Source organism: Cyanobium sp. Tous-M-B4 (assembly GCF_024345395.1).
Taxonomy (GTDB): Bacteria; Cyanobacteriota; Cyanobacteriia; order PCC-6307; family Cyanobiaceae; genus Cyanobium_A.
Genome location: NZ_JAGQBA010000006.1, coordinates 111,534 through 164,091 on the forward strand (window position 1 = coordinate 111,534; position 52,558 = coordinate 164,091).

Annotated in this window: 62 protein-coding genes and 1 tRNA gene (2 of these 63 only partly in view); 34 read left to right on the forward strand and 29 right to left on the reverse strand. The window is 63.9% G+C overall.

Translation table 11 applies throughout. From position 1 onward, the window contains the following. The 14 genes from KBY73_RS12490 to KBY73_RS12555 all read left to right on the forward strand — a co-directional run. On the forward strand, positions 1–785 hold the 3' portion of the coding sequence (locus tag KBY73_RS12490) for a bifunctional 2-polyprenyl-6-hydroxyphenol methylase/3-demethylubiquinol 3-O-methyltransferase UbiG (RefSeq protein WP_254937523.1). It extends 388 nt beyond the left edge of the window; the window shows 785 of its 1,173 coding nt (coding positions 389–1,173); the start codon falls outside the window, past its left edge; it ends in the stop codon at positions 783–785. A 59-nt stretch (positions 786–844) separates the two neighbouring features. After that, positions 845–1,327 (forward strand): ATP synthase subunit I, encoded by a 483-nt coding sequence (locus KBY73_RS12495; RefSeq protein WP_254937413.1) that lies wholly within the window; start codon positions 845–847, stop codon positions 1,325–1,327. 54 nt (positions 1,328–1,381) lie between these two features. Next, on the forward strand, positions 1,382–2,101 hold the full coding sequence (atpB, locus tag KBY73_RS12500) for a F0F1 ATP synthase subunit A (RefSeq protein WP_396093617.1): 720 nt from the start codon (positions 1,382–1,384) through the stop codon (positions 2,099–2,101). 159 nt (positions 2,102–2,260) lie between these two features. Continuing rightward, a complete protein-coding gene (gene atpE / locus KBY73_RS12505; RefSeq protein WP_106502337.1) occupies positions 2,261–2,509 on the forward strand; it encodes an ATP synthase F0 subunit C in 249 nt (82 codons plus the stop codon). Positions 2,510–2,608: 99 nt separating this feature from the next. Next, on the forward strand, positions 2,609–3,079 hold the full coding sequence (locus KBY73_RS12510) for a F0F1 ATP synthase subunit B' (RefSeq protein WP_254937414.1): 471 nt from the start codon (positions 2,609–2,611) through the stop codon (positions 3,077–3,079). Beyond that, positions 3,076–3,600, forward strand: coding sequence for a F0F1 ATP synthase subunit B (locus KBY73_RS12515; RefSeq protein ID WP_254937415.1), 525 nt, complete (start codon positions 3,076–3,078; stop codon positions 3,598–3,600). Before KBY73_RS12510 ends, KBY73_RS12515 begins: the two co-directional genes overlap by 4 nt. Further along, complete coding sequence (gene atpH / locus KBY73_RS12520; protein WP_254937416.1) at positions 3,600–4,148, forward strand: ATP synthase F1 subunit delta; 549 nt, start codon at positions 3,600–3,602, stop codon at positions 4,146–4,148. The genes KBY73_RS12515 and atpH overlap by 1 nt, the downstream gene beginning before the upstream one ends. Before the next feature lie 102 nt (positions 4,149–4,250). Then, positions 4,251–5,768 carry a F0F1 ATP synthase subunit alpha gene (gene atpA, locus KBY73_RS12525; RefSeq protein WP_254937417.1) on the forward strand — a complete coding sequence of 506 codons (1,518 nt, stop codon included), beginning with the start codon at positions 4,251–4,253 and terminating at the stop codon, positions 5,766–5,768. Between the two features lie 15 nt (positions 5,769–5,783). Then, complete coding sequence (locus KBY73_RS12530) at positions 5,784–6,737, forward strand: F0F1 ATP synthase subunit gamma (protein ID WP_254937418.1); 954 nt, start codon at positions 5,784–5,786, stop codon at positions 6,735–6,737. Positions 6,738–6,751: 14 nt separating this feature from the next. Then, a complete protein-coding gene (locus KBY73_RS12535; RefSeq protein ID WP_254937419.1) occupies positions 6,752–7,444 on the forward strand; it encodes a TIGR02466 family protein in 693 nt (230 codons plus the stop codon). Between the two features lie 31 nt (positions 7,445–7,475). After that, entirely contained in the window at positions 7,476–7,838 is a 363-nt protein-coding gene (locus tag KBY73_RS12540) for a 2Fe-2S iron-sulfur cluster-binding protein (protein WP_261349842.1), read from the forward strand. Beyond that, positions 7,835–8,026 carry a hypothetical protein gene (locus tag KBY73_RS12545; protein WP_254937421.1) on the forward strand — a complete coding sequence of 64 codons (192 nt, stop codon included), beginning with the start codon at positions 7,835–7,837 and terminating at the stop codon, positions 8,024–8,026. Before KBY73_RS12540 ends, KBY73_RS12545 begins: the two co-directional genes overlap by 4 nt. Next, positions 8,023–9,078: a DUF3326 domain-containing protein gene (locus KBY73_RS12550; RefSeq protein ID WP_254937422.1), complete on the forward strand. Its 1,056-nt coding sequence runs from the start codon at positions 8,023–8,025 to the stop codon at positions 9,076–9,078. The genes KBY73_RS12545 and KBY73_RS12550 overlap by 4 nt, the downstream gene beginning before the upstream one ends. Positions 9,079–9,082: 4 nt before the next feature. After that, the gene (locus KBY73_RS12555) at positions 9,083–9,490 is read left to right on the forward strand and encodes a YchJ family protein (protein WP_254937423.1); all 408 of its coding nucleotides are present in this window, start codon (positions 9,083–9,085) and stop codon (positions 9,488–9,490) included. Between the two features lie 41 nt (positions 9,491–9,531). Here the strand turns inward: KBY73_RS12555 and ald are convergent, their stop codons facing one another. From ald to KBY73_RS12580, 5 genes are all read right to left on the reverse strand, one after another. After that, the gene (gene ald, locus KBY73_RS12560) at positions 9,532–10,644 is read right to left on the reverse strand and encodes an alanine dehydrogenase (protein WP_254937525.1); all 1,113 of its coding nucleotides are present in this window, start codon (positions 10,642–10,644) and stop codon (positions 9,532–9,534) included. A gap of 115 nt (positions 10,645–10,759) precedes the next feature. Next, positions 10,760–12,481 carry an NAD+ synthase gene (locus tag KBY73_RS12565; protein ID WP_254937424.1) on the reverse strand — a complete coding sequence of 574 codons (1,722 nt, stop codon included), beginning with the start codon at positions 12,479–12,481 and terminating at the stop codon, positions 10,760–10,762. Further along, positions 12,481–13,119, reverse strand: coding sequence for a nicotinate-nucleotide adenylyltransferase (locus KBY73_RS12570; protein WP_254937425.1), 639 nt, complete (start codon positions 13,117–13,119; stop codon positions 12,481–12,483). Before KBY73_RS12570 ends, KBY73_RS12565 begins: the two co-directional genes overlap by 1 nt. Then, complete coding sequence (locus KBY73_RS12575) at positions 13,116–14,453, reverse strand: GTP-binding protein (RefSeq protein WP_254937426.1); 1,338 nt, start codon at positions 14,451–14,453, stop codon at positions 13,116–13,118. The genes KBY73_RS12570 and KBY73_RS12575 overlap by 4 nt, the downstream gene beginning before the upstream one ends. Further along, positions 14,450–15,466 (reverse strand): CNNM domain-containing protein, encoded by a 1,017-nt coding sequence (locus KBY73_RS12580; protein WP_254937427.1) that lies wholly within the window; start codon positions 15,464–15,466, stop codon positions 14,450–14,452. The genes KBY73_RS12575 and KBY73_RS12580 overlap by 4 nt, the downstream gene beginning before the upstream one ends. A 107-nt stretch (positions 15,467–15,573) precedes the next feature. On the opposite strand from KBY73_RS12580, the gene KBY73_RS12585 reads away from it, so the two are divergent. Further along, a complete protein-coding gene (locus KBY73_RS12585; RefSeq protein ID WP_254937428.1) occupies positions 15,574–16,893 on the forward strand; it encodes an aminopeptidase P N-terminal domain-containing protein in 1,320 nt (439 codons plus the stop codon). Positions 16,894–16,919: 26 nt separating this feature from the next. Here the strand turns inward: KBY73_RS12585 and KBY73_RS12590 are convergent, their stop codons facing one another. Next, positions 16,920–17,705, reverse strand: coding sequence for a TIGR01548 family HAD-type hydrolase (locus KBY73_RS12590; RefSeq protein ID WP_254937429.1), 786 nt, complete (start codon positions 17,703–17,705; stop codon positions 16,920–16,922). 12 nt (positions 17,706–17,717) lie between these two features. After that, positions 17,718–18,377, reverse strand: coding sequence for a transaldolase family protein (locus KBY73_RS12595; protein ID WP_254937430.1), 660 nt, complete (start codon positions 18,375–18,377; stop codon positions 17,718–17,720). A gap of 77 nt (positions 18,378–18,454) precedes the next feature. Here KBY73_RS12595 and KBY73_RS12600 point away from each other — a divergent pair, with 77 nt between their 5' ends. Beyond that, a complete protein-coding gene (locus KBY73_RS12600; protein WP_396097129.1) occupies positions 18,455–18,931 on the forward strand; it encodes a 30S ribosomal protein PSRP-3 in 477 nt (158 codons plus the stop codon). A gap of 221 nt (positions 18,932–19,152) precedes the next feature. Here KBY73_RS12600 and atpC read toward each other — a convergent pair whose 3' ends face one another. Further along, positions 19,153–19,560: an ATP synthase F1 subunit epsilon gene (atpC, locus tag KBY73_RS12605; protein ID WP_254937432.1), complete on the reverse strand. Its 408-nt coding sequence runs from the start codon at positions 19,558–19,560 to the stop codon at positions 19,153–19,155. Positions 19,561–19,589: 29 nt separating this feature from the next. Then, complete coding sequence (gene atpD, locus KBY73_RS12610) at positions 19,590–21,050, reverse strand: F0F1 ATP synthase subunit beta (protein ID WP_254937433.1); 1,461 nt, start codon at positions 21,048–21,050, stop codon at positions 19,590–19,592. Between the two features lie 266 nt (positions 21,051–21,316). Here atpD and groES point away from each other — a divergent pair, with 266 nt between their 5' ends. The 3 genes from groES to KBY73_RS12625 all read left to right on the forward strand — a co-directional run bounded on the left by groES (position 21,317) and on the right by KBY73_RS12625 (position 24,794). Then, positions 21,317–21,628 (forward strand): co-chaperone GroES, encoded by a 312-nt coding sequence (gene groES, locus KBY73_RS12615; RefSeq protein ID WP_094561335.1) that lies wholly within the window; start codon positions 21,317–21,319, stop codon positions 21,626–21,628. A 51-nt stretch (positions 21,629–21,679) separates the two neighbouring features. Continuing rightward, a complete protein-coding gene (gene groL, locus KBY73_RS12620) occupies positions 21,680–23,314 on the forward strand; it encodes a chaperonin GroEL (RefSeq protein ID WP_106502318.1) in 1,635 nt (544 codons plus the stop codon). A 208-nt stretch (positions 23,315–23,522) separates the two neighbouring features. Beyond that, positions 23,523–24,794 carry an ammonium transporter gene (locus KBY73_RS12625; protein ID WP_254937434.1) on the forward strand — a complete coding sequence of 424 codons (1,272 nt, stop codon included), beginning with the start codon at positions 23,523–23,525 and terminating at the stop codon, positions 24,792–24,794. Here KBY73_RS12625 and msrB read toward each other — a convergent pair. The 3 genes from msrB to gpmI are packed head-to-tail and all read right to left on the reverse strand — an operon-like array spanning position 24,791 to position 27,166. Continuing rightward, positions 24,791–25,273 carry a peptide-methionine (R)-S-oxide reductase MsrB gene (gene msrB / locus KBY73_RS12630; RefSeq protein ID WP_254937526.1) on the reverse strand — a complete coding sequence of 161 codons (483 nt, stop codon included), beginning with the start codon at positions 25,271–25,273 and terminating at the stop codon, positions 24,791–24,793. The genes KBY73_RS12625 and msrB overlap by 4 nt on opposite strands. Before the next feature lie 13 nt (positions 25,274–25,286). Continuing rightward, the gene (gene secG, locus KBY73_RS12635; protein WP_254937435.1) at positions 25,287–25,517 is read right to left on the reverse strand and encodes a preprotein translocase subunit SecG; all 231 of its coding nucleotides are present in this window, start codon (positions 25,515–25,517) and stop codon (positions 25,287–25,289) included. Positions 25,518–25,540: 23 nt separating this feature from the next. Next, entirely contained in the window at positions 25,541–27,166 is a 1,626-nt protein-coding gene (gene gpmI / locus KBY73_RS12640) for a 2,3-bisphosphoglycerate-independent phosphoglycerate mutase (protein ID WP_254937527.1), read from the reverse strand. Between the two features lie 174 nt (positions 27,167–27,340). On the opposite strand from gpmI, the gene pyrR reads away from it, so the two are divergent. After that, on the forward strand, positions 27,341–27,877 hold the full coding sequence (gene pyrR, locus KBY73_RS12645) for a bifunctional pyr operon transcriptional regulator/uracil phosphoribosyltransferase PyrR (RefSeq protein ID WP_254937436.1): 537 nt from the start codon (positions 27,341–27,343) through the stop codon (positions 27,875–27,877). Between the two features lie 18 nt (positions 27,878–27,895). Here pyrR and KBY73_RS12650 read toward each other — a convergent pair whose 3' ends face one another. The 3 genes from KBY73_RS12650 to KBY73_RS12660 all read right to left on the reverse strand — a co-directional run bounded on the left by KBY73_RS12650 (position 27,896) and on the right by KBY73_RS12660 (position 30,666). Next, positions 27,896–28,114 carry a ferredoxin-thioredoxin reductase variable chain gene (locus KBY73_RS12650; RefSeq protein WP_254937437.1) on the reverse strand — a complete coding sequence of 73 codons (219 nt, stop codon included), beginning with the start codon at positions 28,112–28,114 and terminating at the stop codon, positions 27,896–27,898. 43 nt (positions 28,115–28,157) lie between these two features. Beyond that, a complete protein-coding gene (locus tag KBY73_RS12655) occupies positions 28,158–29,000 on the reverse strand; it encodes a hypothetical protein (RefSeq protein WP_254937438.1) in 843 nt (280 codons plus the stop codon). A 106-nt stretch (positions 29,001–29,106) separates the two neighbouring features. Next, on the reverse strand, positions 29,107–30,666 hold the full coding sequence (locus KBY73_RS12660) for an Hsp70 family protein (protein ID WP_254937439.1): 1,560 nt from the start codon (positions 30,664–30,666) through the stop codon (positions 29,107–29,109). A gap of 62 nt (positions 30,667–30,728) precedes the next feature. Between KBY73_RS12660 and KBY73_RS12665 the strand changes: the two genes are divergently transcribed. The 3 genes from KBY73_RS12665 (at position 30,729) to KBY73_RS12675 (ending at position 31,947) form a co-directional block, all read left to right on the forward strand. Further along, positions 30,729–30,959 carry a DNA-directed RNA polymerase subunit omega gene (locus tag KBY73_RS12665; RefSeq protein WP_254937440.1) on the forward strand — a complete coding sequence of 77 codons (231 nt, stop codon included), beginning with the start codon at positions 30,729–30,731 and terminating at the stop codon, positions 30,957–30,959. 8 nt (positions 30,960–30,967) lie between these two features. Further along, positions 30,968–31,348 (forward strand): DUF1818 family protein, encoded by a 381-nt coding sequence (locus tag KBY73_RS12670; protein WP_254937441.1) that lies wholly within the window; start codon positions 30,968–30,970, stop codon positions 31,346–31,348. Between the two features lie 338 nt (positions 31,349–31,686). Then, positions 31,687–31,947: a DUF2811 domain-containing protein gene (locus tag KBY73_RS12675; protein WP_254937442.1), complete on the forward strand. Its 261-nt coding sequence runs from the start codon at positions 31,687–31,689 to the stop codon at positions 31,945–31,947. Here KBY73_RS12675 and KBY73_RS12680 read toward each other — a convergent pair. The 6 genes from KBY73_RS12680 to KBY73_RS12705 form a co-directional block, all read right to left on the reverse strand. Then, a complete protein-coding gene (locus KBY73_RS12680) occupies positions 31,934–32,701 on the reverse strand; it encodes a hypothetical protein (protein WP_254937443.1) in 768 nt (255 codons plus the stop codon). The genes KBY73_RS12675 and KBY73_RS12680 overlap by 14 nt on opposite strands. Beyond that, entirely contained in the window at positions 32,698–33,156 is a 459-nt protein-coding gene (locus tag KBY73_RS12685) for an EVE domain-containing protein (RefSeq protein ID WP_254937444.1), read from the reverse strand. The genes KBY73_RS12680 and KBY73_RS12685 overlap by 4 nt, the downstream gene beginning before the upstream one ends. Positions 33,157–33,211: 55 nt before the next feature. Further along, on the reverse strand, positions 33,212–34,639 hold the full coding sequence (gene murD / locus KBY73_RS12690) for a UDP-N-acetylmuramoyl-L-alanine--D-glutamate ligase (protein ID WP_254937445.1): 1,428 nt from the start codon (positions 34,637–34,639) through the stop codon (positions 33,212–33,214). A gap of 34 nt (positions 34,640–34,673) precedes the next feature. Beyond that, positions 34,674–34,745, reverse strand: a tRNA-Val gene (locus KBY73_RS12695). A gap of 45 nt (positions 34,746–34,790) precedes the next feature. Beyond that, entirely contained in the window at positions 34,791–35,540 is a 750-nt protein-coding gene (locus tag KBY73_RS12700; protein ID WP_254937446.1) for a photosystem II S4 domain protein, read from the reverse strand. Next, a complete protein-coding gene (locus KBY73_RS12705) occupies positions 35,533–36,024 on the reverse strand; it encodes a hypothetical protein (RefSeq protein ID WP_254937447.1) in 492 nt (163 codons plus the stop codon). Before KBY73_RS12705 ends, KBY73_RS12700 begins: the two co-directional genes overlap by 8 nt. A 95-nt stretch (positions 36,025–36,119) precedes the next feature. Between KBY73_RS12705 and serA the strand changes: the two genes are divergently transcribed. The 4 genes from serA to KBY73_RS12725 all read left to right on the forward strand — a co-directional run bounded on the left by serA (position 36,120) and on the right by KBY73_RS12725 (position 39,583). Continuing rightward, positions 36,120–37,706 (forward strand): phosphoglycerate dehydrogenase, encoded by a 1,587-nt coding sequence (serA, locus tag KBY73_RS12710; protein WP_254937448.1) that lies wholly within the window; start codon positions 36,120–36,122, stop codon positions 37,704–37,706. Then, the gene (gene prmA, locus KBY73_RS12715; protein ID WP_254937449.1) at positions 37,706–38,626 is read left to right on the forward strand and encodes a 50S ribosomal protein L11 methyltransferase; all 921 of its coding nucleotides are present in this window, start codon (positions 37,706–37,708) and stop codon (positions 38,624–38,626) included. The genes serA and prmA overlap by 1 nt, the downstream gene beginning before the upstream one ends. 141 nt (positions 38,627–38,767) lie before the next feature. After that, a complete protein-coding gene (locus KBY73_RS12720; RefSeq protein WP_106502300.1) occupies positions 38,768–39,067 on the forward strand; it encodes a ferredoxin in 300 nt (99 codons plus the stop codon). Between the two features lie 114 nt (positions 39,068–39,181). Continuing rightward, on the forward strand, positions 39,182–39,583 hold the full coding sequence (locus KBY73_RS12725; RefSeq protein WP_254937528.1) for a hypothetical protein: 402 nt from the start codon (positions 39,182–39,184) through the stop codon (positions 39,581–39,583). A 69-nt stretch (positions 39,584–39,652) separates the two neighbouring features. Here the strand turns inward: KBY73_RS12725 and psbV are convergent, their stop codons facing one another. Both psbV and rnz read right to left on the reverse strand, forming a co-directional pair. After that, positions 39,653–40,174, reverse strand: a complete 522-nt coding sequence (psbV, locus tag KBY73_RS12730; protein WP_254937450.1) for a photosystem II cytochrome c-550 — start codon at positions 40,172–40,174, stop codon at positions 39,653–39,655. 98 nt (positions 40,175–40,272) lie between these two features. Next, a complete protein-coding gene (gene rnz, locus KBY73_RS12735) occupies positions 40,273–41,232 on the reverse strand; it encodes a ribonuclease Z (protein ID WP_254937529.1) in 960 nt (319 codons plus the stop codon). Between the two features lie 72 nt (positions 41,233–41,304). Here rnz and KBY73_RS12740 point away from each other — a divergent pair, with 72 nt between their 5' ends. Continuing rightward, positions 41,305–42,609, forward strand: coding sequence for a SpoIID/LytB domain-containing protein (locus tag KBY73_RS12740; RefSeq protein WP_254937451.1), 1,305 nt, complete (start codon positions 41,305–41,307; stop codon positions 42,607–42,609). Between the two features lie 35 nt (positions 42,610–42,644). After that, entirely contained in the window at positions 42,645–43,367 is a 723-nt protein-coding gene (locus tag KBY73_RS12745) for a glucosamine-6-phosphate deaminase (RefSeq protein ID WP_254937452.1), read from the forward strand. Here the strand turns inward: KBY73_RS12745 and KBY73_RS12750 are convergent. Then, complete coding sequence (locus KBY73_RS12750; protein WP_254937453.1) at positions 43,341–44,756, reverse strand: DUF1254 domain-containing protein; 1,416 nt, start codon at positions 44,754–44,756, stop codon at positions 43,341–43,343. The two genes, KBY73_RS12745 and KBY73_RS12750, sit on opposite strands and share 27 nt — an antisense overlap. Further along, entirely contained in the window at positions 44,753–46,246 is a 1,494-nt protein-coding gene (locus KBY73_RS12755; RefSeq protein WP_254937454.1) for a DUF1254 domain-containing protein, read from the reverse strand. The genes KBY73_RS12750 and KBY73_RS12755 overlap by 4 nt, the downstream gene beginning before the upstream one ends. 141 nt (positions 46,247–46,387) lie before the next feature. On the opposite strand from KBY73_RS12755, the gene KBY73_RS12760 reads away from it, so the two are divergent. Beyond that, entirely contained in the window at positions 46,388–47,335 is a 948-nt protein-coding gene (locus KBY73_RS12760; protein WP_254937455.1) for a proline iminopeptidase-family hydrolase, read from the forward strand. 51 nt (positions 47,336–47,386) lie between these two features. Here KBY73_RS12760 and KBY73_RS12765 read toward each other — a convergent pair whose 3' ends face one another. Both KBY73_RS12765 and truB read right to left on the reverse strand, forming a co-directional pair. Beyond that, on the reverse strand, positions 47,387–48,172 hold the full coding sequence (locus tag KBY73_RS12765) for a YebC/PmpR family DNA-binding transcriptional regulator (protein ID WP_254937456.1): 786 nt from the start codon (positions 48,170–48,172) through the stop codon (positions 47,387–47,389). 28 nt (positions 48,173–48,200) lie between these two features. After that, positions 48,201–49,088: a tRNA pseudouridine(55) synthase TruB gene (gene truB / locus KBY73_RS12770; RefSeq protein ID WP_254937457.1), complete on the reverse strand. Its 888-nt coding sequence runs from the start codon at positions 49,086–49,088 to the stop codon at positions 48,201–48,203. A 42-nt stretch (positions 49,089–49,130) separates the two neighbouring features. Between truB and KBY73_RS12775 the strand changes: the two genes are divergently transcribed. Both KBY73_RS12775 and KBY73_RS12780 read left to right on the forward strand, forming a co-directional pair. Beyond that, on the forward strand, positions 49,131–49,859 hold the full coding sequence (locus KBY73_RS12775; RefSeq protein WP_254937458.1) for a queuosine precursor transporter: 729 nt from the start codon (positions 49,131–49,133) through the stop codon (positions 49,857–49,859). 31 nt (positions 49,860–49,890) lie between these two features. After that, the gene (locus tag KBY73_RS12780) at positions 49,891–50,643 is read left to right on the forward strand and encodes a bifunctional 2-polyprenyl-6-hydroxyphenol methylase/3-demethylubiquinol 3-O-methyltransferase UbiG (RefSeq protein WP_254937459.1); all 753 of its coding nucleotides are present in this window, start codon (positions 49,891–49,893) and stop codon (positions 50,641–50,643) included. Between the two features lie 81 nt (positions 50,644–50,724). Here KBY73_RS12780 and rpmA read toward each other — a convergent pair whose 3' ends face one another. After that, positions 50,725–50,988, reverse strand: a complete 264-nt coding sequence (rpmA, locus tag KBY73_RS12785) for a 50S ribosomal protein L27 (protein ID WP_254933859.1) — start codon at positions 50,986–50,988, stop codon at positions 50,725–50,727. Positions 50,989–51,042: 54 nt separating this feature from the next. Further along, positions 51,043–51,447, reverse strand: coding sequence for a 50S ribosomal protein L21 (rplU, locus tag KBY73_RS12790; protein ID WP_254937460.1), 405 nt, complete (start codon positions 51,445–51,447; stop codon positions 51,043–51,045). 197 nt (positions 51,448–51,644) lie between these two features. Between rplU and KBY73_RS12795 the strand changes: the two genes are divergently transcribed. Further along, the gene (locus KBY73_RS12795; RefSeq protein ID WP_254937461.1) at positions 51,645–52,505 is read left to right on the forward strand and encodes a circadian clock protein KaiA; all 861 of its coding nucleotides are present in this window, start codon (positions 51,645–51,647) and stop codon (positions 52,503–52,505) included. Positions 52,506–52,524: 19 nt separating this feature from the next. Then, positions 52,525–52,558: the 5' portion of a circadian clock protein KaiB gene (gene kaiB, locus KBY73_RS12800; protein WP_254937462.1), read on the forward strand. The gene runs 359 nt beyond the window's last position; 34 of the gene's 393 nt are visible here — the first part of the coding sequence; the start codon lies at positions 52,525–52,527; its stop codon lies beyond the right edge, outside the window.

The following is a 52,558-nucleotide window of genomic DNA, read 5'->3' on the forward strand; positions in this document are numbered from 1 at the left end:
TTCTGCACCACTTGCGCGAGCCAGAGGCTGGTTTGCAGGCATTGGCTGGATTGCTGCGGCCGGGCGGGCTACTGCATCTTTTTTTGTATGCGGATGGCGGCCGCTGGGAAATTCACCGCACCCAGCGGGCCTTGGCACGGCTGGCCGTCGGCTCAGGAGAGGAGGGACTACGGCTGGGTCGCCAGCTGCTGGCTGAGTTGCCTGAGGGGAACCGACTGCGACAGCATCACGAGCGGCGCTGGATCGTCGACACGGCAGCCGACGCCAATTTTGCGGACATGTATCTGCACCCCCAAGAGACCAGCTACAACCTCGAACGTCTGCTGGCTTTTGTCGCCTCAGCGGGTTTGGAGTTTGCCGGGTTTTCCAATCCGGAGGTGTGGTCGCCCGCACGCTTGCTTAGTGGTGAGCTGCTGGAGCGGGCCCAAGGCCTCAGTCAGCTTGAGCAGTGGAGCCTGGTGGAAGAGCTTGATCCAGATATCAGCCACTTCGAATTTTTTCTCAGCCGTGGTGCGGTGAAGACACCCGATTGGGGCGACGACGAAGTTCTGCTGGCAGCGCGGGGTGAAATCAACCGCTGCCTTTGGGGTTGGCCAGCCACCCGCTTGATGGGGCCAGACCTAATGCCCCTTGACGTCAGCGAGGAGGGGCTCAATTTGATGGCTGCCATTGAGAGCGCGCCGGGTGTGGCGATCGGCCAGCTGCCTTTGGATTGGCCTGCGGCGCAACGGATTGCCGTGGCTCGCCAACTGCTGAAGCAGAGGGTTTTGCTGCCGGTGCTCTGAAGGGGCGGGGATCAGCACCGTGATAGATTCCGCGCGCCTTTTCAGGGATTTGAGCGCGCTTGTCGGTATCTCTCCCCTGCCCCCTACTTCCCGACCCTGAACCCACCGTTTCAACGGCAGTTCAGGCTGGTGAAGCGGTCGAGCAGTTGGATGATGCCACCGGTGCATCAACCCTGCCAGCGCTAACCGCCGATGTCAGCAATGGCATGGATGGTTATTTCCGGCTCCAACGCCGGCTTTTGCTAGCAACCTTGCTGCTTTCGGCAGTGGCGGTGGCAGGAACAGCCGTTTTTGGCTCCATCTCCACGGCTTCCAGCCTGTTGGTGGGTGCTTTAGCTGGCCTTCTTTATCTGTGGCTGCTCAGCCGCAGTGTCACCAAGCTGGGAGAAAATGCCCGGCGGGTTAGCAAGGTTCAGCTGCTGGTGCCGGTCGTCCTAGTGCTGATCGCAGCCCGGACCCCCCAACTTTCGATCCTGCCGGCTCTTTTGGGCTTTCTGCTCTACAAGCCGGCCGTGATCCTTCAGGCAGTCTTCGACACCTGATCCCCTTTCCGTTCCGTCGCCTTGGCGACCCCGAACTCCCCTTCGCTGGCTCCGATGCCTCTCCTTCTCCCCTTTGCTGAACTGGAGGTTGGTAAACACCTCTACTGGCAACTTGGCAACCTCAAGATTCACGGACAGGTCTTCCTGAGCTCCTGGGTGGTTATCGGTGCCTTGCTTGCCCTTGTAGTGGTTGGCACCCGCAAGCTGGAGCGTGATCCCCGAGGCACCCAGAACCTGCTCGAGTTCCTCTGGGATTACATCCGCGATCTCTCCCGTGAACAGATTGGTGAGAAGGCTTACCGCGATTGGATGCCCTTCATCGGCACCCTGTTCCTGTTCATCTTTGTCAGTAACTGGGGCGGAGCTCTGGTGCCCTGGAAGCTGATCCACCTGCCTAGTGGCGAGCTTGGTGCACCAACGGCTGATATCAACACAACCATTGCTTTGGCTTTGTTGGTATCCCTTGCCTACTTCTATGCCGGCTTGAGCCGTAAGGGTCTGAGGTACTTCGAGTACTACGTGGAGCCGACACCGATCATGCTTCCATTCAAGATCGTTGAAGATTTCACTAAGCCCCTTTCCCTTTCCTTCCGTCTTTTTGGCAACATCTTGGCGGATGAACTGGTGGTCGCAGTTCTGGCATTTTTGGTGCCATTGATTGTGCCCCTGCCTGCAATGTTCCTGGGTCTTTTCACCAGTGCTATTCAGGCTCTGATTTTTGCCACCCTCGCTGCCTACTACATCGGCGAGGCAGTTCACGAAGAGCACCACTAGTAGCTCTTCACCAGCAGCTCCGCTCCGGCGGTCTGCTAAATCTCCCTCGCGCAGGTCCGGCAGCATCCCGGGCCCATCCTTGAAAGGATGTCCTCAGCGCAGGGTTTTATTCCCGGTCCATAACGCGCCACAACCGCGACCCCAATCCCCCACTCCACCATGGATTCCATCACCTCCGCTGCGTCTGTTCTGGCCGCTGGTCTGGCTGTAGGCCTCGGTGCCATCGGCCCCGGCATCGGTCAGGGCACCGCAGCTGGCGGCGCCGTTGAAGGCATTGCACGTCAGCCTGAAGCCGAAGGCAAGATTCGCGGCACCTTGCTGCTCTCCCTTGCCTTCATGGAAGCGCTCACCATCTACGGCCTTGTGGTCGCACTGGTGCTGTTGTTTGCCAACCCCTTCGCTGGTTGAGCGTTGTTGTGAGTGGAAGGAGGGCGGGGGCTTGTTGCTCCTGCCCTCCCAGGCTCACAAACCTCAATCCCGACCGATCGTTCCAGCGCCCTCGCCCAAATGACCAGCTGGCTTCTGCTCGCCGAAGCAGGTGTCCCTGAGGGAGGTCTTTTTGACCTCGATGCCACCCTGCCGCTGATGGCGGTTCAGGTTGTTCTCCTCACTTTCATTCTGAATTCGCTGTTCTTCCGCCCCGTAGGACGGGCCGTGGAGGAGCGTGAGAGCTTTATCTCCACTAGCCGCGCCGACGCCAAGCAGAAGCTGGCTCAAGCCGAGCGGCTGGAAGCAGATCTCAAGGAACAGCTCAAGGACGCGCGTCAGCAGTCCCAAAAGCTGATTCTCGAGGCCGAGCAGGAGATGGATCGTCTCTACCGCGACGCCCTTGCCGCGGCTACTGCCGATGCCAATGCTTCCCGGGAGCAGGCCCGCCGTGAGATTGATTCTCAGCGAGATCAGGCGATGGACCGGCTTAATAAAGACGCCGACAAGCTCGGTGATCTGATCGTGACCCGCTTGCTGGCTGCCTCATGACTTTCCTGCTACCCACCTTGCTAGCAAGTCACGGCGGATTTGGTTTCAACCTCAATCCGTTTGAGACCAACATCATCAACTTGGCGATTGTGATCGCCGGCCTTTGGAAGTTTTTGCCAGGTTTTCTCGGCAGCATCTTGGAGCGCCGTCGTGCAGCCATCCTCAACGATCTGCAAGATGCTGAGCAGCGTCTTCTCGCAGCAACTTCTTCGTTAGCTCAAGCCCAGCAGGATTTGGCTGCTGCCCAACAAAAGGCTGAGCAGATTCGCGCTGATGGTTTGGCTCGTGCCCAATCTTTGCGTCTGGAAAGCGAAAAGCGCACGATCGATGAAATGGCTCGCCTTAAGCAGGGAGCCATGGCCGACTTGAATGCCGAAGCAGCCCGCGTCACCGACCAGTTGCGCCGCGAAGCCGCCAATCGGGCTATTGCCCAAGCACTTGCCACCCTTCCCGGCAAGCTCAATGCAGATGCCCAGGCCCGACTGATCGATCAGTCCATTTCAACCCTGGGTAAAGCCTGATGCCACTCCTCAACTCGATTGCTACTCCCTACGCCGAAGCGTTGCTGCAGGTAGCTGAATCTCGTAATGAGACTGACGCTGTTGCCGAACAGGCAAAATCCCTTCTGGCCGTATTGACTTCAAGTCCCGAGCTCAGAGCTGCTCTGGCGTCGCCCGTGCTTGAAGCCGAAGCCAAGAAGGCTGCTTTGGCAAAGCTTTTCGACGATCAGGTCACCCCTGCGGTGCAAAACCTGCTCAAGCTCTTGGCCGATCGCCAGCGCCTTCCCATGATGGAGGCTGTTTTGATGCGTTTCTTGGAGCTTTATCGGGAGCTGCGCAACATCACTTTGGCCAAGGTGACTTCTGCTTCTGCCCTCAGCGAGGAGCAGCAGGCTGAGCTCAACAGCAAGGTTCAAGCGATTGCAGGTTCTAAATCGGTGGAGTTCGATCTCGTGGTTGACCCCTCCTTGATAGGAGGCTTCATCGTCAGCATGGGCTCCCAAGTCATTGACGCCAGCCTGTCTGGTCAGGTGCGCCGCCTCGGACTGGCGCTGGCCCAGGTGAGCTAGCTCACCTGTCCGCCCAATCTTCCGGAACCTTCTTGGTCCGGTAGCCCTCTCCCCGCTTCCCCGTCTTCCCCTCCATTAGCCCCCCTGTGGGGACTTCCTCCCATGGTTTCCATCCGCCCCGACGAGATCAGCGCCATCCTCAAGCAGCAGATTGAGGACTACGACAAGTCGGTTTCGGTCAGCAACGTTGGCACCGTGCTGCAGATCGGCGATGGCATCGCCCGCGTGTATGGCCTGCAGCAGGTGATGGCCGGTGAACTGGTGCAGTTCGAGGACGGCACCGAAGGCATTGCCCTCAACCTTGAAGACGACAACGTCGGCGTGGTGTTGATGGGCGAAGGTCGCGGCATCCAGGAGGGCAGCACCGTCAAGGCAACCGGCAAGATCGCCGCCGTGCCCGTCGGCGACGCCATGCTTGGCCGGGTTGTCAATTCGCTGGGCCAGCCCATCGACGGCAAGGGTGACATCGCCACTACCGAAACTCGCCTAATCGAATCGATGGCGCCTGGCATCATCCAGCGCAAGTCGGTGCACGAGCCCATGCAAACGGGCATCACCGCCATCGACGCCATGATTCCGATCGGCCGGGGCCAGCGCGAGCTGATTATTGGCGACCGTCAGACGGGCAAAACCGCTATCGCCATCGACACGATCATTAACCAGAAGGGCGAAGACGTCGTCTGCGTTTATGTGGCCATTGGTCAGAAGGCCGCATCCGTAGCCAACGTGGTTGAAGTGCTGCGGGAGAAGGGAGCCCTCGATTACACCATCGTGGTAGCTGCGAGTGCCTCCGAGGCTGCAGCCCTTCAATACCTGGCTCCCTACACCGGTGCGGCGCTGGCCGAATCGTTCATGTACAAGGGCAAGGCCACCTTGGTGATTTACGACGACCTCACCAAGCAGGCCCAGGCCTATCGCCAGATGTCCCTGCTGCTGCGTCGCCCCCCCGGTCGTGAGGCGTATCCCGGCGACGTCTTCTATTGCCACAGCCGTTTGCTTGAGCGTGCCGCCAAGCTCAGCGATGCCATGGGCAAGGGCTCGATGACCGCACTGCCGATCATCGAAACTCAAGCCGGTGACGTATCTGCCTACATCCCCACCAACGTGATCTCGATCACCGATGGCCAGGTGTTCCTGAGCTCCGACCTGTTCAACTCTGGTCTACGCCCCGCCATCAACGTTGGTATTTCCGTGAGTCGGGTGGGCGGTGCTGCCCAGACCAAGGCGATCAAGAAGATTGCCGGTACCTTGAAGCTCGAGCTGGCTCAGTTCGACGAACTAGCTGCCTTCTCCCAGTTCGCCTCCGACCTCGATGCCGCAACCCAGCAGCAGCTCGGCAGGGGTAAGCGTCTGCGCGAGATTCTCAAGCAGCCCCAGTTCAGCCCCCTAATCCTTGCGGAGCAGGTGGCTGTCGTTTATGCCGGCGTCAAGGGCCTGATCGACGAAGTTCCTGTGGAGTCTGTGGTGCAGTTCTGCCGCGAGCTGCGCGAATACCTCAAGAGCAATAAGGCCGAGTTCATCTCCAAGGTGCAGACCGAGAAGCAGCTCAGCGACGAAGCTGAAGCCATGCTCAAGGATGCCATCAACGAGGTGAAGTCGACCATGCTCGCCTCCGTTTGAGGAGGGGCATAACTAATGGCAAACCTCAAAGATATCCGCGACCGGATTGGTTCGGTCAAGAACACTCGCAAGATCACTGAGGCCATGCGCCTAGTGGCAGCCGCCAAGGTTCGCCGCGCTCAGGAGCAGGTGCTGCGCAGCCGTCCTTTTGCTGACAGGCTCGCCCGCGTGCTGGAAAATCTTCAGTCACGCATGCGCTTTGAAGATGCCGACGCTCCTCTGCTCGAGCAGCGCGAGGTTGCCACCATCACTCTGCTTGCCGTTACCGGTGATCGGGGATTGTGCGGTGGCTACAACGCCAACATCATCAAGCGCACCGAACTGCGCACTGCTGAATTGGTTGGCCAGGGCTACAAGGTGGATCTGGTCTTGATCGGTCGTAAGGCGATCACCTACTTCCAGAATCGTGCTAACCAGTACACGATTCGCGCCACCTTTACCGGTCTTGACCAGGTGCCCAAGGCCAGTGAAGCGATGGGTATCGCCAACGAAGTGCTGGCGGAGTTTCTCTCCGGCAGCACCGACCGTGTCGAGATCATCTTCACCAAGTTCATCAACTTGGTGAGCTCCAAGCCCGTAATCCAGACCCTGCTGCCCCTGGATCCCCAGGGCATTGCTATCCCTGAGGACGAGATCTTCCGTCTCACTACCCGGGAAGGTCGGCTGGGAGTTGAAGTGGGCACGGCTGCCAACTTGCAGCCCAAGCTGCCCTCCGACATTGTCTTTGATCAGAGCCCTGATCAGTTGCTCAATGCCCTGCTGCCCCTTTATTTGGAAAACCAGCTTCTGCGTTCTCTGCAGGAGGCCGCAGCTTCTGAGTTGGCCAGTCGGATGACGGCAATGAACAACGCCAGTGATAACGCCAAGGCTCTCGCTAAGAGCCTCACGCTCGACTACAACAAGGCTCGCCAGGCCGCCATTACCCAGGAAATTCTGGAAGTGGTCGGCGGTTCAGCCGGCATGTCCTGAGTCTGGGGGCTGGTTTGCAGATCGAGCCTCTGTTTCCGGTGGCTCTTGGCAGGGTGCAGCTCTCGCCTGATCCTCTGGATACGGCACTGCAACTTCAGGCCCTGCACGAGCTGCGGGGCCATGCCAGCTCCAACCCAGATCCTGGCTGTGCCTGGACCGGCGACCTCAATGGTGTCTGGCAGTTGCAGCGTCAGCCGGCCTTTGCACCACTGATCGCTGTCTTGACAGGCCATGCAGAAACTTATTTGCAGCAATTGGGTTTCGATCTCAGCCGAGTGGCCTTGCACCTGCAGCGCTGCTGGCCCGTGCTTAGTGAGGAGGGGCAGGTGGTAGGCCGCCACCATCACCCCAACGCTCACCTCAGTGCCATCTACTACTTCAACGGTGATGGCAGCGGCCGCAGTGGCTGTCTGCGCCTGTGGCCGCAGCGGCAGGTGAATGAGCTGGTGCCTGGGATGGCCGTTGGCCACGAAGGTCCGTTGGCTGCATCGCCTTGGAGCGCACCTTGGCTGGATGTGGCTCCCCAGGCAGGACTGCTGCTGCTGTTTCCCAGCTGCCTCGATCACGCGGTGCTGCCCAACGAGGACCCAGATGATTTGCGCTGCTCCCTCAGCATCGATTTCGCCCTAACAGCCCCCGTGGCTAGGGATAGCTCCTCGCCACCGGAATACCTGGCTCCCCACCCAAGCCAGTGGCAGGAGCTTTGATCGCCGCGGCTGGCGCGGGCGGACTGGAACAATGGCTTTTAGCTGCCCACTCCGGCACCATCCTGTGACCGAAACCCAGACCTTCACAATCACCGCCGAGTTTCAAGGCACCCAACACACCTTCCCTTGCCGCAGCGACCAAACCGTGCTGTCTGCAGCCGAGGCCGCTGGGGTCCCCTTGCCCAGTTCCTGCTGTTCAGGGGTCTGCACCACTTGCGCGGCTCTGATCAGTGAGGGCAGCGTTCAGCAGCCCGATGCCATGGGAGTCAAGACAGACCTGCAACTAAAGGGCTATGCCCTGCTCTGCGTTTCCTTCCCCCAGTCTGACCTGCGGCTTCAGGCGGGTATGGAGGATGCCCTTTATGAAGCCCAGTTCGGTAAGTACCAGAAATGAGTGCTGCGGTGCTGCGCCTGCAGCCCGTAACGCTGCAGTTCCGCCGCACTCCAGGGCCATTGTTGGCCCAGATCGAGGCCGCGTTGGCTCCGCACGGCCAACCGCTGCGCTGGGCGATCACCGCGGTGGAGCCAGGTCTGGGTGGATCTTGCCCATTGCTGACGCTTGAAGCGGTGGTGCTGGCATGACGGCGAGCCTGCCTCTGCCCACCTTGCTGGTGATTCCCACCGGGATTGGATGTGAACTGGGTGGTTATGCGGGCGATGGCCTGCCCGCCGCCCGCTTGCTGGCGGCCGCCAGTGGCTGCCTGATCACCCATCCCAACGTGATGAATGGGGCCTCCTTGTACTGGAGCGATTCCCGCATCCACTACGTGGAGGGCTGGGCCCTGGATCGCTTCGCAGCCGGCGAGCTGGCCCTGGCGCCGCGGGCGTCTCAGCGGGTAGGCGTTTTGCTCGATGCCGGCATCGAGCCGGAGCTGGCCCTACGCCACCGCCAGGTGATCGACGCCTGCCGGGCCAGCCTCGGCCTGCCGATCGGGCCGGTCCTGAGCAGCGAGCTGCCCCTGGGGGTGATTCTGCAGCAGGGGGCCAGCGGCAGCAGCTGGGGCACGATCGAACGCCCCGATGTCCTGCTCCGCGCTGGCGAGCAGCTGGTGGCGGCCGGTGCGACGGCCATCGCCGTGGTGGCCCGCTTCCCTGAGGATCCCGAAAGCGAAGCCCTGGCGGCCTACCGGGCCGGCTCCGGCGTCGATGCCCTGGCGGGCGCCGAAGCGGTGATCAGCCACCTGCTGGTGCGCCATCTGGAGATTCCCTGTGCCCATGCCCCGGCGCTGCTGCCCCTGCCTCTCGATCCAGCGCTAGATCCCCGCGCCGCGGCCGAAGAGCTGGGTCACACCTTTCTGCCCTGCGTGCTGGTGGGACTGAGCCGGGCGCCGGATCTGGTGCCCCTGGTGGACTCAGCAATGCGCGGAACGGCTCCGCTGCTGCACGCCGCGCAGCTGGGCGCGGTGGTGGCCCCCGCCGGTGCCCTGGGCGGAGCGGCGGTGCTGGCCTGTGCCGAGCGGGGCATCCCCCTGATCAGCGTCGCCAATCCCTGCCTGCTGGAGGTGACCGCCGAGGCGCTGGGGCTGGCGGCGATCCCGGCCAGCTCCTATGCCGAAGCCGCCGGGCTGGTGCTGGCCCTGCGCGAGGGGATCGATCCGGCGGCCCTGACCCGCCCGCTGGCTGGGTCAGCCTGAATCCATGCAGAACCCCTGCCCCTGTGGTGGCTTTCTCTACTCCAGCTGCTGCGCGCCGCTGCACCGCGGCGAACGCCAGGCGGCCACGGCCGAGCAGCTGATGCGCTCGCGCTACAGCGCCTATGCCCTGGGGGAGGTGGAGTACCTGCTGCAGACCCAGCCCTCCCCGGTGCCCCTGGCGCGCCGGCGCCGGGAGCTGGCGGCCAGCATCGGCCAGCTCCACTGGCAGCGGCTACAGATCCTGGCCGTTACGGCCGGCGGCCCGCACGACCTCAGCGGCACGGTGACTTTTGAGGCCCACTACGACGCTGCCGGCCAGAGGGGTGTGATGCGGGAATGCTCGCTGTTCGGGCGGGCGGGCAACAGCCTCGAAGGTGGCTGGCTCTACCTGGAGGCGCTGGAACTGGACTGACCCTTGTTTCATCGGCTCAAGCCGGCTCAGTGCAAGCCGTGTCAGCGCAGACAGGCCATCGGGTGGCGGGGTGTCACATCCAGGGCCCGGGCAACGCCGGGATGGCATACCGCCCCATGCACTGTGTTGAGACCGGAGAGTAGTTCGGGTCGGTCGGTGACTGCTTCGACCAGGCCCCGCCCCGCCATCACCAGGATGTACGGCAGGGTGACACTCACCAGCGCTTCGGTGGAGGTGAAGGGCACGGCCCCTGGCATGTTGCCGACGGCATAGTGCTGCACGCCGTGGAGCGTGTGCACCGGATCGGTGTGGCTGGTTTCGCGGCTGGTGGCAATGCAGCCCCCCTGGTCGATCGCCACATCCACCACCACGGATCCGGGTTGCATCTGCCGCACCAGCTCCTCCTCCACCAGAGTGGGTGCCCGGCCACCGGCGGTGAGCACGGCACCAATGAGCAGATCGGCACCCGGGACTAGGCGCTCGATCAGGCTGCTGCTGCTAACCAGGCTCACCAGCCGGCCGCGGCGGTGGGCCTCGAGGCTGCGCAGCCGCTCGGGCGAGCGATCCAGCAGGAATACCTCCGCATCCATGGCGGCGGCGATCCGGGCCGCATTCCAGCCCACACTGCCTGCTCCCAGCACGACCACCCGCGCCGGCCGCACCCCGGTGCAGCCGCCCATCAGGATGCCGCGACCGCCGTGGGGGCGCTCCAGCAGGTGGGCCCCCACCTGGGCTGCCAGCCGGCCGGCGATTTCGCTCATCGGCGCCAGCAAAGGCAGGCTGCCGTCTTCGAGCTGCACGGTTTCATAGGCCACGGCAGTGGTGCCAGCCTCCAGCAGGGCCCTGCCCACCTCCGGGTAGGCGGCCAGGTGCAGGTAGGTGAACAGCACCAGATCGGAGCGCAGGAAGCCGAATTCCTCGGGCTGGGGCTCCTTGACCTTCACCACCAAATGGGCGCCCCAGGCTTCTGCGGCGCCCACCAGCCGGGCCCCGGCGGCGGCGAAGGCGGCATCGCTGAAGCCAGCCCCTAAACCTGCTCCCGCCTGGATGCGCACCTCCATGCCCTGGTTCACCAGATCGGCTACCCCGTCAGGGGTGAGGGCCACGCGCTGTTCATCGCGCTTGATCTCTGCGGGCACGCCGATGCTTGCCATCGGTGCCGTCAGGCTGGCGCCGCTGGAGCTGGGGGGTGCCATGGTCGTGCTGCTGTTTGTGGTTCCAGGTTGGCTGCGGCTGGCGATTGGCGCCATGCACGATTCAGCGGCTGGTTTAGCGGGCTGCGATCGGCATGCGCCAGCCGCTGCCGAAGGCCCGGCCGCCGATCTTGAGCAGCGGTGGGGCCTGGCGCCGCTTGAACTCGGCCCGGCGCAGCAGCTGCATCACCCGTTCGGCCAGCTCCGCTGGGATGCCCCTGGCGATCAGCTGCTCCGGACTGGCCAACTCCTCGATGTAGGCCTTCAAGATCGGGTCGAGCACGGCGTAGTCGGGCAGGGAATCGCTATCGAGCTGGTCGGGGCGCAGCTCGGCGCTGGGGGGTTTATCGCGGATCGCCCGCCCCACCAGCTCGCCGTCGCCTGGCAGCCCCAGCTCACTACGGCAGGGGCCGGCGGCGGCCGAATCGAGCCAGGCGCAGAGCTCGAACACGCTGGTTTTGTAGAGGTCGCCGATCACGGCCAGGCCGCCGTTCATGTCGCCGTAGAGGGTGCAATAGCCCACGGCCAGCTCGCTTTTGTTGCCGGTGGAGAGCAGCAGCTGGCCCTGCTGGTTGGCCACCGCCATCAGCAGGGTGCCGCGGATGCGCGACTGCAGATTTTCGGCGCTCAGACCGCCGGGCGGTCCCGCCAGCACAGGTGTCAGGGTGGTGTCGAAACTGGCCATCAGCGCTGCGATCTCAGCGGTGTGGCTGCCCAGGCCCAGACGAGCGGCCAGGGCCTGGGCATCGTTTAGGGAGCCTGCCGAGCTCCAGGGGGAGGGCATCATCAGTGCCTGCACCCGCTCACCCCCCAGGGCAGCGGCGGCGATCACGGCCACCAGGGCCGAATCGATGCCGCCGCTCAGGCCGAGCACGGCGCTGCTGAAGCCGCATTTGCGGGCGTAGTCGGCCACCCCCAGCACCAGGGCCCGAAACAACTGCTCGTTTTCAGTAGGCAAAGGTGCCACTGGCAAAGATGTCGCTGGCGCCGCGCCGTTGACTTCCCAGCAGCTCACTTGCTCCTTGCAACTGGCCAGCTGGCTCACCACTGCGCTGCCTGCCTCGACCCCACCTCTGGCATCCACCACGAAGCTGGCGCCGTCGAAGACCAGCTCGTCGTTGCCGCCCACCTGATTGACGTAGACCACCGGGCAAGCGAGCCGGCTGGCGGCGCGGCGGGCCAGGCTCTGACGCAGGGCCACTTTGGCCTGGCCAAACGGTGATGCCGAGAGGTTGAGCAGCAGGTCGATGCGGCTTGAGAGCAGTTCGGCGACGGGATCGGCACCAGCCAGGCGGTGGCCCTGCAGTTCCTCCTCAACCCAGAGGTCTTCGCAGATCGTTAGCCCCAGACGCCAGCTCCGGCCGCCCCGCTCAAGCTCCAGCACGCTGGGCCCGGTGGCGGCGCAGAAGTAGCGCTGCTCGTCGAAGACGTCGTAGGTGGGTAGCAGCCGCTTACGGGCCACCACCCGCCAGCCGCCCGCCTCCACTAAGGCCACCGCGTTGAACAGGTTGGGCAACGGCGCGGCACCTGATGGTTCGGCCATGCCCACCAGCACGGCCAGCTGGGGTAGCTCTTGGGCCAGGGACGCTGCCAGCTGGTTGAGCACGGCGCCCTGCTCCCTTATCAGGCTGGGGCGCAGCAGCAGGTCGCGCGGGGGGTAGCCCCAAAGGGAAAGCTCGGGGGTGAGCACCAGATCGGCCCCATGGGCGGCGGCCTGACGGCTGGCCGCCAGGATCAGCTCGCCGTTGCCCGCCAGGTCGCCAACTAGCGGATTTAGTTGGGCCAGGGCGAGGCGCATCAGGGGCTTTTGAGGTGGCTTTTGAGGCGGTGTTTGAGGCTCGGATCGCCAACTAGGCCGTAGAGATTGTGCTCGAGCAGCAGCGGCAAAAGGGCCGCAGGCAGCTGGGTGGGGTCGGGGGTTTGGCGCACCGCCGAGCTGGCGGTGGCGGGAACCTGCAGGGGCAGGATCACCACCCGGCCCCCCAGCTGGGTGAGCTGCTCCAGTTGTTTGGGCTGCAGGGGCCAGCCGGCCCGGGGGGCAATTGCCAGCACGCAGGCCTTGAGCAGGGCTTCGGCTTGCTTCCAGCTGGGAATCTGGGCAGCCAGATCACTGCCCACCACAAACACCAGCTCGCTGCCAGGCCACTGGGCCGCTGCCCGCTCCAGGGTGGTTATCGCCCAGGGGCTGCTGAGCTCCTGCCGGTGGCTCAGCCTCGGATCGCCGATCGCTGCCACCAGCTCGCCCAGCAGGGTGGCCCGTTGCTCCAGGGGGGCGCCGTGGTGTTTTTGCGGGTTGTCGCTGGCCCAGGTGGCTACCTGGGGATAGAGCTGCACCAGGCCCTCCAGCAGGGCCTGGTGGCCCCGGGTCGGTGGGTCGGCGCTGGTGCCAAACAGGGCGATCGGCCCCTCTGCGGCTTTGACGACCCCGTTGCTCATGGCAGCAGGGCCTGCAGGTTGGGGGCCGGCTCGCTGCGCTCGCCCAGCCAGAGGCGCACCTGGGGATCGCTGATAGCCAGGCGCCGCAGCAGGGCGCCGGGTTGGCCGCCTCGCTGGGCGCTCCGCAGCAGTTCGGCGGCGGCGAGCCGGCCGGTGAGCCTGGTGGTGTGCACGGCTAGGGCCGCCTGGGCCAGGGCTACCGGGGCGGCTGGAGCGAGGCTGAGGCCGCCGGTGAGCGGTGCTGCCAGCAGCAGCAGTTGGCGTAGGGCGCCCAGGGCCAGCTGGATGCCGATCTGGGCGCCGCCCAGCAGGGCGTTGTGGCCGGAGAGCCGCCGCAGCAGCTGGCGGGCGCCGGCGCCATGCATCGGCAGGCCGTAGAGCTGGCAGAGCTGCAGCACCAGGGCGGTGTCGCAGGCCAGGCCGCCGGCCAGATCCAGCAGCACCAGGGGGTTGGCGGCCACGCCGGTGGCCTTGAGGGCGGCAAAGCGGCCGATCAGGCTTTGGGCGGCCTGGCGGCTGGTCCCCAGGCGCCAGCGTTGCAGGGACTGGTGAAAGCGCTCCGCGCTGCCCAGGGCATTGAGGGCGAGCAATAGGCAGCCGTGTTGCTCCAGCAGTTGCAGCAGGGACTGCCGCAGCGGCTCCACCTGAGGAGCTTGAACAACGCTGCGCACCCGGCCATCGGCCAGCAGCTGGGGTTGGCGTGGCGCGGCGGCCACCGGGATCAACTCCAGCTGCCGGGCAGCTGCCGGCAGCCGCCGCTTGATGCTGGCGATCAGCTCGGCCTGCTCGGCCTCGCTCCAGCAGTCGCAGCGGTTGAGCACCAGCAGTACCGGCTTGCCGCTGGCCAGCAGTGGCGCCAGGGCGTCGTGCTCGACGCTGGTGAGGTCGCCGTCGAGCACCAGCAGCACCAGATCTGAGCCGAGGGCTACTCGGGCCGCCAGTCGGGCCCTGGCGGCGGCGGCGATCTCATCGATGCCAGGGGTGTCCACCAGCTCCACCCGACTGAGCCCCGCCATGGGTTGCGCCCAGGCCTGGGCCTGCTGGTGGCGCGTGCAGCCGTGGGCCACGTCGGTGGCGAAAGCCGCCTCCCCCAGCAAGGCGTTGAGCAGGCTCGACTTGCCCACCCCCACTCGGCCGAACACGGCCACCCGCAGACTGCGCTGCTGCAGGCGCCCTAGCTGGCGATCCAGGGCCAGCAGCTGGCCGGCTAGCTGGCTTTGCTCGCGGCCGCTGAGCTGGAGTTGGCGGCGCCACTGGTCGAGCAGGGATTGGCAGCGCTCCGGGATGGCGGGCGCGTGATGGGGGCACGGTTCGGTGCACGGTTCGGGCCTCATGGCCGCATCCCTTCGCCCGCAGGTTGGGGACGGCGCCACCAGCCCGCCAGCACCGCCAGCACCGCCTCAGCGCCAATCACGCCCACGAAGCCGCCGAATTCATCCACCACGACGCGAACGCCGCTGCTGTTGCGGCGGAAGCCCGTGAGCAACCGGTCGGCCCGGATCATTTCCGGCACGTAATCGACCGTCTCGCTTAGGGAAGCGGCAGTGCGATTGCCTTCGCCTTGGAGCAGGGCTGTCAGGAGCCGCTCCCGGCCGGCCACGCCCAGCACCTCATCCACCTCTTCACCCAGCACCACCCACCACTCGGCGTTGTTTGCCAGCAGGTCTTCGCGCAACTGCTCCAGGCTGGTCGCCCCATCGAGGGTGGGAGCCGCCACCCGGGGTGTCATCAGATCCCGGGCGGTGAGATCGTTTAGCTGGAACACCTTGGCGATCATGGCCGCTTCATCGGCCTCGATTTGGCCCTTCTGGGAGCCCAGCCGGGCCAGTAGACGGATCTCTTCTTCGTCGGTGCTGATTTCGTTTTCGGCTGTGATCGCCGGCAGCAGGCGCTCCAGCAGCAGCACTAGGGGCAGCATCAGGCTGGTCAGGATTGCTAGGGCCGGGGCGCTGGCCAGGGCCACCGGCAGGGCCAGGCGGCTGCCGAGGGCCTTGGGCAGGATTTCTCCAAGCAGGATCACCAGCACGGTGAGACCCACGGAAAACAGGGGCATGGCGATCCCCTCGATGCCCTCTCGTTTGAAAACGATGGCGGCGTAGCCGCCCAGCATCAGGCTGCCAAAAATATTGAAGCCGTTGTTGGCGATCACCAGCACCGACAGGGTGCGGCCCAGCCGCTGGCGCAGCTTCTCGAGGCGCTGCGCTCCGCGCACGGGCTTGCTGCGGGCGGCAAGTTCGTGTACCCGCACCGGGTTCACGGTGAGCAGGGCAGCCTCAACTCCAGAGCACAGGGCCGAACCTGCGATCACCAGCACCACAAGCAGCGCCAGGGTGAGCAGGTCGTTCATTCCGCCATTTCGCCGCTCGCCATCTACCTATTAAATCGGCTCCGCCAGCGTCTGTCCCGCTGCCTGCTCCAAACTGGACTTATGCAGGGCCCGCCGGCCGCTTTTTTATGTTCGATCCGTCGACCTTCGCCCAGCGGCGTCAGCGCTTCTTCGCTCAGCTCGGGGAAGCTGCTGCCGTGATTCCGGCGGCAACGCTGGTGACCCATCATGCCGATTGCGAGTGGCCCTTCCGCCAAAACAGCGACTTTTGGTATCTCACTGGTTTTGATGAACCCGAGGCGGTGGCCCTGTTTTTGCCCCACCGGCCCGAGGGTGAGCGCTACGTGCTGTTTGTGCAGCCCCGCGAGGCCAGTGCCGAGGTTTGGAATGGTTTCCGTTGGGGTACTGAAGGCGCCGTGGCCGAGTTCGGCGCCGACCTAGCCCACCCGCGCAGCGAGCTAGAGCAGCGCCTGCCCGACTACCTCAGGGGCGCTGAGGGCATCGCCTTTCGCGTTGGCAAGCATCCGAAGGTGGAGCCGCTGGTGCTGGCGGCTTGGGCCGCTCAGCTCGACCGAGCCCCCCGCAGCGGCCGGGCCGCCCTGGGGCTGGTGGCCCCCTGTCCGCTGCTGCACGAGCTGCGGCTGCGCAAGGGCTCCGAGGAGTTGGAGCGCATGCGCGAGGCGGCGCGAATCTCGGCCGAGGCCCACGAGCTGGCTCGTCAGGTGGTGCGGCCTGGCCTCAATGAGCGGCAGGTACAGGCCGTGATTGAGCAGCACTTCCTGGAGCAGGGTGCCCGTGGCCCGGCCTACGGCACGATCGTGGCCGGCGGCGACAACGCCTGCGTGTTGCACTACATCGCTAACAACGCCCCACTGAACGACGGCGATCTGTTGTTGATCGATGCCGGTTGCTCCTTAGCCGATTACTACAACGGCGACATCACCCGCAGCTTCCCGATCAACGGTCGCTTCAGTGGTGAGCAGCGCGCCCTCTACGAGCTGGTGCTTGCGGCCCAGGAGGCGGCGGTGGACTCGGTGGCCCCGGGCTTCAGCGCTGAAGGGGTGCATGAGACCGCCCTGCGGGTGCTGGTGGCGGGCCTGCTGGACCTAGGGCTGCTGGTGGGATCCCTCGATGGGGTGATCGAGCAAGGGGCCTACCGCCACCTCTACATGCACCGCACCGGCCACTGGTTGGGCCTTGATGTACATGATGTGGGGGCCTATCGCCTCGGTGAGCACCACGTGGAGCTGGAGCCGGGCATGGTGCTCACCGTGGAGCCGGGCCTCTACGTGAGCGATCGGCTGCCGGTGCCAGAGGGCCAGCCGGAGATCGAAGCGCGCTGGAAGGGTATCGGCATTCGCATCGAAGACGATGTGGCCGTGACCAGCCACGGCCATGAAAATCTGACCGCCGCAGCCTTGAAGTCGCCGGCGGCGCTGGAGCGCTGAGGCTCAGGGCAGGGCAGAGCAGACCATCAGCCCAGCTGCGGCAGGAGCAGTTCCAGCAGGTTGGCCGCGGAGGGAATCACCGCGTCGGCGCCGGCCTCCAGCAGCTTGGCTTCGTAGGCAGCCCGTCGCTCAGGCTGCGCGTGCAGATGGGGTGGCGCTACCGCAAAGCTCAAGAAGCGCTGAGCGGGGCACTGGGCGCGGGCGCGCTGCACGGTGAGCACATCGGCCACCGTGTCGCCCAGGTAAACCACCGGCGTTGCGCCAGCCCCCAGGCTCTCGCCAGCCAACCGGCTGGCTAGCTGCAGCAAGCCGGTGGGATCGGGCTTGTCGGGCGCATCGCCCATGGCGATCAGGGGCGGATTGGCGAGCCCCAGGCGGGTTTCCAGCACGTAACGGCAGGAGGGGGGCTCAGCGCCACTCACGAAGCCGTAGGCCAGACCTGCAGCCTCCAGAGCGGCAAAAAAGGCTTGCTGCACCAGTAGGGGCTCGTCGCGTATGAAGCCCCGCCACTGGCCCGGATCGCCGGCGGGATCGCCGCCGAAATAGAAGCCTTCGAACACCGCCACCAGCTCCTCAAACGCCGGCAGGGGGGTATGGCCGGTGCGGCGCAGCAGCTCCATCGAGGCCTGCCAGTCGTTGTTCCAGCTTCCTTCGCTTTTAAGGCCGTCTATGGCGGCGGGCTCGGGACGGTGGCCATGGAAGTGGTGCACCGTTTCGACGATTGCCCGGCGGTAGCTAGCGCTCACATCGCGGATCACGCCATCGATGTCGAACAGCACGACGGCCCGGGGCGGAGAGGCAGAAAGGGGCATCAGGATTGGCTTTCAGGAACGGGCATCGCTTTCAAATTGGACGCTGGCTGCAGCGGTGGCCTCACTGCCGAACAGTTCTGCTGCCAGTGCCGGGCTGATCGTGAAGGTGTTCAGCCCTTCAGCGGCCAAGCGGCTGAGTTCGCTGGGCTGGCGCAAGCTGGCCACCAGCAGCCGCACGCTGGAGCCGAGCCCCTCAATACATCTCTGCATGGTGACCACTTCGGCTACCCCATCGCGCCCCTGGTCCTGGATGCGGCCCAGGTAGGGGGCGATGTATTCGACTCCCAGGGCCGCGGCGATCAGCACCTGGTGGGGCTCGTAGCAGGCGGTGAAGGTGACGGCAACGCCGGCGCCAACCAGCTCCCGGGCAACCGCTGCTCCCTGCTGGGTCACCGGCAGCTTGACGGCGATGCGGCCGGGGGCCAGGGCCGCCAGTGCCTGGCCGCAGCGCAGCATCTCTGCCTCGGTGGCGCCCCATGCCTGCAGCTGGAGTGCGGCGATGCCATGGGCCAGAGCCGTGCGGCTGAGGGCTGCCAGGTTGTCGAGGCTGCAGGGCTGGGCGGCCCGGCGCAGCAGGGTGGGGTTAGTGGTTACGCCGTGAAATAGGCCGCTGGGCAGCCACTGCTGCCAGGCTTTGGGATCGGCCGAATCGAGGAACAGGCGCAGGGCCATAGCCGCAGGCAGGGGCCGAGGGCGGCCAGGCGGCTGGTAGGTTAGTTCTTTGCTCTGTTGCCTTGAGCACTGACCCCATGACAGCCATCGAGAGCGCTCCTGACGCAGCAGTAACCGATGTGGCCGAAGTGGCCGCGGCTGCCGAAGACACCACCACCCAGGGGCGTCCGGTGATGCGTGGCGGCAGTGCGGCCCTGGCGACCGCCACCATTGATGAGGATGGCGTTCCCTCTGGCTATACCCCCAAGGCTGACGAAGGTCGTTTCCTGCTCAAGATCCTGTGGCTGCCTGACAACGTCGCCCTAGCGGTGGATCAGATTGTTGGCGGTGGTCCGAGCCCCCTTACTTCTTACTTCTTTTGGCCCCGGGAAGATGCCTGGGAAACCCTCAAGACCGAACTCGAAGGCAAGAGCTGGATCACCGACAACGAGCGCGTTGAGGTGCTCAACAAGGCCACAGAGGTGATCAACTACTGGCAGGAAGAGGGCAAAGGCAAGAGCCTGGACGATGCCAAGCTTAAATTCCCCGATGTTACTTTCTGCGGTACCGCCTGATTGGTGCTGAATTCTAAAGCTTAGTTATTTGCCCAGGCATAAGTTGAATTTACTAGCACTCCGCGAGGAGTGCTTTTTTATGCATCATTTTGCCCATTAAGAGCAAGGTCTTAAAAAATCCGGAAGCCAGCCCCGAGCTTAAGGGTTGACTTCCGGAATGAAATTATATAAAAATCTAGACTGTTCAAATCTAGGATTTTAAAAATCTAGGTTTAAAAAAATTAGATTGCCTTGCTGGCTTGGAAGCGGGCGCGCGATGAAGCCAGTGCTTGCTGGGCTTTCAGCTTCTCTGGGCTGGCTGGCTTGCCCTCAAAAGCAGCTGTTGCCGATTGGGCGGCCTCAAAGGCAGCCTCGGCGGATGCGGCATTAATTGAGCTGCCTAGCTCAGCGGCATTCACCAAAACGGTGACCTCGTCGGCCTCCACTTCGGCGAAACCACCCATCAGGGCGATCGTTGACCAAGCGCCGCCGGAGCGCAGACGCATTACGCCTGTATCCAGTGCTGCCAGCATGGTGACGTGGCCAGGCAGGATACCTACCTGCCCAGTAGTGCTTGGCAGGATTACCTCTTCGGCGGTTCCATCAAAGACGCTCTGATCAGGGGCCAGAACGCGGAGGGTGAGACTCATGGGTAGGGGTCCTCAGGGAAAAGAGGGTATCAACCCTTGGCGTCGGCAAGAATCTTGGCGGCCTTGGCTCTCACCTGGTCGATGTTGCCCACTAGGTAGAAGGCAGCTTCAGGTAGGTCGTCAAGCTCGCCGGCCAGAATCATGTTGAAGCCCTTGATCGTGTCGTCCAGCTTGACGTACTCACCCTTTTGACCAGTAAAGATCTCAGCCACGAAGAAGGGCTGGGAGAGAAACTTCTCAATCTTGCGGGCCCGGTCAACCGTCCGGCGGTCGTCCTCGGAGAGTTCGTCGAGACCAAGAATCGCAATGATGTCTTGGAGCTCTTTGTAGCGCTGCAGGGTGCTTTGCACGGAGCGTGCAGTGCGGTAGTGCTCATCACCTACCACGGCCGGCTGAAGCATGGTGCTGGTGGAATCCAGAGGATCCACGGCCGGGTAGATGCCCTTGGAAGCCAGGCCGCGGCTCAACACGGTGGTGGCGTCTAGGTGGGCAAAGGTGGTGGCAGGTGCCGGGTCGGTGAGGTCGTCTGCAGGTACGTAGACGGCCTGGATCGAAGTGATCGATCCTTCCAGGGTGGAGGTGATGCGCTCTTGCAGCATGCCCACATCGGTGCCGAGGGTGGGCTGATAGCCCACAGCAGAGGGCATGCGGCCCAGCAGTGCTGAAACCTCAGAGCCGGCCTGCACGAAGCGGAAGATGTTGTCGACGAACAGCAAGACGTCTTGCTTGTTGGTGTCGCGGAAGTGCTCAGCCATGGTGAGTGCCGAGAGGCCCACGCGCATGCGGGCGCCAGGGGGCTCGTTCATCTGGCCGTAGCAGAGAGCAACCTTCGATTTGGAAAGGTCGTCGGGATTGATCACACCCGACTCCTTGAACTCCTCATAAAGATCATTGCCTTCCCGGGTGCGCTCGCCAACGCCAGCGAACACGGAAACGCCGCCGTGCTCCTTGGCGATGTTGTTGATGAGCTCTTGGATCAGTACGGTCTTGCCAACGCCGGCACCGCCGAACAGGCCAACCTTGCCCCCTTGGCGGTAAGGAGCCAGCAGGTCAATAACCTTGATACCGGTCTCAAAAACCTTGGGCTTGGTCTCCAGCTCAGTGAGGCTGGGGGCGGCGCGGTGGATCGAAGCGGTCACGGTGGTGGTTACTGGACCCTGCTCATCCACCGGCTCGCCGAGCACGTTGAAGATGCGACCGAGGGTGGCCTCGCCCACGGGTACGCAGATCGGGGCGCCCGTATCTACAGCTTCCATGCCACGCACCAAGCCGTCGGTGGTGCTCATGGCCACAGCACGGACTCGGTGATCGCCCAACAGCTGTTGGACCTCAGCTGTTAAAGCGACTAGCTGGCCGGCCGAATTTTTGGCTTCAATTCGAAGCGCGTTGTAAATCTTGGGCAGCTTGCCGGCCGGGAATTCAACATCTAAAACCGGGCCAATCACCTGCCGGACGGTGCCTTTGGTGCCGGTGGCGGTAGCAGCTGCCATAGGTAAGGAAATCTCGGGGAAGCGCAGGGGGAATCAGCCCGCCTGAAGCGGCGCAACCTTACCACTGCGATAGGCGCGGGCTTCTGTTCAGCCCCTGTTCACCCCGGTGGTTCGGTCACCCGCACGGTCTGGGCCTGGGCACTGGAGCTTGGTTGGGCATAAATTGGCACTCGTTGAGCTCGAGTGCTAAATCGCCTCTCAGGCCCACTCCAGTTCACTGTTCTGTGGCGTCTCAGGCGCCATGTCATTGCTCTCGCAATCCATCCATGGCTGCTGTTTCTCTCAGCGTCTCCACGGTTAAGCCCCTCGGAGATCGCATTTTTATCAAGGTGTCCGAATCGGAGGAGAAAACCGCCGGCGGCATTCTTCTGCCTGACACCGCTAAGGAAAAGCCCCAGGTGGGCGAAGTGGTGCAGATCGGCCCAGGCAAGCGCAACGACGACGGCAGCCGCCAGGCTCCTGAGGTCAGCGTTGGCGACAAGGTGCTCTACAGCAAGTATGCCGGCACCGACATCAAGCTCGGCAGCGACGAGTTTGTGCTGCTTTCCGAGAAGGACATCCTCGCCATCGTCAACTGACGACTGGCCTATTACTGAATCCGACCTAACCCCATAAGGAAATCGCCTTCCATGGCTAAGCGCATTATTTACAACGAGAACGCTCGCAGAGCTCTCGAAAGAGGTATCGACATTCTGGCTGAGGCCGTTGCTGTCACCCTTGGACCTAAGGGTCGCAACGTGGTGCTGGAGAAAAAGTTTGGTGCACCCCAGATCATCAACGACGGCGTCACCATCGCCAAGGAAATTGAGCTCGAGGACCACATCGAGAACACTGGTGTTGCCCTGATCCGTCAGGCCGCCTCCAAAACCAACGATGCCGCCGGCGACGGCACCACCACCGCCACGGTTTTGGCCCATGCCATGGTCAAGGCAGGCCTGCGCAACGTGGCTGCCGGCGCCAATGCGATCACCCTCAAAAAGGGCATCGACAAGGCTTCCGATTTCCTCGTAGGCAAGATCAAGGAGCACGCCAAGCCCATCTCCGACTCCAGCGCCATCGCCCAAGTGGGCACCATCTCCGCCGGCAACGACGAAGAGGTGGGGCGCATGATCGCCGATGCGATGGACAAGGTCGGTAAGGAAGGTGTGATCTCCCTGGAAGAAGGGAAATCGATGACCACCGAGTTGGAGGTCACCGAAGGCATGCGCTTCGACAAGGGCTACATCTCGCCCTACTTCGCCACCGACACCGAGCGCATGGAAGCGGTGCTCGAAGAGCCCTACATCCTGCTCACCGACAAGAAGATCGGCCTGGTGCAGGACCTCGTGCCCGTGCTTGAGCAGATCGCCCGTACAGGCAAGCCCCTGCTGATCATTGCCGAGGACATCGAGAAGGAAGCCCTCGCCACCCTCGTGGTCAACCGCCTGCGCGGCGTGCTCAACGTGGCGGCAGTCAAGGCACCTGGTTTCGGTGATCGCCGCAAGGCCATGCTCGAGGACATCGCCGTTCTCACCAACGGTCAGCTGATCACCGAAGACGCCGGTCTCAAGCTGGAGAACGCCAAGTTGGAGATGCTGGGCACCGCCCGCCGCATCACCATCAACAAGGACACCACCACCATCGTGGCCGAAGGCAACGAAGTGGCTGTCAAGGCGCGCTGCGAGCAAATCCGCAAGCAGATGGACGAAACCGACTCCTCCTATGACAAGGAGAAGCTGCAAGAGCGTCTGGCCAAGCTGAGCGGCGGTGTGGCCGTGGTCAAGGTGGGTGCCGCCACCGAGACCGAGATGAAGGACAAGAAGCTGCGCCTGGAAGACGCCATCAACGCCACCAAGGCGGCCGTTGAAGAAGGCATCGTTCCTGGTGGTGGCACTACGTTGGCCCACCTAGCCCCCGCCCTCGAGGAGTGGGCTGCGGCCAACCTCTCTGGCGAGGAGCTGATCGGCGCCCACATCGTGGCCTCCGCCCTCACCGCGCCTTTGATGCGCATCGCTCAAAACGCTGGCGTGAATGGCGCTGTCGTGGCTGAAAACGTGCGTAACAAGCCCTTCAACGAGGGCTACAACGCCGCCACCGGCGAGTACGTCGACATGCTGGCTGCCGGTATCGTCGACCCCGCCAAAGTGACCCGCTCCGGTCTGCAGAATGCCGCCTCCATCGCCGGCATGGTGCTGACCACCGAATGCATCGTGGCCGACATGCCAGATAAGAAAGATGCTGCTCCCGCCGGTGGCGGCATGGGTGGCGGCGACTTCGACTACTGATAGCGAGATGGGGCCTTTGTGGCCCCACTCCTTCATCGGCACCGAGGGCAGAGGATTTTCCTTCTGCCCTTTTTTTGTTCCCGTTCAGCCAAGTGGGTCTAGCCATCCCGGCTGTATCGGTTGCCACCTTTAAGAGCCCTTTTGGTAGCAGTTGCTACATGTCTTGGGTCCGTTGGCCTTCAGGGTGGCGCCTGCTTTTGGCTCAGCTGTGCCGCTGCTTTTTGCAACCGATCTGGCCCTTCGCAGTGCCAACAATGGTTTTGTGCTGGTGAGTGCTGCCCTGGTGCTGATGATGACGCCAGCTCTGGCCCTCTTTTATGCGGGCTTTGTGCGCAGCCGCAACGTGCTTAACACCATGGTGATGAGCTTCACCGCCATGGCCCTGGTGAGTGTGCTCTGGGTGTTGTTCGGCTACAGCCTGGCCTTCTCTTCCGGTAGCGGTCCCCTAGCTCCTTTCATCGGCGGGTTGCAGTGGGCGGGGCTCAGCAATTGGTCGGCTCCCTATGGGGATGGGCAACTCAGTCACGGCGCCGTTGCCCTGTTCCAGGTCACCTTTGCGATCATCACTCCTGCGCTGATTTCCGGCGCGGTGGTGGAGCGGATGCATTTCCGCGCCTGGATGGTGTTTCTGCTGCTCTGGAGCACCTTCATCTATCTCCCCCTGGCCCACATGGTGTGGGGACCAGGTGGGTTCCTGGGCAGTTCCGGCCTCGGTGCCATCGACTTCGCCGGTGGCCTGGTGGTGGAACTGGCCTCCGGTGTGGCCGCCGCCGTTGCTGCCCTGGTGGTGGGCCGGCGTCGCAGTGGGGGCGTGGGCTATGCCGCCCCACCCCACAACGTGCCCTTCATCTTGTTGGGGGCGGGCCTGCTCTGGTTCGGCTGGTTTGGCTTCAACGGTGGTAGCGGCCTGGTGGCCGGCAATTTGGCCTCCCTGGCCTGCCTCACCACCAATACCGCTGCCGCTTCAGCTGCCCTGGGCTGGATGCTGCTGGAAACATGGCAGCGCGGCAAGCCCACTGCCGTGGGTGTGGCTACCGGCGCCGTGGCCGGCCTAGTGGCGATCACCCCAGCGGCTGGCTATGTGAGCCCTCTGGCGGCTGTGTTGATCGGCTTTGCGGCAGCGCTGGTTTGCAGCTATGCCATGCAACTCAAGAACCGCTGGCGGCTAGATGACAGCCTCGATGTGCTGCCGGTGCATGGCGTGGCCGGGTTGCTCGGCACTCTGCTAACTGGCGTGTTCACGTTGAAAAGCCTCAATCCCGCTGGCGCCGATGGACTGCTAGTGGGCCAGCCAGGTCAGCTCTGGATTCAGCTCAAGGCCGCAGGATTCACCATTCTTTTTGTTGGAGTAGGCACGTATGTGATTCTTATACTGATTCGCCTGGTGATGCCCCTGCGTGTTAACGATATTCAGGAACAGCAGGGCCTCGATATCAATGCTCACGGCGAAGAGGCCTACAACAGCGAATACACCGGTTAACCGGAGATAAAATTGAGGGCTGCGCCGTTATTGCAGTAGCGCTTGCCACTGGGCTTAGGGCCGTCGTCAAACACGTGGCCCTGATGGCCGCCGCAGCGCCGGCAGTGGTATTCGGTGCGTGGCACAATCAACTTGAAGTCCACCTTGGTGGCGATCCCGTTGGGCAGCGGTTGCCAGAAGCTGGGCCAGCCGGTGCCGCTCTCGTATTTGGCCTTGGAGCTAAACAGGGGCAGGGCGCAGCCAGCACAAACGAAAGTGCCTGGGCGTTTTTCGCTATTCAAGGGGCTGGAGAAGGGCCGCTCGGTGCCCTCCTGGCGCAGCACGTTGTAGGCGGCAGGGTTGAGACGTTTTTTCCAGCTGGCTTCGCTGAGTTGCCAGGCTGGATCTTGGGCCTTGGAAGCGGCTTCGGCGCGGGAGACACCAGTGAAGAAGGCGCCCAGGCTTGATCCCAGGGCTACCAGCAGATTGCGTCGCGGCATTGGGGTCACAGACCTAACCGAGCCAGCCGGCGCTGAGCACAACGGCCAGGCCAAGAAAAATTGCCAGCAATGTCCAGCTGATGCGGTTGAGGGTGGCTTCGGCGCTACGGGCACTGGTGAACATCGATCCGCCGCTAGCGGCCAGCCCACCCATGCCATCGCCCTTGGGGCTATGGAGCAGCACGCTGATGATCAGCAGAACGCCACTGCCAATCCACACCCATGACAAAACTGAAGTGATCATGGGCCTCTTTGGATAGGAGCAGGTTAAACGCCCAGGGTCTGGGGGATGGGACTGGCTTCGGCTGCGGTGCCAGTTGCCAGGATCAGTGATTCACCGCTCATGGTTGCGGGCTTGGGCAGATTCAAGATTTCCAGCAGGGTCGGGGCGATGTCGGCTAAGCCGCCATGGTCACGCAGCAACACGTTGGTGCCGTGGCCGGGCAGCTTGCGTTTCTCGCCCTCCACCAAAATCACCGGCACGGGATTTGTGGTGTGTGCCGTCCAGGGGCGACCATCTGGGCCCTCCATCACTTCGGCATTGCCGTGGTCTGCGGTGATCAGCAGGGTGCCCCCCATGCGGTTGGTGGCCTCCATCAGCTTTCCTACGCAGGTGTCGACAGTGGTGATTGCTTCAGTGGTGGCAGCCATTTTGCCGGTGTGCCCCACCATGTCCGGATTGGCGTAATTGATTACCACCAACGAGTAAATGCCCTTTTTGATTGCTGCAATACAGCTTTCAGTGAGCTCGCCGGCGGACATTGCCGGGGAGAGGTCGTAGGTGGCCACCCGCGGCGAGGGGACTAGGTGGCGATCTTCACCAGGGAAGGCCTGCTCAATACCCCCATTCATGAAGTAGGTGACGTGAGGATATTTTTCGGTTTCAGCTGTGCGGAACTGGCGCAGCCCCGAGTTCGACACCACTTGGCCCAGTAAGCCATCGAGAGATTCGGGCGGGAAAGCCACCGCTACGGGCAGGCCCTTTTCATATTGGGTGAAGGTGACCACATCCAGGGGGTCTTGGCGCTGCCGGGCGAAGTCGTCAAATTCCGGCAAAACCAGGGCGCGGATCAACTGGCGCACCCGGTCGGGCCGGAAGTTGAAACACACCAGAGCGTCTCCGCTCTTGATCAATCCCTCCGCCAATCGCAATGGTTCGAGGAATTCGTCGCCGATCTCTTGGGCGTAGGAGGCGTGGATGGCGTTGACCGGGCTGAGCTCGGATATCTCGCTTGGTTCGGTTAAGAGTCGGTAGGCCTTTTCGGTGCGGTCCCAGCGGTTATCGCGATCCATGGCCCAGTAGCGGCCGCAGAGGGTGGCGATACGGCCGACGCCGGCGCGACTGATCTGCTCTTGAACCTGGGTGACGAATCGGGGAGCACTGCTCGGGTCCGTGTCCCGGCCATCGGTGATCACATGGATGCAGACATCCTTGAGACCGCGGCTCGCGGCCCATTGCAACAAGCCCCCTAAGTGGGTGATGTGACTGTGAACGCCCCCATCGGAGCAAAGGCCGATCAGGTGCAGGCAGCCGCCCTTGAGAAGTAGGCCGTCGGCTAAAGCATTGAGCGCAGGGTTGGCGGCCAGGCTGCCGTCCTTGACGGCTTGGCTGATCCGCACCAGCTCCTGGCGAATGATTCGACCGGAGCCGATCGTGAGATGGCCCACCTCAGAATTGCCCATCTGATGATCTGGCAGCCCGACAGCGGCGCCGCTGGCCTCAATCAGGGTGTGGGGATAGGCGTGCCAGAGGGCATCCATCACCGGGGTGCTGGCAGCACGAATGGCGTTGTGATCGGCTTCGTGGCTATAGCCCCAGCCATCCAATATGGCGAGTACAACCGGGGCAACGGAAGATGAAGCCCGAGAGGCCGATGCTGGACCTGGCGCCAGGGTGGATTGCTGCTGGGAGGGAATAGTCGTCACCCGTCTCACCTAGCGACGTTGAACCAACGCCTTCCAAATTCCAACTTACAATGCAAATGTGCTGCGTTCCCAGCTGCTTCCCTCGGAGTCAGCCTTTGGTCACACAGCCAACATGCTCTAGCGGACTTGCCAGATTCCCTAATGCATCGGCTCGAACTGCTCTCGGCCTTGGATTTGGGCCGCACCCTTGACAGGCTTGCGTCCCAGGTATTGGAAGGCGTTGCCGACAGCCGCTCCTTGGTGCTCCTCGGCATACCCACCCGTGGAGTGGCGCTAGCTGAGGTGTTGGCCTCACGTTTGGCAATTTTAGCCGGCCATCCGATCGACCAGGGCAGTGTCGATCCCACCTTTCATCGAGATGACCTGGAGCGAGTCGGCACCCGTCTGGGCCAGCCCACCGATTTGCCCGTGGCGCTGGATGGGCGCCAGGTGGTGTTAGTGGATGACGTGATCTTTACGGGGCGCACTGTGCGGGCGGCCCTAGAAGCCTTGCAAGCCTGGGGGCGGCCCAAGCGGGTCAGCTTGCTGGCCATGGTGGATCGCGGTCACCGGGAGCTGCCGATCCAGCCCGATTTCTGTGGGCGTGTGGTGCCCACCAGTCGCCAAGAATCAATCCAGCTCTGCCTACAGCAGATCGATGGCGAGGAGGGTGTGTTCCTGCTGCGGCCGGAGCTCTAGCGAGAGCGAAGCAAGCGATCAGGCGGGAGTCAGCTCATCGGAGCGGAAATGAGCTCTAAATTTGCCGAAGGCAACCACCACCGGCAAGGTTGGGCTGATCACCCGGCCCTTCCACTCGTTGAGCACGGTGACCACCTCACCCTGTTGCCCTTTGAGATCGAAGGCGACCCCGCGGTGCTGGGGGTGGTGGTAGACGACCACGCTTTGGGAGACCTGAACCTGATCACCTGGCTGCATGGCTCCAGAGCTTCATCGCGCGGCCAATCTTGTCACGGGCCAATCACCGCTTGCTGGATCGGCGCTGACAGGCCGTCTCTGGCCCGGCCTCAACCACCTGTCCACCTAAGGCCCGACAGGCCTCCTGGAATGCGGACCACTCGTCCATACCCTGGGAGATCCGTTGGCGCACCTGGGCATCGAGTTGGGCGGAGGGCACGGTGTGGGGCAGCTGGCCATGGGCGTCGTGTTCGCGCTCCTGCACTGACAAGCCCGCGATGCCCTTCTGCACCTTGGCTTGTATGGCGCGGCTCTGGGTTTTCCACCAGGGATGGTCGATGCGGGTGAGGGCCTCGAGGGCCTCCCACCAGCGCTTTTGCTCTGTGAGGCCCTTGGCCCGCTCCAGCTGCAGCCGGTTGCGAGTCCAGTTTTCGCTGAGTTTGTCGCCCAGGCTGTCGCCGTTGGCCCGGTGGTCATCGCCCATCACAGCCAGGATCTTTAGGGCTCCAGGTAGATCGCCCTCCTGGAAGCGGGTCATGGCGCGCTGCTGCAGGTTTTGCTGCCACACCAACAGCCGTTCGCGGTCTGCTTCGCTGCCGGCAAGGGAGTTCACCAGTTGCAATTGCAACTGCAGAGCCTCGCCCCAGCGCTCCTGCTGCCAGAGCTGGGCCGCTTTGCGACGCCGGCAGCTGCCCTGTTCGGCAGGGGCCTGACCCCCCATCCAGCGCAGGGCTTCGAGCTGCTCGCTGTAGCGCAGGCAGGCTTCTAAGTCACCGCTCTTTGCCGCCTGCTCCAACCGTTGCGGCAGCTGCTGCTCCCACCAGTAGGTCGCTCCAATGCCGCAGGCCACAAGACCCAGGGTGAGACCAAGCCAGAAACGGGGCAGCCTGTGGCGGCGTAGGGCCAAGGCAAATACAGAAATATGAAACTCAGTTTTATGGACGCTGCGGCCGAGATGCCGTCAGCTGAGGGCAGCGCTTGCGGCGTCCACTTGAATTTGCCGCCACTAATCCTCAGCGCACCGGGCCCAGTAGTTGGGCGGCACTGCGGCGACCGCTGCGTAGGTCCGTGACCTCCAGCACCAGCTGGCCTTGATCGTTGACGGAAAATGACAATCGCAGACAGTCCTCGCCAGGCTGACCGGGCACGTCGAGGGCAAGATCTGGGGGTTGTTCGCTCCAGGGCATCACGCGGGCTTGCCCCGCTGCTCGCGGCCGCAGCACCGGTAGCCCGGCCTCAAACACCACCTCGCTGCGCCTTTCGTTGTCTGGTTCCCCCAGCACGAGCTCCAGGCTTTTCTGGTTGGGGCTGCTGCAGGCCAGCACGATTTCCAGCGGCCGCTCACTCGGCCAGGTTTGCCCCGCCACAAACAGCGGTTGCCAGTGATGGCGGCTGGAGCGCTGATCCCAGCAGCGCAGGCAAATTCCGTGGCGCAAAACATCGCGTACCCGCACCCCCGGTGTGAGGGCCAGGGCCCCCAGGGCTACGGCCTCCACCGGCCGGCTTCCCTGCAGGGGAATGCCGCCGCAGCGCTCCTGCAGCCATTGGCGGATCAGGGGCATGCGGCTGCTGCCACCAACCGGCAGCAGGGCGGTGATCTGGTTTAGGGCCAGGCCATCGCGGCGGGCTCCCGCCAACACGACCTCCAACAGGTCATCGAGTTGGGCCAGCAAGCCCCTCTCCACCAACAAGGCGTCTAAGCGGCTGCGGCTCAGCCGCAGAGGTTGGGGAGGCAGGCCCGTTGGACTCCAGAACACCAGGGCCTCTTCTGCGTTGCTGAGCTGGCATTTGAGCGATTCAGCTGCCTCCAGCAGGGCCCCATCAAGGGGGGCTCCGGGACAAAGGTGGGCTGCGATCCAGCGATCTATATCCCGGCCTCCCAGGGCTACCCCTGCCTTGCCGATCACCCGGGCACAGCGCAGGGCCTGGCGACTTGAACTCAGATCCCGGCCGGCGAAGCGCAGCAGCTGGGCCATGGGCGCCGGGCGACCTTCGCCACCCTCTAGGGCCACCAGGGACAGGTCGATGGTGCCGCCTCCCAGGTCCACCACCAGCACCGTGCTGCCAGCAGGCAATCCCGCACCGATGGCTGCGGCGGTGGGCTCGTCCACCAGGGCCAGCTCAGGAACCTCTAACTCGCGGCAAACCTCTTGCAGCCATTGGCGGTAGCGGGGGTAGCTGTCTATCGGAGCGGTCAGCACCAGCCGCTCGGGCGCCAGCCCTGGCGGCAGGGCGGCCCAGAGCTGCCTCAGCAGCAAGGCTCCGGCCTGTTCTGGCCCCAGGGGCAAGGCAGGGGTTGGTTGGGGCGCCGGGGAGGGGAGCGCGCCAATTTGTCGTTTGAAGTCCCGATGCAACTGCGGGCCATCGCTGTGGGCCAGGCCCGCCTCCAATACCTGCCGACCGATCAGGGGCCGTGACATGGCTGGATCGCTGAGCCACAGCAGGGTTGGTACCGCAACCGGCTCGCTGGTGCTGTAAGGCGGCAGGGCCAGCAGCTTGGCCGCGGTGTCTGGCCCCTGATAGGCCACCACCGTGGTGCTGCTGCCTAGATCAATCGCCAGCGTGCCCCGCATTACACCCTTCTAAACGGGGAATTGCCGCTGTTGACCTAGGTTGAGGTGAAACAGGGGTGCCCATGCAGAGCGGTATTGACGTCAACCACAAGGAATTGGCCCAGCGGGCCGAGAGTCTGATCCGCCACACCAGCAACCGCTACCTCACCACGGTGAAGATTGCTTTTCGGGCTAAGCAGCGTCGTTTCGATGATTTTGACGGTCTGCTCGACGATTCGATGGTTAAACCCGTGCAGCGGGCCATCATCGAAATGAGCGACGAGCAGGACCAGCCAGATCTGCTGCCCGGCTGATTCGGCGGATGCTTGTTCAAGAAGGTGAGGGGTGGAGGTGGCTGGAGGATTCAGCCCGCCACCCCTTTTCTTTTGTGATTGGCGGCCAGGGCTGGGCCTTTGAGCTCACTGCGGAGGAGGCCCATGGGCTGGGGCTGGCTTTGGTGCAGTTGGTGCAAGAGCACCATGATCTGGCAAATCAGTTGATGCCTGAAGAGTCGATCAGCATGGAGCTCGAGCGCGGCCCTGTGTGGATTGCTTTGGAAGGCGACCGCAACTCCTGGTCGCTGCGGTTTGTGCTCACGCCTGGGGCTGATTGCCGTGCCGTTGAGGGCAGCTGGTTACCCGGGCCCAGCGCGGCTTTGGTGGCGGCCCTGGCTCTGTGGGCAAGCCAGCACGGTTGCAGCTGAGACCCAGCGGCAGTTGAAGCTGATCAGCACTGCTGATCATTGCCGTATTCCCGCACAGCCCCCAGATCGCCCTTGGTTTTGCTCAGTTTTTCCCCAGGTCAGTTGTTCAGAGGGGGCTTGCCTTCTAGAGCCTGGGGAGAAGTTCGCCGCCAGACCCTTTCCCCTTGACAGCGCCGGCCCCAGCCTCACCGCTTGGTCCAAAGGCGAAGGGGCCATGGCAAATGCCCTGGCAGGGCTTGGTTCTTAGCCTGGGAGTCTGGCCAGGGCAGCTTCGTCAGGCCATTTGACGGGCCCGGCTCGATGTGGAGAACTGGTGCCACACAAGTCCGTTATCTTCCATGGATCTGCAGAATCCCGTTCGAGCTCAAGCTCCCGTGGAGGGGGAAGGCTTGACGGTGAGCTTTCGCGCCGAGGTGCCTGAAGCCTTACTTGCCTCGATGCGTGGCTTTATCGAGCAGCACCCCAATTGGGATCAATACCGGTTGTTTCAAGCTGCCCTGGCAGGCTTCCTGGTGCAAAACGGCCTTGGCGATCGCGAAGTCACCCGCTGTTACCTGGCAAATCTCTTTCCCGCCCAGGCGAGCTTCAGGCAGCAGTGAGCTGCCCTCGGTCCTCCTGGCCGAAGAGTTGCTGGTAGGCGGCCGTGAGGGTGCAGGCCGCCATGGGCAAGGCCACCACCAGCCCGATGAGCAGCACCAGGAAGCCGGCTAGCACCATGGCCAGCAGCACCAGGGTTAGGCCAAGGGCCTGAAGCCAGTGGGGATCGGTGGCGGCCCGACCGTTGCGAAAGGCTGCCAGGGGGTTAAGCCCTCCGATAAGGGCCAGTGGCAGGCTGAGAATTTGATCGGCGCTCAAATAAACAATGGCAGCTAAACCCGCCACCAGCGGTAGGGGGGCTAGCAGAGGTTGGATCATCGTGAGCAGCCAGGAGCTCGCCTGGGCCAGGCGCACTATCAGTGCCAGCACCACCAGGATCAGCACCACGGTTCCAAAGCAGCGCAACATCGCTCTGCCATCGACCCGGATCAGTGCTCCCAGCCTGGGTCGCCCTTGATTGAGAGCTAGTTGGCCCCCCCGCATCAACCCCACCACCAGCCAAAGCCCGGTAAGGACATAGATGATCCAGGCCGCCACCGCCAGGGTGATGGCGACGGGGTCTGGCTTGCCCAGCAGCGACAACACCAGGCTGCTCTCGTAGCGATAAAGAAGCTGGGCCGCCAAATTGGCGCCGCCGCTCAGCAGGGTGAACCCCATCAGCACCCAGGGGCAGTGGCTGAAGGCAGCCCAGCCCCGTTCGACGGCGCTGCGGATGGCCAGGGGGGGCTTGGGGCTGATCCGGGCCAGTTGGCTCATGGCGACTCAAGCAACTCCAGCAGTCGCTCGGCACTGCTGGGCTCAACTGGCAGGATCGAAAGGCGGTTGCCCCGCTTCACCACCCCCAGCTGCTCGGGGCTGAAGTTTTCCCGCAAGGCATCAAGGCTGAGCAGTTGCTGGAAGTGGCGTAAGTAGCGCAGCCGGCAACAGTCCCAGCGGGGCTCTTGCCGGCTTGCGGCGGGATCGAAATATTTGGAGTTGGGATCAAATTGGCTGGGGTCGACAATCTGGGTTTCAACCACCTCCATCAAGCCCACAATGCCCGGTGGTTTGGTGTTGGAGTGGTAGAAAAAAGCCCTATCGCCAATTTGCATGCTCCGCATAAAATTGCGGGCCTGGTAGTTGCGAATGCCGTCCCATAGGGTGCTGCCCTCCCGCTGCAAATGGTCAATCCCGTAGACATCGGGCTCGCTTTTCATCAACCAATAGGCCATTGCCCGTTGCGGTCGCCTGGTGCGCGAATGTTAGGAGCTAGATAGCTGAACGCCCTTACAGCGCCATCACCAGCTGGCGGAAATGATCACCACGGGCCTCAAAATCGTTGTATTGGTCAAAGCTGGCGCAGGCTGGGGAAAGCAGTACCGCTAGGCAGCGATGGCTGCGGGCTAATTGGTCGGCCAGGGGGACGGCTTCAGCCAGGCTGTCGCAGCAGTGCACAACTCCGCTAAAGCCTGCTTGGCTAAGTAGTTGATGAAACTCTGTCTGGGCAGCTCCGTAGAGCACCACCGCTGCGGCTTTCTGTTGCAAGGCTGCCAGCCAGCTATTGGGATTGCCCTGCTTCGATTCACCACCGGCGAGCACTACTAGCGGACCGTCCAGGGCATGTAGCGCCACCTCGGCGGCGTCGTAGTTGGTGGCCTTGCTGTCGTTGTAGAAGCTGATGCCTTGCTGCTCGCGGATGCGCTCGAGCCGGTGGGGCACGCCGGTAAAGGAGCGGAAGGCTTGCTCCATCTGGGCGCCGCTCAAGCCGGCTTCGAGCCCGGCCGCAGCGGCCAGCAGCATGTTTTGGCGGTTGTGGGCGCCGGGCATGGCTAGGCAATCCGCAGCCATTAAAAGTTTGCCGGGGCCGGGGCCGGGGCCCGGGCCGCCGGGCTGGGTGGCTTGCCATACCTGGCCGGCTTCGATCCAGAGACTGGACTGGATCGTGGGGGGGAGATCCTCCCGGCTGCCGGCGGTGACCCAGATGGCCCGCTGCAAGCCGGCGGCATGGGCACGTAGGTCGGCGTCATCGGCGTTGAGTATGGGCGCCGTGGAACGCTCCAACAGGCTGCGTTTGATGGCCCTGTAGGCCTCAATAGTGCCGTGGCGCTCGAGATGGTCTGGGGTCAAGGTGGTCCAAATTCCCACCCGTGGTGCTACTTGGGGGGCCGATTCGATCTGATAGCTGCTGAGCTCCATCACCAGCCAGTTGGGTTGGGGATCGCCGCGCTCCAGTCGCTCCAGCACCAGCTCGGCCCCAGAGAAGCCCACGTTGCCGCCCATGGGGGCATCGAGCCCAGCGTGCTGAAGCAGGTGGCTCACTAGGTGGGTAACGGTGGTTTTGCCATTGGTGCCGGTGATGCCGATCCAGGGCACGTCGCCACTTGCTTGGAAAGCCAGCTCCATTTCGCCTTTGGTGCTTACTCCTGAGTTGCGCAGCTCCACCAGGGTGGGATGGTCCCAGCGGATGCCTGGACTCACCACCACGGCTGCGGGGGTAGTGCCAAGGGCGGCAAAAGCGTCGCCGTGGAGGGGCACGCCTAGCAGCACATCAATGCCTGCCTGGCGCAACTCGTTCGCTTTGGTTTCGAGTGCTGGGCTGGATTGGCTCTCAATCACCAGCACCGCATGGCCGAGATGGTTAAGCAGCCGAGCAGCACCAATCCCTGAGCGCGCAAGTCCAACAACAACGGTCAGTTCCCTTGTTGCACCTGCCATCTCGAAACTTAGGGCTAATACTGAACTTTTAAAATGGGCGATACTGGATTCGAACCAGTGACTCCTACCGTGTCAAGGTAGTGCTCTACCTCTGAGCTAATCGCCCCAGAAGCTTTTCCAGGTTACAGGTAGGCCTGATTCAGGTAATCCCTCAGCAGCGCACCAGCTCGATTCGCCAGCGCTCCCGCTTGGTTGCTGTGACCGTCTCGAGCTGCAGTTCGCCCCGGCCCTCAAGCTGCACCCGGTCTCCCACCGTCAGCGGCCGGCTGGGACTGCTGACTGGCTGCCAGTTGAGTCTCACCCTGCCTTGACGGATCAGCTCGGCCATGCGGTTGCGAGATAACCCGAATCCGGCGGAGGCCACCGCATCGAGGCGCAGGGAGGCTTCCACGGTTTGAAAGCGGCGGGGCAGGCGCGGCGCCGGCAGTTGCAACTCATGCAGGGGGCGGGCTTCTAGGGCCACCTCCACCGTGCGCACCATGGCCGTGCGGCCATCAAGGGCAGCGGCTTGAGCAGCCGTGAGAATTGCCTGGGCACCCCGGTCGCCTCGCAGCCAGAGATCGCCGAGCTCTCCCTCCGCAGCGCCGAGGGCTAGCAGGCCCGAGCGGAAGTCTTGTCGCTCAGCCGGGTCAAATAGGAAATTGCCGCCCAGCTCCAGGCCCATCAAGCCAGCGGCAACTTCATCGGCATTAATGGCTGCGTCGTGGCGCTGCAAAAGCAGCCGCTGGCGTTCAGCTCCTGGGTAGCCCCCCCGGCTGGCCATTTCCAGCTCGGCCAGGCCTGCCAGGCGCTCTTGGGCCTGCTCAAGCAACGCCCCATCAAGAAAGGGGGTCCAGACCGGCTCCCAGGTGCGCAGGGCCTGGTCTGCTGCAGCGATCACGGCTTCAAGGTCCCTAGCCATCGCCCAGTCGCACCACCGCCAGGGGTTTGGCCTGCTGCAGGGAGATCCAGGGCATATCGACGCCGTTAGCGGTTTCGGCCAGCAGCAGCCAGTTGCCTTCTTCCACCCGGTTGCGCAGGCTGCGGATGCGGTCGTCCTCTTCGGAGCGCACGCTCGCGGCGGCTGCAAAGCTGCCCATCCAGCCCGAACCCATGCCGAGCAGGGCGCCGATCAGGTGCTGGCTCCAGGCACCCGCAAAGGCGAAGGTGTCCAGATCGGTGATGTAGGTGAAGGTGAGGCCAGCCAAAAAGCCAAAGGGAATTAGCCAGCGCGCCATGCCCTGCTGGCGGGCCCGCCGAGCTACCGCAGGGTTTAGCCGGGCTACCTCGGCCATGGCCTGCTCTCCCTCGCCGACGGCCTCCAACTGCAGCAGCGGCGGCTGCAGCTCGGCCAGTCGATCCCGAAGCTGATGCAGCCTTTTGCGGTCGTTCAGAACTACCACCACACTCGTGCCCACGCTGCGCCCTACTCAGTGTTGTTGGGGCGATTCTCGCCGCTCACTACACTGCACGACCGGCTCTCCGCTTCGCACCGCCGGGCATGACAAAGGTTCTCGTTTCGGATCCCATCGACCAGGCGGGGATTGACATCCTGTCCCAGGTGGCACAGGTGGATGTGCGCACTGGCCTGCCCCCCGAGGAGCTCAAGGCGATCATCGGCGACTACGACGCCCTGATGATTCGCTCTGGCACCACGGTGACTGCCGAAATCATCGAAGCTGCCGACAAGCTGCGGATCATTGGCCGAGCCGGGGTTGGCGTCGACAACGTCGATGTGCCCGCGGCCACCAAGCGCGGTGTGCTGGTGGTGAACTCGCCGGAGGGCAACACCATCGCCGCCGCTGAGCAGGCCTTAGCCCTGATGCTGGCCCTGTCGCGCCACGTGCCCCACGCCCATGCCAGCACCATGGCCGGCGGCTGGGATCGCAAGAAATACGTGGGCAACGAGCTTTACAAGAAAAAGTTGGGCGTGGTGGGTCTCGGCAAGATCGGCTCCCACGTGGCCCGGGTGGCCAAGGCGATGGGCATGGACGTGATGGCCTACGACCCCTACGTATCTGCCGAGCGGGCCCAGCAAATGCAGGTGCGACTCCTGCCCCTGCCCGCCTTGTTTGCCGAAGCTGACTTCGTCAGCCTGCACCTGCCCCGCACCCCAGACACCGAGAACCTGGTGAACGCGGAGCTGCTCAAGACAATGAAATCGACGGCGCGGATCGTTAACTGCGCTCGCGGCGGCATCATTGACGAAGGGGCCCTCGCTGAGGCGGTCGAGAACGGCACCATCGGCGGCGCGGCCCTTGATGTGTACGCCAAAGAGCCCCTAGAGGCAGATTCGCCCCTGCGGCAGGTGAAGGAGCGTCTAATCCTCACGCCCCATTTGGGTGCCTCCACCGAAGAGGCCCAGGAAAACGTCGCGATCGATGTGGCTGAGCAGATCCGCGACGTACTGCTGGGCTTGCCTGCCCGCAGCGCCGTGAATATCCCTGGCCTCAATGCCGAGGTGATGGAGCAGCTCAAGCCCCATTTGCAATTGGCCGAAACCCTGGGTCAGCTGCTGAGCCAGCTGGCTGGTGGCCCGATCAGTGAGCTCGAGGTGCGACTCCAGGGCGACTTCGCCGCCCACCCGGCCCAGCCCCTGGTGGTGGCGGCCCTCAAGGGTTTGCTTTCCACCGCCCTGGGCGACAGCATCAACTACGTGAACGCCAGCTTGGAGGCCAAGGAGCGGGGCATCCACGTGGTGGAGGTGAAGGACGACGCCAGCCGCGATTTCGCGGGCGGCTCCCTGCAGCTGAGCTCCAAGGGCTCCAATGGCAACCACACCGTCACCGGGGCGGTGTTCGCCGAGGGGGAACTGCGGATCACCACCATCGATGAGTTTCCGGTGAACGTGGCCCCCAGCCGCCACATGCTGTTCACCCGTCACCGGGATATGCCCGGCATCATCGGCCAGCTGGGCTCCCTGCTCGGGGAGCACAACGTCAACATCGCCTCGATGCAGGTGGGTCGCCGCATCGTGCGGGGCGACGCCGTGATGGTCCTCAGCCTCGATGACCCCATCCCGCCCAGCCTGCTGGTTTCGGTGCACGCCATCAACGGCATTCAGGAAGCTCACCCGGTAACCCTTTGATGGCTGCTGCCCCGGGCTGGTGGCGACTGGAGCTGGCCTCCCTGCCGGAGCTGGAGGAATCCCTGCTTTGGAAGCTCGCTGACCTGGGCATACCTCGGGTAGCGGTTCAGCACCGCCCCGAAACCCCCAGCCAGCGGCAGCTGATTGCCTGGTTGCCGGCAAGCGATTGGCCTGAGCAGGAGCGGCAGCAGCTTGCTCTGGCTCTGGCGCCCCTGGCTGAGCCCTTTGGCTTGGCTCTGCCCCCGCTGCAGTGGAGTCAGCAGGCCGATGAAGACTGGAGCCTCAGCTGGAAGCAGCACTGGCAGGCCGATCCTGTGGGCAAGGGGCTGCTGATCCTGCCTGCGTGGCTGCCCTGTCCGCCCGAGCATGCCGAGCGGCGGCTAATAGCCATGGATCCGGGCAGTGCCTTCGGCACCGGCAGCCATCCCACCACCAGGCTGTGCCTGGAGGCCTTGGAGCTGCTGGCCGCCATGACGCCAGAGGGGCTGGCTGGCCTGCGGGTGGCCGACCTCGGCTGCGGTAGCGGCGTGCTGGGCCTTGCTGCCCTCCGGCTGGGTGCGGCCTCTGTAGCAGCGGTTGACACCGATTCTCTTGCAGTGCGAGCCACTACCGACAATGCCGCCCTCAACGGCCTCACGCCTCAAGTGCGGGTGCAACTGGGCTCGGTTGAGGCCCTGGCTGAGCTGCTCGAGGGTCAACCGGCCGATCTTTTGCTCTGCAACATCCTTGCTCCGGTGATTCAGGCCCTTTGTCCAGCCTTCAGCACCGTGCTGGCCGCCAACGGCGTGGGTCTGCTCAGTGGTCTGCTCGTTGACCAGGCTCCGGCGTTGCAGCTGGCCCTGCGGGACGAGGGCTGGCAGGCCGAACTCACGGCCGAACAAAGCCAGTGGGGCCTGATGACGATCCGGCGTGTCGCATAAGGCACGCTGATCTGTGCCTTCAATTTGATTGGCCTTCCAGCGTTCTGGCCGCCAAATCGACAGTTAGGGCGTCCGGCGGATGTATGAAGGGCGAGTCCTACAGGCCCGGCTTCCGGGTGCCTGTGAGCCCCAATCTTTTTCATGGCTTCCTACAAGGTCACCCTCATCAGCGAGAGCGAAGGCCTCAACAAGACCATCGAGGTTCCTGATGACCAGTACATCCTCGACGCTGCTGAAGAGCAGGGTGTTGATCTGCCCTACTCCTGCCGCGCCGGCGCTTGCTCCACCTGCGCAGGCAAGCTGACCTCCGGCACCGTCGATCAAAGCGACCAGAGCTTCCTCGACGACGACCAGATAGAAGCTGGTTTTGTGCTCACCTGCGTGGCCTACCCCACCAGCGACTGCACCATCAAGACCCACGCCGAAGAAGAGCTCTATTGAGCCCCAGATCAGCCTGCGCAGGCTCGGCAAATCCCGGACCTGCGCTTGAGCAATCTGAACTTCTCTGCCACCCTTAGGGGTGGCTTTTTGCTGTCATCCCCGAGCCGCAGTTCTGTGTCAGCCCAGGCACCCCCTTCCCGGGGCAACGTCGCAGCCCTGCTGGAGCCAGGGAGCGAGCACACCAGTCCCGGCGGCCACTACAGCTATCGGGTGCTAGGCCCCTGCTGCCGCCTGTTTGATCGCGAGGAGTTGCCCTGGCCCTGCTGTCGGTTGGCCTGGCGTAGCAAGGAACCAAGCTGGCGGCGCATCGGTCGGCGCTTTGTGCCCGATCTGGCTTCCCGCCGCTGCCCGTCCTATGCCGTTGAACTGCTGCAGCCCGGCGCCCGCCCCACCCGCACGGTGATCACCCTGTTCCCGGTGCGGCTGGGCTCTCAGTTGCAGGAGTGGTGGTACAGCAAGCTGCCCACCTCCTTAGACCTGGCCAACTGCAAGCCACCGCCTTTTATGGCCAAATAAAAAGCCGGTGCTAGTGCACCGGCAGATCTGAGGCTAAGAGCAGATTTGAGCCTAGAAGTAGATCTGAACCTAGAAGTAGATCTTGCCGCCGCCCCACTGGATGCCCTGAACCTTGGGGGCCACCAGGATGTAGCCAGCCATCAGGCGCAGGTCCTCGTCGTCGAGGTCGCGCATTTTGACGAAGATGTCGCTGCTGCGCATGCTGGGGTGCACGTCAGCAATGCTGTATTCCCCGTCGTAGGAGGTGGGGTCTTTCATGTAGTCCACTAGGGCCTCCACGCTGTCCCGCGAGGGCGTAGCCAGGGCCAGGGTCTCAGGGTCGAGGCCGACGTTCTGATTGGTTTTGGTGATGCCACCTGCATGGCACTCGCCGCAGCTGCTGTTGAACACCTTGCGACCGGCCTTGATCTCCTGCTCGCTGAAGGTCACCAGGGTGCCGTCTGGCGTGGCGGGCACTGTGAGCTGCTCGGTGGTCCAGGCCGCTGCCAGAGCCGGGCTGCCGAAGCCCATGAACAGCAGCAGGGCCAGCATGGTTCGAGCAAGAACGCGAACCGCCTTGCGGAGGGCAGCCGAGGGGAAGGAGGAGGCCATTGGAAAAAGCCGGCGGGTAGGCGGTAAAGACCGCATCGGAGACCTTGTATCACGGGGAAAGGGCCCTCCGCAGCCGATTAACGCGAACTGTTGCAGGGCTAGGCCGTGGCCGGTTCGGATGGGGTGATGTCGAGGCTGAGGAAATCCTTGGCCACCAGGGTGTTGGCAAAGATGGATTGGGCTTCCGCTACCAGGTCGTCGGGGGTCATCGGATTGCCTGGCATATAGCGAGGGCTCAGGTGGGTGAGCACCAGTTGCTTGACGCCTGCCTCCAAGGCGGTTTGGGCCGCCATCGTGCTGGTGGAGTGCTGGCGCTGGTAGGCAAGCTCCGCTTCGGCGTGGGAAAAGGTGGATTCGTGGATCAGTAGGTCAGCGCCGCGGGCCAGCTCCACCGCCGCTTCGCAGAACACGGTGTCGGTGCAGTACACAACGCTGACCCCTGGGCGATCGGGGCCGCAAAGGCTGGCGCCATTGATGATCCGGCCGTCTTCGAGGCTGATGTCGCGCCCAGCCTTGAGCTCGGCGTAGATCGGCCCTGGCGGGATGCCGAGCGCCTTGGCTCGCTCCACGTCGAAGCGGCCCGCCCGCGGCTTCTGATCGACCCGGTAGGCGTAGGCAGGCACCCGGTGGGTCAGCGGCGTGCAGCGCACCGTGAGGTCGTCGTCATCGAGCAGCAGGGCGCCACTCTCGGCAGCCGATCGCACCCGGTGGGTGCGAAGGGGGTAGCTGATCCGGGTGGAGGAGGTGCGCAGCACCCCTTCGAGGTAGTCGCGCAGGGGATCGGGGCCGTAGAGGTCGATGCCCGTACAGGTGCCCGCTAGGCCGAGGCTGGCCAGCAGGCCGGGCAGGCCAAATACATGGTCGCCGTGCATGTGGGTGACGAAAATCCGCCGCAGCTGGCTCACCCGCAGATCGCTGCGTAGAAACTGGTGCTGGGTGCCCTCGCCGCAGTCGAACAACCACAGCTCGCTGCGCTGGGGCAGACGCAGCGCCACGGCTGAGACATTGCGGCCCCGGGTGGGCACACCGGAGCTGGTGCCTAAAAAGGTGACCTGCACGGTCGTGCTGCCTCTGGCGCATGTTGCCACGCCGGGCACAATGGGCCTCCTGAGTCGGGAGAAGCAGTCGCCGTGCCTGTAACCCGCTTTCCCCTGGTGTCTTTGCTGGCAAGCGCCCTGGTGCTGGCAGGGGCTGCTCCGGGACAGCTGCGGGCCCAGCAGGCCAACCCGCCGGTGCGGGTGCTGTTGCTCGAAACGGTCAAGCTGACGCTGGCGGCGCCTCAGCAGCCCTTGGTGTTGCGGGCCGGTAGCCAGCGCTGGTCGCTGGCGCCGCTGGAGCCGGTGGTGTTGCAACTGGCTGCTGGCAGCCTTGTGCTGGAACGTGCCGGCGGCGTGGAGCGACTGCCTGCGGTTAGGGAGCTCTGGCTGGAGCCGGCAGCCCAGTCCGCAGTCCCCCCGCTGGATTTGCAGTTAAGCCCCCAGGAAGGCGCCGATTTTCAGCTACAGCAGCGGGGCTATCGCGGCCGACTGCAGGTGCTGGTGGGCAGCTCAGCCCTACAGGCCGTTAACCATGTGCCCCTCGAGGCCTACCTGCCCAGCGTGGTGGCCAGCGAGATGCCGGCTAGCTGGCCCCAGGCGGCCCTGCGCGCTCAGGCGGTGGCCGCCCGCACCTATGCCCTGCGTCAGCGCAAGCCAGCTGCCGCCTTTGACGTGAGCGCCACGGTTTCGAGCCAGGTTTACAAGGGCGTTGAGGCGGAAACCCCTTCAACCCGTCAGGCGGTGATTAGCACCCGCGGCCAGGTGTTGATGTTTGGTCCCAGCTTGGCCAATACGGTGTTTCACAGCAGCGCCGGTGGCAGCACCGAAAACAGCGGCGATCTCTGGAGCCAGCAGCTTCCCTACCTGGTGAGCGTGCCCGATTTTGATCAGCACAGCCCGGTGCACGCCTGGCAGTTGCGCCTGGAGCCCGAGCAGCTGCAGAAGGCGTTTGGCGAGATCGGCGGTGCCCAGCGCATCGATGTGCTCGCCACCACCGGCTCTGGTCGGGTGCGCCAGGCGCGGGTTACTGGCCCTGCCGGCACCCTGGTGCTCACCGGCGCCCAGCTGCGCAGCCGCCTGGGGCTCAAGAGCACCATGGTGCGCTTTGAGGTGCTGGCCCCAGAGCTGGCGGCCCTGCCCCCTTCCCTGCCGGCCCTGCCGCCGCTGATGCCGCGGGCAGCCGAGCAGAGTGGGGCAGACGAGCCTGCCATCAGCCCGGATCAGGTGCCCGTGCAACTGCCGCCACCTTCGCTGCTGGCGATCGGCCGGGGCTTCGGCCATGGTGTGGGCATGAGCCAGTGGGGCGCCCATGGCCTGGCCAACCGGGGCCAGAGCTACGAGCAGATTTTGCATCACTACTACCGCGGAACCGAGTTGCGCCCCTACGTCAGCCCCTGAAGTTGGAGTTGCGCTGCCTCGTTGATGGGCCTGCCGTGGCTGCTGCGGTGGCGGCCCGCCTGCTGGAAGAGCGCCTGCACCGGCCCCGGCTTCCCCTGGGACTGGCCACGGGCCGCACCATGGAGCCCGTCTACGCGGCCTTAGTCCAGCAGCTTGAGCAGCTCAGTGGGGCCCAACAGCAGGCGATCCGCCAGGACTGGCTGAGCTTCAACCTGGATGAATATGTGGGCTTGGCGCTCCACGATCCGCGCTCCTTCAAGGCTTTCATGGCTGCCCGGCTGCAGCGCCCCCTGGGTTTGCAGCCTGAGCAGGTGCTGCTGCCCGATGGCCTGGCAAGCGATCCCCAGGCTGAGGCCAGGCGCTACGGGTCCGCCCTCGAGGTTGCCGGTGGCGTGGGGCTACAGCTCCTCGGTCTGGGGCTAAACGGCCATGTGGGCTTCAACGAGCCCCCCTGCGGGGCTAAGGCCCACTGCCGCTGCCTGACCCTCAGCGCCGCCACCCGGACCCAGAACGCTGGCGCCTTTGGCGGTGATCCCAAGGCGGTGCCGGCCCAGGCGATCACGCTTGGATTGGCGGAGATCCTTGCTGCTGAAAGGATCCTGCTGGTGGTCACCGGGGCCAGTAAGGCCGCCATCTTGAAACGGGCGTTGCAGGAGCCCCCCTGCCCTGAGGTGCCAGCCAGCTGGCTGCAGCACCACCCCCGACTGGAGGTGGTGGCCGATCGGGCTGCCCTAGGGACGCTCCTGCAGGGCCGGTAGCTGCCATTGCCCTGAAAGGGCCGACTGGCCTGGCCCATAGAGACGGCCCACGAAGAAGAAGGGTCCAGCAGGAGCTGGCAGCCAGTTGGAAACCTTTTTTGGGCCAGGGTTTTCATGCTGGAGATAGATCTCCAGGGAGCCATCTGCCCCCAGCTTCAGGCCCTCAGTGCGATCCCCGATCGAATAGCGGTTGATCGGATTGGCCACCAGCAATCGCTGGGGGAGTGAATACATCGTGATCGACCAGAACTCACTCACCGGTGGCAGCTGGCCGGCGGGGAAGCGCAGCACCCACTGGCGGCGGCCGTCCAGCACCTTGCCGTCGGGGCCCGTCTGCTGGCTGGCGTAGAAGGCCTCGGCACTGCTGTTGCCATAGATCCCCAGCATCGCCCCCATGGCGCGGTAGGTGAGGTAGTCGGGCCCCAGTTCTTCACGGCTGCCGAAGAAGCCTTTGGAACTGCTTTGGGCCAGGGCCTTGGTGCGCAGATTTGTAGCGGCGGCAGCCACCCCGGCCTCGATGGCGCTGCGGGTGGCGGGAGTCAGTTGCTTGGGGTCAAAGGGCCGCCCTGGACCGATGCCGATGCGGGTGAAGCGGGTCATCATCTCTCGCTCCGACGGCACGGTGGGCATGAACGGCAGCAGGGCGTTGAGGTAGCCGATGAAGCCGATCCCCTCGGCCTTTGCCGTATCCCAGGCGGGCCAGTTCACCGGCGGAGCGGGCTTGGGGGGCTTGGTCCCTTCGAAGCTCGAAAGGGGGATCAGCTGGTATTTCGCCTGCAGCGCCTGCAGCGCTGGGATGTCGCCGGGCCCGTTGAGCTGGGTGCGGGTGAGGCTGCCCACGAAATCTGTTTCGGCGCGGAACACCTTGGTGATCCCCTTGGGCACGCTGCCCTGCCAGCGGGGGCCGGCAAACAAATAGGTGCCGGCGCCGCGCCCCGTGGACCGCACGCCGGTGTAGGCGAAGTTGTGGGTGTACAGGTCGACCCACTGGTTCACGTAGTAGCGCGGTGCCGGCACGGCTGGCAGCTTCAGCACGATCGGTTCGGCCCGCAGATCCAGCCAGGTCCAGGAATAGGGCGTGTCGTTGTTGGGGGTGACGATGTCCGTGTCGGCCGGAGCGGCGGAGCGGCTGTAGTGACGGAACCGGTTGAAGCCGCCCACATAGCCCGGAAAGGCTTTGTTCTGGGTCTGGTTCCAGAAGGTCTGATAGCCCTGCAGGGGGGCATAGGCGTAGAGCCAGGCTTCCGCGGCGATGGCCTTCACTTCGGCGGGGGTGGGGGCTGGTGCCACAGAGGCGGCTAGGGCTGTTCCCGGCGCGGCGCTGGCCACTGCCATCAGGGCGAGGATCAGCCCCAGGCTTCTGGGCGGACGCTGGTTGCTGGTCTTCATGGCTGGATCGGGGTGATGTCGTTGAGCTGCCAGGTTTTGGCGAAATAGGGCTCGGTGGGGCCGTAGAAGCGGAAATAGGCGAACCAGCCTTTACCTGGTGTGGTTTGGATCCAGTTCTTGGCGCCAGCAGTCCTTATGGGCCCGAAATCCACATCCACCGAGCCGTCGGCGTTGCTCACCAGGTCGCTCTTCCGGGAGCTGAGGTCGGCGGCGCCCTGGGGGGTGATCAGCGGGCCGCGGCTGAGGTTGTCGTAGAGGGTGATCGACCAGAACTGCTTCACCGGCGCATTGGCCGGCACGCGCATGCGGTAGCTGCGGCCGCCGTCGAGCCACTGGCCCTTGGCGTCCTTAGAGGCCTCCAAATACACCTGGCCGAAGCCCACTACCCGGCCCTGCATCCCCACCGACATGGCGATCGCCTCGTAGAACCAGGAGCTGCGCTCGTCGAACTGCACGCGGCGCTTGTCGGGCGATTCCTGATCCAGATCGAACAGAACCGCGTACTCCCAGTGCTTGCCGGGGTACACCGTGGCGCCTGGGGTGCGCTTGTCGTAGGCGATGGTGCGGGCCATCAGGTCGCCCAGCTGGGCCGCCTCGCCCAGGATCCGCGCCTGGCGCGCATCGGGTTTGAAGGCCTGGCCAGGCGCAATGCCCAGCGGCGACAGCATCCCGAACATCATCCGGTCGCGCGGCGCGACGGGCTCGTTGGCGTAGAGCTCACTGAGCAGCCGCCAGTAGGAGAGGTCGGCGGGCTGGGCCGATTGCCAGGGGCGACCACCCACCTCCTCGTAGCGGGACACCGGCGGATTGGCGCGCTGGTTCCAGCCGTAGAGCCGGTGCTGGCGCACGGTGGCCTCGGCCACGGCCTTGTCGGGGGCCAGGCCGCGGGTGCCGAACCACACCTGGTTGCTGGGGGAGCGGAAGATCCGGTAGCCGGGCGCCACCACCTCCGGCCCACCGGGGGAAAGGATCAGGTATTTGCCTCCGACCCCCTTGTCGGGCCCGGTCTGGCCAAGGTCGGTGATCGGCTGCTGCCAGATGTCGAGCACACCGCCGGCTGTGAGCCCGGCCGGCACCTCCACCACCAGCGGCCCCTGCTTGGCCAGATCCCAGAAGCTGAAGGCGTAGAGGGTGGTGATGTTGGGGGTGAGCATCCCCGCCTTGTCCTGCAGTGTGCGGTAGAGCAGCACATCGCCGTTGCGCACGCCCATGGTTTTGGCCTGGGCGTCGTAGAGGGCCTTGTAGCCCACCGCCGGCAGGGCCCAGAGGTAGGCCTGGGTGGCGCGCTGCAGGTCGAGGGCGTCGTAGAGCTTGCGGGCTGTGGCGGCGGTGGGGTAGCCGTTCTCCAGTTGCAGCCGTCCCAAAGCCGGCATGTCCACGCTGGTTTTGGCAGAAGCGGTGGGTGCGGCCTGGGCCAGGGACGGGCTGCTCAGGGGAGCCAGCAGGGCCAGGATTCCCAGGGCGAGCGCTGCGGGGCGGACAGGGGGCATTGAGCGGGATGCTGGATGGGTCGCGTAACACTTATTAGTGAAGAACCTCGCCGCTGTCTGCCGCCGAGTCACACAAAGTCGTGTGGCGGCTGAACGATGAGCCAGTCACGATTGTGTGAGGATTTTTCATCGACCTTGTCTATGACAACCCCTCCAGCTCCGCCCGCTTCCGGTGTGCGCAGCATTCCGGTTCGGACTGCTCACGGCACCTTTGATGTTTGGACACGTCGCAGCGGTGCGAGCCCTCACATCAAGCTGTTGCTGCTCCATGGCGGACCGGGCTGCACCCACGAGTATTTCGAGGTGTTTGACAGTTTTCTGCCCCAGGCAGGAATCGAGCTCTATTTCTACGACCAGTTGGGTTCGCATCACAGCAGCCAGCCCGATCACGCTGATCTGTGGGAGATCGAGCGATTTGTCGATGAGGTGGAGCAGGTGCGCCAAGCCCTCGTTCTCGATGGCAGCAATTTTTTCTTGCTCGGTCACTCCTGGGGCGGAATTCTGGCGATTGAGTATGCGCTGCGCTACCAGCAATATCTGAAGGGATTGATAATCTCCAACATGGTGTGGAGTGTGCCTGAGTACAATTGCTACGCTGAAGAGCGTTTTCTCCGTCAACTGCCAGCGGATGTCCTGGCCGAGCTCCAGGCTATCGAAGCTGCCGAGGATTACGACAACCCTCGCTACATGGAGTTGTTGATTCCGAACCACTACGAGCACCATGTGTTGCGCCGGCCCTATGCGCAATGGCCCGATTCGGTTCTGCGTGCATTTGAGCACCTCAATCCAAAGGTCTACATCCCCATGCAGGGACCCAGTGAGCTGGGAGCCCGTGGCAAGTTGGCCCAGTGGGATCGCAGGGCTGATCTATCCCGGATTGAGGTTCCCACTCTCACCATTGGTGCCGCCCACGACACCATGGATCCCCAGCAGATGGCTGCCATGGCCGAGGCTCTGCCGCGGGGTTCCCATCTCCACTGCCCGAATGGAAGCCATATGGCGATGGTTGATGACCAAGTGGTTTATATCCAGGGTCTGATCGATTTTTTGCGGCGGGTTGATGCCCAAACGATTCGAAAGAATCATTAAGTGGGTTGGCCAGTGCCTGGCACCGCTGCCCTCAGCCCATCACCTCTGCCCTCAGCCCATCACCTCTGCCCTCAGCCCTTCGTCGGCCTCCAGGTTGCTGGTGACGCTGCGCCCATCTTCCAGGTCCTCGAGGGCATCAAGCATGCGCAGGCAGGCGCGCAGAGTTTCGGCGTCGCTTATCGGGCAGGCGGTCTGGGGAATCCAGCGGTGTTCCCAGCCCACCACTACCCAGCCCTGCTGCCGCAGGCCGTCCTGCAGGGCCTCTAGGTCGGCGAAGGTGCCGCACACCTCCAGCCCCCCTTCCTCGAGGGGGGTGTAGCTCAGGGCGGCGGGTCCGCCCTGCTCCTCCAGGGCCAGCAACCCTTCCAGCAGGACTTCTTCATCGATGGCTTGGCCATTCCCGGCGGCTAGCTGCACCACCGAGCGCTGCTCAAACAGGTAGCCCACACAGCCGGTTTCGCCCAGGTTGCCGCCGTGTTTGCCGAAGGCCAGGCGCACCTCGGCGGCAGTGCGGTTGCGGTTGTCGGTGAAGGCCTCCACCAGCACCGCCACGCCGCCGGGGCCGTAGCCCTCGTAGCGCACCGCCTCGAAGGTTTCGCCAGCGCCACCGCCTTGCCCTGAACCCTTGGCGATGGCGCGCTCGATGTTTGCGTTGGGCACGCCTGCGGCTTTGGCCTTCTCGATGGCGGTGCGCAGCTGGAAGTTGCCGGTGGGGTCGGCCCCGCTTCGGGCCGCCACCATGATCTCCCTGCCAAGCCGGGTGAACACGGCGCCGCGTTTGGAATCCACCACGGCCTTGGTGCGTTTTATCTGGGCCCACTTGCTGTGGCCGGCCATCGGGGTGCGGGGGGAGAGGGGCGGGGGGCTACCCGGTTGCGTTGAACACCAGCTTGGGCTGCAACAGGCCGCCTTCACTGGTGCGAGCCATGCCAGCCAGGTTGCCATCCGGCCCCAGCACCGCCACCGGCTCTCCCGCCTCCAGCGACAGCCGATGGTCAAGGGCGCGGCCGCAGCGCCAGCCTTCAAGTTCTGCATCGAGTAGCTGCCGTTGGGGTAGGTGCCCCAGGGCTGCCAGCGGATTCAGCAGGGCTGGCAATGGCGCCTGATCGAGGGCTTCCAATGGCACGGCCTGTTCGAGGTCAAAGCCCAGGGCCTCGCTGCGGCGCAGCCGCGCCAGGGCACCACCGCAGCCCAGCGCCTCGCCCAGGTCGCGGGCTAGGGAGCGGATGTAGGTGCCGGCTGAGCAGCGCACCAGCAGCTCAAGCCTGGCTGTGGCGCCATCCCAACCGAGCAACTCCAGTCTCTGGATTGTGACCGCTCGGGGAACCAGCTCGACCTGCTCGCCCTGGCGCACAAGGGCATAGGCCCGCTGCCCCTTCACGTGCACGGCTGAAACCTGGGGGGGCACCTGGTCGATCCTGCCCCGAAAGCTCGCCAGGGCTGCCTCCAGATCCGCTGCCTCCAAAGCGGGCACCGCAAAGCGGGCCAGCACCTCACCCTCCAGATCGTCGCTGACGGTGCGCAGCCCCAGTTGCACCACGCCCCGATAGGTCTTGTCGCCCTCCAAGTAGGGCAGTAGCCGGGTGGCGGGGCCTAGGGCGATTGGCAGCACCCCGGTGACGGCTGGATCCAGGGTGCCGCCATGGCCCACGCGCTTGAGCTTGTAGGCGCGCCGCACCCTGGCGACACAGGCGTGGGAGGTGAGCCCAGCCGCCTTGTCGAGCACCAGAAAGCCGCAGGGCTGGTCAGCCATGGATCGGAGCGTCACCCTTGCAGCGTCCCATGTTCAGCTCCAATGACCCTGCAGCAGCGCCGCGACCTGGCGTTTCTGGTGCTGGCTGGGATCTTCCTGGGCACCATGGGCATGCTCAACATCCTTGGCCTCACACGCTTTCTGCAGTTAGGCACGATTGGCTCCTGGCCGATCGTGGTGGCGGTGGGGGCCCTGCCCTATCCGATCACCTTTCTCTGCACCGACCTGATCAGTGAGCTGTGGGGTGAGCAGAAGGCCTCCCAGCTGGTGTGGGTGGGTCTGCTGCTAAACGGCTGGATTGTGCTGATCCTCTGGCTTGGCGGCATCCTGCCGGGGGTTGCCGGTGCGCCGGACGCCACCTTCTTCGAGGTCCGTCGCTTGGCATTCGGCGCTGTCGGGGCCTCGATGGTCGCCTACCTGGCGGCCCAGTTCACCGACGTGCGCCTATTCCATTTCTGGAAGCGCTTCAGCGGGGGCAAGGCCCTATGGCTGCGCAATAACGGCTCCACCCTGGTGAGCCAACTGGTCGATACCAGTGCCGTGGTGCTAATTAGTCATTACGCCAGCCATGTGCTGCCGGTGCGCCCCGGCGAGCCGGTGGTGCCCCAGTTGGCCTCCTTCATCGCCAGTGGCTACCTGTTCAAACTTGTGGCAGCCCTTGCTGACACCCTGCCCTTCTATGGCCTGGTGGCCTGGCTGCGGCGCTGGTTAGAGGTGCCGGGAGAAGGGGCTGAACTGGTGGAAGAGGCCCGTATCGGGGCTGGCTCCTAGGTTGACCCCCATCTAAAGGGCAAGGCAAGGCATGGGCGCGGTAGGGGAGCTGGAGTTGGGGGTGGAGCGCTTCTTGGCTGATGGCTTCGCCCTGCGCTCCCAGTTGGCCAGCTTCCTCGAGATTTCCCCCGAGGAGCTGGAGTGCCGCCTGCCCTGCAGCACCGACGACCTGGCCGCCCTACACCCCGGTGCCTTTGATCCAGATCAGGCGGGTCGCTTTTATGAAGACACTGTTGGCACCGGCCATCTGCTGGAGTTGGCGGCCTGGCACCTAGGCAGCGCCGACTACATCGCCGACACCCTGCGGCTGCAGCAGCGCTTTGCCCGCGGCCAGGTGCTCGACTTCGGCGGCGGCATCGGCAGCCATGCCCTGGCGGCCGCGGCTCTCCCCGAGGTGGAGCGGGTGTGGTTTGTGGATCTCAACCCCCACAATCGGGCCTTTGTGCAGGCTCGCGCTGCCGAGCTCGGCCTGGGCGCCAAGTTGAGCTGCTATCGGGATATGGCTGATCCGGCCCTACCCGGGCGCTTCGACACGATCGTTTGCCTGGATGTGCTGGAGCATCTGAGCGATCCTGCCGCCCAGCTGGCCCTGTTTGCCGAGCGCCTCGCCCCAGCCGGCATCGCCCTTCTCAACTGGTATTTCTTCAAGGGATTTCAGGGCGAGTACCCCTTTCACTTCGATGCCCCAGAGCTGGTGGAGGCTTTTTTCCGCACGCTGCAGAGCCGCTTTCTCGAGGTGTTTCACCCTTACCTGATCACCACCCGGGCCTATCGGTTGGCTTGAAAGGGGCCGTAACGCTGGGCATTAAAAAGCCGGCGGAGGTCCGCCGGCAGTAAGGAATCGCTTTATGGGGTTGGGGCTAATTCAGCCGATGGCAACGTTGATGCGCTTGCGGTTGCGTAGGCCGCGCTTGATGCTTTCGAAGTTGACTACGCCATCCACCAGGGCGAAAAGGGTGTCGTCGGAGCCGCGGCCAACATTGACCCCGGGCAGCACAGAGGTGCCGCGCTGGCGAATCAGGATGGAGCCGGCGCTCACGGTTTCACCGCCGTAGCGCTTGACGCCGAGGCGCTTGGAGTTGGAATCGCGGCCGTTGCGTGTTGAGCCTGTGCCTTTCTTGTGGGCCATGGATCGGGGGTGTCAGCGAGTGGATATGGAGATTGAAAAGGGTGCAGAAAAAGCTCAGGCCAGAGCCTTGCCACCTAGGGAAATCGATTCGACCATCACGCGGGTCAACTCCTGGCGGTGACCGTTCTTGCGCCTGGTTTTTTTCTTAGGGCGCATTTTGTAAATGATGATCTTGGGGCCGCGGCGATGGGCCATCACCTTGAGCTCAACACTGGCTCCCTTTACGTACGGCTGGCCCAAGGTCGTGGTTTTGCCGTCGTTGATCAGCAACACGTTGTCGATGGTCAAGGTGCCGTCGACATCGATGCCAAGGCGGTCGAGGTCGTAGTAGCGGTTCGGCTGCAGCCAGAACTGTTGGCCTGATGCCTCAACAATGGCGTAGGCGCCACTGGTGGGGGCCTCTTGGGGAGCGGCCGGTTCGGCGCTGCTCTTGGCTGCGGATTCGGTGGTAGGGCTCATGGCGGCAGGAGCGTGGCCAGGCTGACGGAGAACTTTTCAAGCCAAGGGTTTCAGCAAACCCATAGCCCGAAAAGTGACTCGACGTCATTCGGCCTGGCGCACAATCGAAAAACAAACAATAATCCTCTCGTCTGGCCCTTACTTTCGTCAACATTTAGGGGCCCTTCCCGCGGGTTGCCCCGCTGCCAAAGCGGTCTATGCCCGAACCGGCCCTCACCATCGCTTCTCTGATCCGAGATCCCAGCCTGCAGCAAGCCTGCTCCCGCTGGCTGCTTGGGGGGCGTTGCCGCATGGTCTGGGTGGATCCCTCAACCAACCCCCTGGTGGAGCTAGAGCAGCGACGGGAGGAATTCGACGCCGTGCTGCTGGAACAGGGGGCCCTCAGCCCAGAGGACTGCCGTGCCTTTGGGGATTTGGGACTGCTGATGCCGGCGGTGGTGATCGGGGGCGTGGGAGGCCAGATCGAACTCCATGAAGCGGAGGTGCACTTGCCCCCCGATCAGCTTGAGCAGCTCAGCTACAGCGTGGATGCGGCTGTCTCCCGCTACTTGCGCGAAGGCCTAGCCGGCTCCGAGAGCTCGCCTGCTGGCCAGAGAACCGAAACCCCCGATCGCTGGAAGCTGGCCAACCGGCTGAAGGGCCGCGTCGGCTTTGTTGGGGTTTTCTACAAGCGTGATCCAGCCCGCTTTCTACGTAACCTGAGCCAGCAGGAGCGCGAGGATCTGATCCATTCTCTGGAGCGCACCTATCGAGACCTGCTGCTCAGTTATTTCCGGGATCCGGCGGCGGCAAACCAGGCCTTGGAAAGTTTCGTCAATACGGCTTTTTTTAGTGATTTACCCATTACTAAAACTGTTGAGATTCACATGAATCTCATTGATGGTTTCTCCAAGCAGCTCAAGCTGGAAGGGCACAAGAACGATTTCCTCCAGGATTATCGGCTGGCCCTGCTCGATGTGATGGCCCATCTTTGCGAGATGTACCGCCGCTCCATTCCACCCGATGCGCCTTTGACTGGTTTGCCGGTCCAGGCGTCCGGCCAGCCCACGATGGCTTGAACCAGGAGGTTTCTTAACCATGACTCCACGCAAGACCTACATCCTCAAGCTCT

Excerpts from the sequence above, each read along its gene's own strand:
- msrB (WP_254937526.1), bottom strand. The coding sequence starts at position 25,273 with ATGCCGCGACGCAATCTGCTGGTAGCCCTGGGATCAAGCCTGGGCGCC.
- KBY73_RS12600 (WP_396097129.1), top strand. The coding sequence starts at position 18,455 with ATGACAGCCATCGAGAGCGCTCCTGACGCAGCAGTAACCGATGTGGCC.
- KBY73_RS12595 (WP_254937430.1), bottom strand. The coding sequence starts at position 18,377 with ATGGCCCTGCGCCTGTTCCTCGATTCGGCCGATCCCAAAGCCTGGCAG.
- KBY73_RS12775 (WP_254937458.1), top strand. The coding sequence starts at position 49,131 with ATGACCCTGCAGCAGCGCCGCGACCTGGCGTTTCTGGTGCTGGCTGGG.
- KBY73_RS12660 (WP_254937439.1), bottom strand. The coding sequence starts at position 30,666 with ATGCGGGGCACGCTGGCGATTGATCTAGGCAGCAGCACCACGGTGGTG.
- KBY73_RS12670 (WP_254937441.1), top strand. The coding sequence starts at position 30,968 with ATGCTTGTTCAAGAAGGTGAGGGGTGGAGGTGGCTGGAGGATTCAGCC.
- KBY73_RS12515 (WP_254937415.1), top strand. The coding sequence starts at position 3,076 with ATGACTTTCCTGCTACCCACCTTGCTAGCAAGTCACGGCGGATTTGGT.
- KBY73_RS12675 (WP_254937442.1), top strand. The coding sequence starts at position 31,687 with ATGGATCTGCAGAATCCCGTTCGAGCTCAAGCTCCCGTGGAGGGGGAA.
- KBY73_RS12765 (WP_254937456.1), bottom strand. The coding sequence starts at position 48,172 with ATGGCCGGCCACAGCAAGTGGGCCCAGATAAAACGCACCAAGGCCGTG.
- KBY73_RS12550 (WP_254937422.1), top strand. The coding sequence starts at position 8,023 with ATGACGGCGAGCCTGCCTCTGCCCACCTTGCTGGTGATTCCCACCGGG.
- KBY73_RS12565 (WP_254937424.1), bottom strand. The coding sequence starts at position 12,481 with ATGCGCCTCGCCCTGGCCCAACTAAATCCGCTAGTTGGCGACCTGGCG.
- KBY73_RS12570 (WP_254937425.1), bottom strand. The coding sequence starts at position 13,119 with ATGAGCAACGGGGTCGTCAAAGCCGCAGAGGGGCCGATCGCCCTGTTT.
- KBY73_RS12590 (WP_254937429.1), bottom strand. The coding sequence starts at position 17,705 with ATGCCCCTTTCTGCCTCTCCGCCCCGGGCCGTCGTGCTGTTCGACATC.
- rpmA (WP_254933859.1), bottom strand. The coding sequence starts at position 50,988 with ATGGCCCACAAGAAAGGCACAGGCTCAACACGCAACGGCCGCGATTCC.
- murD (WP_254937445.1), bottom strand. The coding sequence starts at position 34,639 with ATGGCAGGTGCAACAAGGGAACTGACCGTTGTTGTTGGACTTGCGCGC.
- groES (WP_094561335.1), top strand. The coding sequence starts at position 21,317 with ATGGCTGCTGTTTCTCTCAGCGTCTCCACGGTTAAGCCCCTCGGAGAT.
- KBY73_RS12780 (WP_254937459.1), top strand. The coding sequence starts at position 49,891 with ATGGGCGCGGTAGGGGAGCTGGAGTTGGGGGTGGAGCGCTTCTTGGCT.
- truB (WP_254937457.1), bottom strand. The coding sequence starts at position 49,088 with ATGGCTGACCAGCCCTGCGGCTTTCTGGTGCTCGACAAGGCGGCTGGG.
- KBY73_RS12510 (WP_254937414.1), top strand. The coding sequence starts at position 2,609 with ATGACCAGCTGGCTTCTGCTCGCCGAAGCAGGTGTCCCTGAGGGAGGT.
- KBY73_RS12700 (WP_254937446.1), bottom strand. The coding sequence starts at position 35,540 with ATGGCTAGGGACCTTGAAGCCGTGATCGCTGCAGCAGACCAGGCCCTG.
- KBY73_RS12755 (WP_254937454.1), bottom strand. The coding sequence starts at position 46,246 with ATGCCCCCTGTCCGCCCCGCAGCGCTCGCCCTGGGAATCCTGGCCCTG.
- KBY73_RS12585 (WP_254937428.1), top strand. The coding sequence starts at position 15,574 with ATGTTCGATCCGTCGACCTTCGCCCAGCGGCGTCAGCGCTTCTTCGCT.
- psbV (WP_254937450.1), bottom strand. The coding sequence starts at position 40,174 with ATGGCCTCCTCCTTCCCCTCGGCTGCCCTCCGCAAGGCGGTTCGCGTT.
- pyrR (WP_254937436.1), top strand. The coding sequence starts at position 27,341 with ATGCATCGGCTCGAACTGCTCTCGGCCTTGGATTTGGGCCGCACCCTT.
- KBY73_RS12555 (WP_254937423.1), top strand. The coding sequence starts at position 9,083 with ATGCAGAACCCCTGCCCCTGTGGTGGCTTTCTCTACTCCAGCTGCTGC.
- KBY73_RS12540 (WP_261349842.1), top strand. The coding sequence starts at position 7,476 with ATGGCTTTTAGCTGCCCACTCCGGCACCATCCTGTGACCGAAACCCAG.
- KBY73_RS12795 (WP_254937461.1), top strand. The coding sequence starts at position 51,645 with ATGCCCGAACCGGCCCTCACCATCGCTTCTCTGATCCGAGATCCCAGC.
- KBY73_RS12680 (WP_254937443.1), bottom strand. The coding sequence starts at position 32,701 with ATGAGCCAACTGGCCCGGATCAGCCCCAAGCCCCCCCTGGCCATCCGC.
- KBY73_RS12545 (WP_254937421.1), top strand. The coding sequence starts at position 7,835 with ATGAGTGCTGCGGTGCTGCGCCTGCAGCCCGTAACGCTGCAGTTCCGC.
- KBY73_RS12665 (WP_254937440.1), top strand. The coding sequence starts at position 30,729 with ATGCAGAGCGGTATTGACGTCAACCACAAGGAATTGGCCCAGCGGGCC.
- KBY73_RS12685 (WP_254937444.1), bottom strand. The coding sequence starts at position 33,156 with ATGGCCTATTGGTTGATGAAAAGCGAGCCCGATGTCTACGGGATTGAC.
- groL (WP_106502318.1), top strand. The coding sequence starts at position 21,680 with ATGGCTAAGCGCATTATTTACAACGAGAACGCTCGCAGAGCTCTCGAA.
- KBY73_RS12760 (WP_254937455.1), top strand. The coding sequence starts at position 46,388 with ATGACAACCCCTCCAGCTCCGCCCGCTTCCGGTGTGCGCAGCATTCCG.
- ald (WP_254937525.1), bottom strand. The coding sequence starts at position 10,644 with ATGGCAAGCATCGGCGTGCCCGCAGAGATCAAGCGCGATGAACAGCGC.
- KBY73_RS12530 (WP_254937418.1), top strand. The coding sequence starts at position 5,784 with ATGGCAAACCTCAAAGATATCCGCGACCGGATTGGTTCGGTCAAGAAC.
- atpB (WP_396093617.1), top strand. The coding sequence starts at position 1,382 with ATGCCTCTCCTTCTCCCCTTTGCTGAACTGGAGGTTGGTAAACACCTC.
- KBY73_RS12580 (WP_254937427.1), bottom strand. The coding sequence starts at position 15,466 with ATGAACGACCTGCTCACCCTGGCGCTGCTTGTGGTGCTGGTGATCGCA.
- KBY73_RS12750 (WP_254937453.1), bottom strand. The coding sequence starts at position 44,756 with ATGAAGACCAGCAACCAGCGTCCGCCCAGAAGCCTGGGGCTGATCCTC.
- KBY73_RS12650 (WP_254937437.1), bottom strand. The coding sequence starts at position 28,114 with ATGCAGCCAGGTGATCAGGTTCAGGTCTCCCAAAGCGTGGTCGTCTAC.
- secG (WP_254937435.1), bottom strand. The coding sequence starts at position 25,517 with ATGATCACTTCAGTTTTGTCATGGGTGTGGATTGGCAGTGGCGTTCTG.
- atpD (WP_254937433.1), bottom strand. The coding sequence starts at position 21,050 with ATGGCAGCTGCTACCGCCACCGGCACCAAAGGCACCGTCCGGCAGGTG.
- prmA (WP_254937449.1), top strand. The coding sequence starts at position 37,706 with ATGGCTGCTGCCCCGGGCTGGTGGCGACTGGAGCTGGCCTCCCTGCCG.
- KBY73_RS12575 (WP_254937426.1), bottom strand. The coding sequence starts at position 14,453 with ATGAGGCCCGAACCGTGCACCGAACCGTGCCCCCATCACGCGCCCGCC.
- atpE (WP_106502337.1), top strand. The coding sequence starts at position 2,261 with ATGGATTCCATCACCTCCGCTGCGTCTGTTCTGGCCGCTGGTCTGGCT.
- KBY73_RS12720 (WP_106502300.1), top strand. The coding sequence starts at position 38,768 with ATGGCTTCCTACAAGGTCACCCTCATCAGCGAGAGCGAAGGCCTCAAC.
- atpA (WP_254937417.1), top strand. The coding sequence starts at position 4,251 with ATGGTTTCCATCCGCCCCGACGAGATCAGCGCCATCCTCAAGCAGCAG.
- atpC (WP_254937432.1), bottom strand. The coding sequence starts at position 19,560 with ATGAGTCTCACCCTCCGCGTTCTGGCCCCTGATCAGAGCGTCTTTGAT.
- atpH (WP_254937416.1), top strand. The coding sequence starts at position 3,600 with ATGCCACTCCTCAACTCGATTGCTACTCCCTACGCCGAAGCGTTGCTG.
- rplU (WP_254937460.1), bottom strand. The coding sequence starts at position 51,447 with ATGAGCCCTACCACCGAATCCGCAGCCAAGAGCAGCGCCGAACCGGCC.
- serA (WP_254937448.1), top strand. The coding sequence starts at position 36,120 with ATGACAAAGGTTCTCGTTTCGGATCCCATCGACCAGGCGGGGATTGAC.